The sequence below is a fragment of the Lysinibacillus sp. BF-4 genome, assembly GCF_000743635.1.
In the GTDB taxonomy this organism is placed as follows: domain Bacteria; phylum Bacillota; class Bacilli; order Bacillales_A; family Planococcaceae; genus Metalysinibacillus; species Metalysinibacillus saudimassiliensis.
On record NZ_JPUW01000009.1, the window covers coordinates 1 to 57,671 of the forward strand.

General features: G+C 38.8%; 58 protein-coding genes and 1 pseudogene (1 of these 59 running past the window's edge). 38 read left to right on the plus strand and 21 right to left on the minus strand.

Going from position 1 to position 57,671, the window contains the following annotated elements; translation table 11 throughout:
* Positions 1 to 108 precede the first annotated feature (108 nt).
* The 7 genes from CH76_RS04930 to dnaA all read right to left on the minus strand — a co-directional run bounded on the left by CH76_RS04930 (position 109) and on the right by dnaA (position 9,855).
* Positions 109 to 1,203 carry an HD-GYP domain-containing protein gene (locus CH76_RS04930; RefSeq protein WP_235190352.1) on the minus strand — a complete coding sequence of 365 codons (1,095 nt, stop codon included), beginning with the start codon at positions 1,201 to 1,203 and terminating at the stop codon, positions 109 to 111.
* Positions 1,204 to 1,306: 103 nt separating this feature from the next.
* Positions 1,307 to 3,763 (minus strand): DNA gyrase subunit A, encoded by a 2,457-nt coding sequence (gene gyrA, locus CH76_RS04935; protein WP_036143771.1) that lies wholly within the window; start codon positions 3,761 to 3,763, stop codon positions 1,307 to 1,309.
* Positions 3,764 to 3,787: 24 nt separating this feature from the next.
* A complete protein-coding gene (gene gyrB / locus CH76_RS04940) occupies positions 3,788 to 5,695 on the minus strand; it encodes a DNA topoisomerase (ATP-hydrolyzing) subunit B (RefSeq protein ID WP_200877330.1) in 1,908 nt (635 codons plus the stop codon).
* Between the two features lie 30 nt (positions 5,696 to 5,725).
* Positions 5,726 to 6,856, minus strand: coding sequence for a DNA replication/repair protein RecF (recF, locus tag CH76_RS04945; RefSeq protein ID WP_036143773.1), 1,131 nt, complete (start codon positions 6,854 to 6,856; stop codon positions 5,726 to 5,728).
* Between the two features lie 3 nt (positions 6,857 to 6,859).
* The gene (gene yaaA, locus CH76_RS04950) at positions 6,860 to 7,081 is read right to left on the minus strand and encodes a S4 domain-containing protein YaaA (RefSeq protein WP_036143775.1); all 222 of its coding nucleotides are present in this window, start codon (positions 7,079 to 7,081) and stop codon (positions 6,860 to 6,862) included.
* Between the two features lie 134 nt (positions 7,082 to 7,215).
* Complete coding sequence (gene dnaN / locus CH76_RS04955) at positions 7,216 to 8,349, minus strand: DNA polymerase III subunit beta (protein ID WP_036143777.1); 1,134 nt, start codon at positions 8,347 to 8,349, stop codon at positions 7,216 to 7,218.
* Between the two features lie 168 nt (positions 8,350 to 8,517).
* Entirely contained in the window at positions 8,518 to 9,855 is a 1,338-nt protein-coding gene (gene dnaA / locus CH76_RS04960) for a chromosomal replication initiator protein DnaA (RefSeq protein ID WP_036143779.1), read from the minus strand.
* A 617-nt stretch (positions 9,856 to 10,472) separates the two neighbouring features.
* Here dnaA and rpmH point away from each other — a divergent pair.
* The 12 genes from rpmH to ychF all read left to right on the plus strand — a co-directional run bounded on the left by rpmH (position 10,473) and on the right by ychF (position 21,013).
* The gene (rpmH, locus tag CH76_RS04965; RefSeq protein WP_036143781.1) at positions 10,473 to 10,607 is read left to right on the plus strand and encodes a 50S ribosomal protein L34; all 135 of its coding nucleotides are present in this window, start codon (positions 10,473 to 10,475) and stop codon (positions 10,605 to 10,607) included.
* 82 nt (positions 10,608 to 10,689) lie between these two features.
* Positions 10,690 to 11,046 carry a ribonuclease P protein component gene (gene rnpA / locus CH76_RS04970; RefSeq protein WP_036143782.1) on the plus strand — a complete coding sequence of 119 codons (357 nt, stop codon included), beginning with the start codon at positions 10,690 to 10,692 and terminating at the stop codon, positions 11,044 to 11,046.
* Between the two features lie 150 nt (positions 11,047 to 11,196).
* Positions 11,197 to 11,925: a membrane protein insertase YidC gene (gene yidC, locus CH76_RS04975; RefSeq protein WP_369792363.1), complete on the plus strand. Its 729-nt coding sequence runs from the start codon at positions 11,197 to 11,199 to the stop codon at positions 11,923 to 11,925.
* A 26-nt stretch (positions 11,926 to 11,951) separates the two neighbouring features.
* A complete protein-coding gene (gene jag, locus CH76_RS04980) occupies positions 11,952 to 12,641 on the plus strand; it encodes an RNA-binding cell elongation regulator Jag/EloR (protein WP_036143786.1) in 690 nt (229 codons plus the stop codon).
* A gap of 168 nt (positions 12,642 to 12,809) precedes the next feature.
* Entirely contained in the window at positions 12,810 to 14,195 is a 1,386-nt protein-coding gene (mnmE, locus tag CH76_RS04985; protein ID WP_036143788.1) for a tRNA uridine-5-carboxymethylaminomethyl(34) synthesis GTPase MnmE, read from the plus strand.
* A 27-nt stretch (positions 14,196 to 14,222) separates the two neighbouring features.
* Positions 14,223 to 16,121 carry a tRNA uridine-5-carboxymethylaminomethyl(34) synthesis enzyme MnmG gene (gene mnmG, locus CH76_RS04990; protein ID WP_036143791.1) on the plus strand — a complete coding sequence of 633 codons (1,899 nt, stop codon included), beginning with the start codon at positions 14,223 to 14,225 and terminating at the stop codon, positions 16,119 to 16,121.
* 66 nt (positions 16,122 to 16,187) lie between these two features.
* Positions 16,188 to 16,904, plus strand: a complete 717-nt coding sequence (gene rsmG / locus CH76_RS04995; protein ID WP_036143793.1) for a 16S rRNA (guanine(527)-N(7))-methyltransferase RsmG — start codon at positions 16,188 to 16,190, stop codon at positions 16,902 to 16,904.
* A 76-nt stretch (positions 16,905 to 16,980) separates the two neighbouring features.
* Positions 16,981 to 17,853 carry a nucleoid occlusion protein gene (gene noc / locus CH76_RS05000; protein ID WP_036143795.1) on the plus strand — a complete coding sequence of 291 codons (873 nt, stop codon included), beginning with the start codon at positions 16,981 to 16,983 and terminating at the stop codon, positions 17,851 to 17,853.
* Positions 17,854 to 17,934: 81 nt separating this feature from the next.
* Complete coding sequence (locus CH76_RS05005) at positions 17,935 to 18,750, plus strand: ParB/RepB/Spo0J family partition protein (RefSeq protein WP_081892628.1); 816 nt, start codon at positions 17,935 to 17,937, stop codon at positions 18,748 to 18,750.
* Positions 18,751 to 18,753: 3 nt separating this feature from the next.
* A complete protein-coding gene (locus CH76_RS05010; RefSeq protein WP_036143799.1) occupies positions 18,754 to 19,650 on the plus strand; it encodes a mechanosensitive ion channel family protein in 897 nt (298 codons plus the stop codon).
* Positions 19,650 to 19,850 carry a DUF951 domain-containing protein gene (locus CH76_RS05015; protein ID WP_036143801.1) on the plus strand — a complete coding sequence of 67 codons (201 nt, stop codon included), beginning with the start codon at positions 19,650 to 19,652 and terminating at the stop codon, positions 19,848 to 19,850. The genes CH76_RS05010 and CH76_RS05015 overlap by 1 nt, the downstream gene beginning before the upstream one ends.
* A 62-nt stretch (positions 19,851 to 19,912) precedes the next feature.
* Positions 19,913 to 21,013 (plus strand): redox-regulated ATPase YchF, encoded by a 1,101-nt coding sequence (ychF, locus tag CH76_RS05020; protein ID WP_036143803.1) that lies wholly within the window; start codon positions 19,913 to 19,915, stop codon positions 21,011 to 21,013.
* Between the two features lie 17 nt (positions 21,014 to 21,030).
* On the opposite strand, the gene CH76_RS05025 is transcribed toward ychF, so the two are convergent.
* The gene (locus CH76_RS05025) at positions 21,031 to 21,588 is read right to left on the minus strand and encodes a DUF3267 domain-containing protein (RefSeq protein WP_036143806.1); all 558 of its coding nucleotides are present in this window, start codon (positions 21,586 to 21,588) and stop codon (positions 21,031 to 21,033) included.
* Positions 21,589 to 21,729: 141 nt separating this feature from the next.
* On the opposite strand from CH76_RS05025, the gene rpsF reads away from it, so the two are divergent.
* The 8 genes and pseudogenes from rpsF (at position 21,730) to CH76_RS05065 (ending at position 29,307) form a co-directional block, all read left to right on the plus strand.
* Complete coding sequence (rpsF, locus tag CH76_RS05030) at positions 21,730 to 22,020, plus strand: 30S ribosomal protein S6 (RefSeq protein ID WP_036143807.1); 291 nt, start codon at positions 21,730 to 21,732, stop codon at positions 22,018 to 22,020.
* Between the two features lie 36 nt (positions 22,021 to 22,056).
* Entirely contained in the window at positions 22,057 to 22,617 is a 561-nt protein-coding gene (gene ssb, locus CH76_RS05035) for a single-stranded DNA-binding protein (RefSeq protein WP_036143818.1), read from the plus strand.
* Positions 22,618 to 22,652: 35 nt separating this feature from the next.
* Positions 22,653 to 22,889 carry a 30S ribosomal protein S18 gene (gene rpsR, locus CH76_RS05040; RefSeq protein WP_008408354.1) on the plus strand — a complete coding sequence of 79 codons (237 nt, stop codon included), beginning with the start codon at positions 22,653 to 22,655 and terminating at the stop codon, positions 22,887 to 22,889.
* A 112-nt stretch (positions 22,890 to 23,001) separates the two neighbouring features.
* The gene (locus tag CH76_RS05045; protein ID WP_036143822.1) at positions 23,002 to 23,943 is read left to right on the plus strand and encodes a YybS family protein; all 942 of its coding nucleotides are present in this window, start codon (positions 23,002 to 23,004) and stop codon (positions 23,941 to 23,943) included.
* 13 nt (positions 23,944 to 23,956) lie between these two features.
* The gene (locus CH76_RS05050) at positions 23,957 to 25,936 is read left to right on the plus strand and encodes a DHH family phosphoesterase (protein WP_036143824.1); all 1,980 of its coding nucleotides are present in this window, start codon (positions 23,957 to 23,959) and stop codon (positions 25,934 to 25,936) included.
* Entirely contained in the window at positions 25,933 to 26,379 is a 447-nt protein-coding gene (gene rplI, locus CH76_RS05055) for a 50S ribosomal protein L9 (protein ID WP_036143825.1), read from the plus strand. Before CH76_RS05050 ends, rplI begins: the two co-directional genes overlap by 4 nt.
* Positions 26,380 to 26,385: 6 nt before the next feature.
* The gene (gene dnaB / locus CH76_RS05060) at positions 26,386 to 27,741 is read left to right on the plus strand and encodes a replicative DNA helicase (protein WP_036143827.1); all 1,356 of its coding nucleotides are present in this window, start codon (positions 26,386 to 26,388) and stop codon (positions 27,739 to 27,741) included.
* A gap of 97 nt (positions 27,742 to 27,838) precedes the next feature.
* Positions 27,839 to 29,307, plus strand: a pseudogene (locus tag CH76_RS05065) (DASS family sodium-coupled anion symporter).
* Positions 29,308 to 29,349: 42 nt separating this feature from the next.
* On the opposite strand, the gene CH76_RS05070 reads toward CH76_RS05065, so the two are convergent.
* The gene (locus tag CH76_RS05070) at positions 29,350 to 30,162 is read right to left on the minus strand and encodes a YitT family protein (protein WP_081892629.1); all 813 of its coding nucleotides are present in this window, start codon (positions 30,160 to 30,162) and stop codon (positions 29,350 to 29,352) included.
* Between the two features lie 294 nt (positions 30,163 to 30,456).
* Between CH76_RS05070 and yycF the strand changes: the two genes are divergently transcribed.
* The 8 genes from yycF to rlmH all read left to right on the plus strand — a co-directional run bounded on the left by yycF (position 30,457) and on the right by rlmH (position 38,017).
* Positions 30,457 to 31,167 (plus strand): response regulator YycF, encoded by a 711-nt coding sequence (yycF, locus tag CH76_RS05075; RefSeq protein WP_036143832.1) that lies wholly within the window; start codon positions 30,457 to 30,459, stop codon positions 31,165 to 31,167.
* Between the two features lie 5 nt (positions 31,168 to 31,172).
* A complete protein-coding gene (gene walK / locus CH76_RS05080) occupies positions 31,173 to 33,032 on the plus strand; it encodes a cell wall metabolism sensor histidine kinase WalK (protein WP_036143833.1) in 1,860 nt (619 codons plus the stop codon).
* Positions 33,032 to 34,354, plus strand: a complete 1,323-nt coding sequence (locus CH76_RS05085) for a YycH family regulatory protein (protein WP_235190354.1) — start codon at positions 33,032 to 33,034, stop codon at positions 34,352 to 34,354. Before walK ends, CH76_RS05085 begins: the two co-directional genes overlap by 1 nt.
* On the plus strand, positions 34,341 to 35,174 hold the full coding sequence (locus tag CH76_RS05090; protein ID WP_036143837.1) for a two-component system regulatory protein YycI: 834 nt from the start codon (positions 34,341 to 34,343) through the stop codon (positions 35,172 to 35,174). The genes CH76_RS05085 and CH76_RS05090 overlap by 14 nt, the downstream gene beginning before the upstream one ends.
* A gap of 14 nt (positions 35,175 to 35,188) precedes the next feature.
* The gene (locus tag CH76_RS05095; protein ID WP_036143839.1) at positions 35,189 to 35,977 is read left to right on the plus strand and encodes an MBL fold metallo-hydrolase; all 789 of its coding nucleotides are present in this window, start codon (positions 35,189 to 35,191) and stop codon (positions 35,975 to 35,977) included.
* Positions 35,978 to 36,027: 50 nt separating this feature from the next.
* Complete coding sequence (locus CH76_RS05100) at positions 36,028 to 37,239, plus strand: trypsin-like peptidase domain-containing protein (RefSeq protein WP_081892630.1); 1,212 nt, start codon at positions 36,028 to 36,030, stop codon at positions 37,237 to 37,239.
* A 70-nt stretch (positions 37,240 to 37,309) separates the two neighbouring features.
* Positions 37,310 to 37,468, plus strand: coding sequence for a CxxH/CxxC protein (locus tag CH76_RS13680; RefSeq protein ID WP_036143843.1), 159 nt, complete (start codon positions 37,310 to 37,312; stop codon positions 37,466 to 37,468).
* A gap of 69 nt (positions 37,469 to 37,537) precedes the next feature.
* Positions 37,538 to 38,017, plus strand: coding sequence for a 23S rRNA (pseudouridine(1915)-N(3))-methyltransferase RlmH (rlmH, locus tag CH76_RS05110; RefSeq protein ID WP_036143845.1), 480 nt, complete (start codon positions 37,538 to 37,540; stop codon positions 38,015 to 38,017).
* Here the strand turns inward: rlmH and CH76_RS05115 are convergent.
* Positions 37,992 to 38,414 carry a helix-turn-helix domain-containing protein gene (locus CH76_RS05115; RefSeq protein ID WP_036143848.1) on the minus strand — a complete coding sequence of 141 codons (423 nt, stop codon included), beginning with the start codon at positions 38,412 to 38,414 and terminating at the stop codon, positions 37,992 to 37,994. The two genes, rlmH and CH76_RS05115, sit on opposite strands and share 26 nt — an antisense overlap.
* Before the next feature lie 212 nt (positions 38,415 to 38,626).
* Here CH76_RS05115 and CH76_RS05120 point away from each other — a divergent pair, with 212 nt between their 5' ends.
* The 3 genes from CH76_RS05120 to CH76_RS05130 all read left to right on the plus strand — a co-directional run bounded on the left by CH76_RS05120 (position 38,627) and on the right by CH76_RS05130 (position 40,617).
* The gene (locus CH76_RS05120; protein WP_036143849.1) at positions 38,627 to 39,109 is read left to right on the plus strand and encodes an RNA polymerase sigma factor; all 483 of its coding nucleotides are present in this window, start codon (positions 38,627 to 38,629) and stop codon (positions 39,107 to 39,109) included.
* Between the two features lies 1 nt (position 39,110).
* Positions 39,111 to 39,773, plus strand: coding sequence for a zf-HC2 domain-containing protein (locus CH76_RS05125; protein WP_036143850.1), 663 nt, complete (start codon positions 39,111 to 39,113; stop codon positions 39,771 to 39,773).
* Between the two features lie 205 nt (positions 39,774 to 39,978).
* The gene (locus CH76_RS05130) at positions 39,979 to 40,617 is read left to right on the plus strand and encodes a peptidylprolyl isomerase (RefSeq protein ID WP_036143852.1); all 639 of its coding nucleotides are present in this window, start codon (positions 39,979 to 39,981) and stop codon (positions 40,615 to 40,617) included.
* Positions 40,618 to 40,636: 19 nt separating this feature from the next.
* Here the strand turns inward: CH76_RS05130 and CH76_RS05135 are convergent, their stop codons facing one another.
* Positions 40,637 to 41,797 carry an MFS transporter gene (locus CH76_RS05135; protein ID WP_036143854.1) on the minus strand — a complete coding sequence of 387 codons (1,161 nt, stop codon included), beginning with the start codon at positions 41,795 to 41,797 and terminating at the stop codon, positions 40,637 to 40,639.
* An 86-nt stretch (positions 41,798 to 41,883) separates the two neighbouring features.
* On the opposite strand from CH76_RS05135, the gene yeiL reads away from it, so the two are divergent.
* Together yeiL and mqo are read left to right on the plus strand one after the other, a co-directional pair.
* Positions 41,884 to 42,498: a transcriptional regulator YeiL gene (gene yeiL, locus CH76_RS05140; RefSeq protein ID WP_051910244.1), complete on the plus strand. Its 615-nt coding sequence runs from the start codon at positions 41,884 to 41,886 to the stop codon at positions 42,496 to 42,498.
* Positions 42,499 to 42,796: 298 nt separating this feature from the next.
* Positions 42,797 to 44,290: a malate dehydrogenase (quinone) gene (gene mqo / locus CH76_RS05145; RefSeq protein ID WP_304412722.1), complete on the plus strand. Its 1,494-nt coding sequence runs from the start codon at positions 42,797 to 42,799 to the stop codon at positions 44,288 to 44,290.
* A gap of 44 nt (positions 44,291 to 44,334) precedes the next feature.
* Here the strand turns inward: mqo and CH76_RS05150 are convergent, their stop codons facing one another.
* The 6 genes from CH76_RS05150 to pgeF all read right to left on the minus strand — a co-directional run bounded on the left by CH76_RS05150 (position 44,335) and on the right by pgeF (position 48,520).
* Positions 44,335 to 44,874 carry an ECF transporter S component gene (locus CH76_RS05150; protein WP_036143858.1) on the minus strand — a complete coding sequence of 180 codons (540 nt, stop codon included), beginning with the start codon at positions 44,872 to 44,874 and terminating at the stop codon, positions 44,335 to 44,337.
* Positions 44,875 to 44,963: 89 nt separating this feature from the next.
* Positions 44,964 to 45,434, minus strand: a complete 471-nt coding sequence (locus CH76_RS05155; protein WP_036143860.1) for an S-ribosylhomocysteine lyase — start codon at positions 45,432 to 45,434, stop codon at positions 44,964 to 44,966.
* A gap of 13 nt (positions 45,435 to 45,447) precedes the next feature.
* The gene (locus CH76_RS05160) at positions 45,448 to 46,185 is read right to left on the minus strand and encodes an amino acid ABC transporter ATP-binding protein (protein ID WP_036143862.1); all 738 of its coding nucleotides are present in this window, start codon (positions 46,183 to 46,185) and stop codon (positions 45,448 to 45,450) included.
* Positions 46,186 to 46,197: 12 nt separating this feature from the next.
* Positions 46,198 to 46,857, minus strand: a complete 660-nt coding sequence (locus CH76_RS05165; protein ID WP_036143865.1) for an amino acid ABC transporter permease — start codon at positions 46,855 to 46,857, stop codon at positions 46,198 to 46,200.
* Positions 46,858 to 46,868: 11 nt separating this feature from the next.
* On the minus strand, positions 46,869 to 47,666 hold the full coding sequence (locus CH76_RS05170) for a transporter substrate-binding domain-containing protein (RefSeq protein ID WP_036143867.1): 798 nt from the start codon (positions 47,664 to 47,666) through the stop codon (positions 46,869 to 46,871).
* A gap of 101 nt (positions 47,667 to 47,767) precedes the next feature.
* Complete coding sequence (gene pgeF / locus CH76_RS05175) at positions 47,768 to 48,520, minus strand: peptidoglycan editing factor PgeF (RefSeq protein ID WP_036143868.1); 753 nt, start codon at positions 48,518 to 48,520, stop codon at positions 47,768 to 47,770.
* A 157-nt stretch (positions 48,521 to 48,677) separates the two neighbouring features.
* Here pgeF and CH76_RS05180 point away from each other — a divergent pair, with 157 nt between their 5' ends.
* Positions 48,678 to 50,654, plus strand: coding sequence for a methyl-accepting chemotaxis protein (locus tag CH76_RS05180; protein WP_036143870.1), 1,977 nt, complete (start codon positions 48,678 to 48,680; stop codon positions 50,652 to 50,654).
* Positions 50,655 to 50,697: 43 nt separating this feature from the next.
* Here CH76_RS05180 and CH76_RS05185 read toward each other — a convergent pair whose 3' ends face one another.
* Entirely contained in the window at positions 50,698 to 51,618 is a 921-nt protein-coding gene (locus tag CH76_RS05185) for an alpha/beta fold hydrolase (protein WP_036143872.1), read from the minus strand.
* 68 nt (positions 51,619 to 51,686) lie between these two features.
* Positions 51,687 to 52,001 (minus strand): YbjQ family protein, encoded by a 315-nt coding sequence (locus tag CH76_RS05190; protein ID WP_036143875.1) that lies wholly within the window; start codon positions 51,999 to 52,001, stop codon positions 51,687 to 51,689.
* Between the two features lie 95 nt (positions 52,002 to 52,096).
* Between CH76_RS05190 and CH76_RS05195 the strand changes: the two genes are divergently transcribed.
* Positions 52,097 to 52,939 carry an SDR family oxidoreductase gene (locus tag CH76_RS05195; protein WP_036143877.1) on the plus strand — a complete coding sequence of 281 codons (843 nt, stop codon included), beginning with the start codon at positions 52,097 to 52,099 and terminating at the stop codon, positions 52,937 to 52,939.
* 38 nt (positions 52,940 to 52,977) lie between these two features.
* On the opposite strand, the gene CH76_RS05200 is transcribed toward CH76_RS05195, so the two are convergent.
* Positions 52,978 to 54,168 (minus strand): coenzyme F420-0:L-glutamate ligase, encoded by a 1,191-nt coding sequence (locus tag CH76_RS05200; protein ID WP_036143879.1) that lies wholly within the window; start codon positions 54,166 to 54,168, stop codon positions 52,978 to 52,980.
* Positions 54,169 to 54,286: 118 nt separating this feature from the next.
* On the opposite strand from CH76_RS05200, the gene CH76_RS05205 reads away from it, so the two are divergent.
* Genes CH76_RS05205 through CH76_RS05215 form a run of 3 tightly spaced genes read left to right on the plus strand, consistent with a single transcriptional unit; the run spans position 54,287 to position 56,420 of the window.
* A complete protein-coding gene (locus CH76_RS05205) occupies positions 54,287 to 55,195 on the plus strand; it encodes a LysR family transcriptional regulator (RefSeq protein ID WP_036143881.1) in 909 nt (302 codons plus the stop codon).
* Between the two features lie 11 nt (positions 55,196 to 55,206).
* A complete protein-coding gene (locus CH76_RS05210; RefSeq protein ID WP_036143884.1) occupies positions 55,207 to 56,145 on the plus strand; it encodes a cation diffusion facilitator family transporter in 939 nt (312 codons plus the stop codon).
* Positions 56,146 to 56,159: 14 nt separating this feature from the next.
* Positions 56,160 to 56,420 (plus strand): ribosomal protein L7/L12, encoded by a 261-nt coding sequence (locus tag CH76_RS05215; RefSeq protein ID WP_036143886.1) that lies wholly within the window; start codon positions 56,160 to 56,162, stop codon positions 56,418 to 56,420.
* A 42-nt stretch (positions 56,421 to 56,462) separates the two neighbouring features.
* On the opposite strand, the gene CH76_RS05220 is transcribed toward CH76_RS05215, so the two are convergent.
* Positions 56,463 to 57,671: the 3' portion of an S-layer homology domain-containing protein gene (locus CH76_RS05220; protein WP_036143888.1), read on the minus strand. Its footprint extends 180 nt past the window's final position; 1,209 of the gene's 1,389 nt are visible here — the last part of the coding sequence; the start codon falls outside the window, past its right edge; the stop codon is at positions 56,463 to 56,465.

Here is a 57,671-nt window from a genome sequence, read left to right on the forward strand (position 1 = left end):
ACGACTTACATAAGAATAACAGCTATATGATTTAATGTCAACACTTATACGTATTTTTTATAATTAAAAGCAAGAAAGCCTTATAGAAAGGCCTTCTTGCGCCATCTATCATCGTAATATATGTTGAATATGAAGATGCCTTAAGCTTTGTAAATCAATCATTTCACCTGTACGGCTTAATTTAATAAGCGGTCGTGTTGGAGCATTAGAGTTAATATATAGCACCTCGCCATTTTCTAAGTTAGATAATAGCACTCTACTTCCTATTGATAAATCTGAGATTACAGATAGTAAGGCATCTGTCACTTTAAGATTAAATTTACCAAACTCTTCTTCTTTAATCTTCTCTAGCACTTTAAATGATGCTTGTTTCGCGCGATAGGCTCTTTCACTCGTCATAGCATGAAATACATCTGCGACAGCTATAATTTGTGCTTCCATTGGAATACGCTCGCCACGTTCACTTGTAGGGTAGCCACTACCATCTAAACGTTCATGATGCTGGAAAACAGCTGCTTTAACAGATTGCTTTAATACTGGAATATCCTTAATCATTTGATAGCTATATATAGGATGCTTTCGGATTTCATTAAACTCCATTTCAGACAAAGCACCTTTTTTCTCACGAATATTAGGTGAGATTTTAGCCATACCTGAATCTGCTAATGTACCGCCAATAGCCAACTGTATTGTAACCCCTCTATCATATCCTAATTTTTGAGCGATAACTCCAGTTATTAGACCAGTAGCAATACAATGATGGTAAAGATACTCTCCAGGATCTGAATACTCATTTAAATCAAAGATAATAGTGCGATCATCTAATACCATTTCAATAAGAGGCAATAAGATTCCTCTTAGTTTGGTCATATCTACTTTAGCACCAGCTTCCCAAGCCTTAAATTCTTTTTTAAATTGTACAACACACTCTGCGTAAACACGTTTAAAAATAAGCTCTGGCTTTGCAACTGTAATAGTAGATTCTTCTTGGGGTATATCAAGTGCTTCCCCAGCTGCACGAAGAACAGGGATTTCTGTAATATTAAAAACTTCGAATATATGTAAGTGTTCATATGTAAGCTTTGTATTCTCTGCAACAATAGGAAATTTAGTATTAGCTAAAATATCTTCCGCTATAAGTTCTCCTACACGCAACTGCATAATGGGTACGTATGTTAGTTGTAAAGCTTCTTCTGTTTCCAATGTCCTCTCACCTTCCTAGGTTTTTCTATAGTTTACCATGAAGATTAGGTAATTTGACGAAAAAATATAGGAGGCGCTAGTTAGCACCTCCTATTAATAAAGCTTATTCTTCTACTTCATCTACTTCTTCAGGCTCTTCTTCGTCTTTTTTCACTTTAGCTACAGTTGCTACATACTCTTCTTCAGCTAAACGAATTAAACGAACGCCTTGTGTATTACGTCCAATTGTAGATATATCGTTAACATCCATACGGATTAACATACCTTCAACTGTTATTAACATAATATCTTCTTCGCCTGTAACAGCTTTAACAGCTACAAGTGGCCCTGTCTTATCCGTAATTTGCATTGTTTTAATACCAATACCACCACGTGTTTGTGTACGATATTCGTCTTCATTTGTACGTTTACCGTATCCTTTTTCACTTACAACTAAAATATCTTGATCTGATTCAATGATTTCCATACCTACAACATGGTCATCTTCGCGTAATCGAATACCACGAACGCCTGCCGCAGTACGCCCCATTGAACGAATATCAGTTTCTAGGAAGCGAATTAACATACCTTGACGTGTACCAATAACAATTTCTTGTGAACCATCTGTCAAACGTACTGCCATTAACTCGTCATCTTCACGTAATGAAATAGCAATTAAACCATTCGTACGGATATTGGCAAAGTTTGAGACAGCTGTACGTTTTGTTACACCTGTTTTGGTTGTAAAGATAAAGTAAGCATCCTCATCAAATGAAGGTACACGAATCATAGCTGTGACACTTTCTTCTTTTTCAAGGTTTAGTAAGTTAACAATTGGTAGCCCCTTAGCTGTACGACTGTACTCAGGAATTTCATAGCCCTTGGCTCTAAATACCTTACCTTTTGTAGTAAAGAACAAAATAGTGTCATGCGTAGAAGCAAATAATAAATGCTCTACAAAGTCATCTTCATTTGTTCCCATACCTTGTACACCACGTCCACCACGTTTTTGACTACGGTAAGTGTTAGTAGCTAAGCGTTTAATATAACCATTGTTAGTGAAGGTGATTACTGAATCTTCTTGAGGAATTAAATCTTCATCCTCAATAAAGGCAGCACCGCCAGCTGTAATTTCAGAACGTCGTGCATCACCATAACGCTCCTTAATTTCTAAAATCTCTTCACGGATGATTTCAAGGATTTTTCCGTCATCTGCTAAAATCGCTTTTAACTCAGCAATTAGTTGTTGTAGCTCATTATATTCATTCTCTATTTTTTCACGCTCTAAGCCACTTAGACGTACTAAGCGCATATCTAAAATAGCTTGTGCCTGGCGTTCGCTTAAGCCATATGTGTCAATTAGCTTTGGCTTAGCTTCCTCACCATTGCGAGAGCCACGAATAATTGTAATAATTTCATCGATATGATCAAGCGCAATACGTAAGCCTTCTAAAATATGAGCGCGGTCTTGTGCTTTTTTCAGTTCGAACTCTGTACGACGACGAATAACTACCTTTTGGTGCTCTAAATAGTGATAAAGTGCTTCTTTTAAAGCTAACACTTTAGGTCGACCATCTACTAAAGCTAACATATTAACACCAAAACTTGATTGCATAGCCGTTTGTTTGTATAGGTTGTTTAATACTACATTGGCATTAGCATCACGACGGATATCCATAATAATTCGCATACCACGACGGTCAGACTCATCTTGAAGCTTGGTAATACCATCAATTTTCTTTTCACGCACAAGCTCAGCGATTTTTTCGATGAGTTTCGCTTTATTTACTTGGTATGGTAACTCGGAAACAACGATTGTTTCACGACCATTCGAAGTTTGTTCAATCTCTACTTTAGCTCGAATAATAATCGAACCACGTCCTGTTTCGTACGCACGACGAATACCACTGCGTCCCATAATTAAGCCGCCTGTTGGAAAGTCAGGTCCTGGGATGATTGTCATTAGCTCTTCTGTTGTGATTGCTGGATTCTCTGCTAATGCTAGCACTGCATCAATTGTTTCGCCTAAGTTATGTGGTGGAATATTTGTTGCCATCCCTACTGCGATACCTGCTGCACCATTCACTAAAAGGTTAGGGTAGCGACTAGGTAATACAGTTGGTTCTTTTTCTAAACCATCATAGTTAGGTTGATACGTAATCGTGTCTTTATTAATATCGCGTAGCATTTCCATCGCGATTTTAGACATACGAGACTCTGTATAACGCATAGCTGCTGCGCCATCACCATCGACCGAACCAAAGTTACCATGCCCATCAACTAGCATATAACGGTAACTGAAGTCTTGTGCCATACGTACCATCGCATCGTAAATTGAAGAGTCACCATGAGGGTGAAACTTACCCATTACGTCACCAACGATACGCGCTGATTTTTTGTGTGGTTTATCTGATGTATTACCTAATTCATTCATGCCATATAAAATACGGCGATGTACGGGTTTTAAACCATCACGTACATCTGGTAACGCACGAGAGACGATAACACTCATTGCATAGCTTAAAAACGAGTCTTCGATTTCTTCTGTAATATTAATTCCTTTTACACTTTGTCTTTCCATTGACTTTGTTACCTCCTCTCAAGTTTAGAAGTCCAGGTTTTTCACGTAGATTGCGTTTTCTTCAATGAATTGGCGACGTGGTTCTACTTCTTCACCCATTAAACGATCAAATGCACTGTCTGCTGCTTCAGCATCATCTAAATTAACTTGTAGCAATGTACGGTGCTCTGGGTCCATCGTAGTTTCCCATAGTTGCTCAGCGTTCATTTCACCAAGACCTTTATAGCGAGAAATATTTGGCTTAGGCACTTTAGGCAAGCGCTCTAAAATTTCTTGTAGTTCTTCATCTGTATGACAGTACTCAATATGTTTACCTTGTTTGACTTGGTAAAGTGGTGGCTGTGCAATATATACATAGCCTGCTTCAATTAAAGGTCGCATAAAGCGGAATAAGAACGTTAACAATAGTGTACGAATATGTGCACCATCGACGTCCGCATCAGTCATTATTACGATTTTATGGTAACGCGCTTTTTCTAAATTGAAATCTTCACCAATACCTGTACCAAATGCAGTAATCATTGCACGGATTTCGGCATTAGATAAAATACGATCTAAACGCGCTTTTTCAACGTTTAAGATTTTACCTCGTAACGGTAAAATTGCTTGGAAATAACGATCACGGCCTGATTTAGCTGAACCACCAGCCGAGTCACCCTCTACGATGTAAATTTCAGATTCGCTTGGTTTTACTGACGAGCAGTCTGCTAATTTACCAGGTAAGCTAGATACCTCAAGTGGTGATTTACGACGTGTTGTTTCACGTGCTTTTTTAGCTGCTACACGAGCACGTGATGCTAAAATCCCTTTATCTACAATTTGACGAGCCACACGAGGGTTTTCAAGCATAAAGCGCTCAAAGCCCGCAGAGAATAATGAACTAGTAATTTGCGTTACCTCTGAGTTACCAAGCTTTGTTTTCGTTTGTCCTTCAAATTGTGGGTCAGGGTGCTTAATTGATACGATTGCTACTAAACCTTCACGTACATCATCACCTGTTAAATTAGCATCTGCTTCTTTTAAAATATTATTTTTACGACCATAGTCATTAATTACGCGTGTAAGAGCTGTTTTAAAACCAGACTCATGTGTACCACCTTCATACGTATTAATATTATTAGCAAATGAAATAATATTAGAAGCATAACCTGCATTGTATTGCATAGCGATTTCTACTGTAATGCCATCACGATCATTATAAATATCAATCGGCTCATGTAATGGGCTCTTTTCTTCGTTCAAGTGCTCCACATATGATGTAATACCGCCTTCGTAGTGATACGTAATAGATTGCTCAATACCTTCACGCTCATCAGCAATTGTTAAATAAATACCACGATTTAAATAAGCCAGCTCACGTACACGTTGCGCTAAAATATCAAACTCATATTCTGTTGTTTCAGTAAAGATTGTTGGGTCAGCTTTAAAGCGCACTGTAGTACCTGTTTCAGTTGTTGTACCAATCACATGTAAAGGTTGGATAGTATCGCCTTGTGCAAAAATAATCTCATGTATTTCGCCATCACGTTTTACATGTACAATAGTTTGCTCTGATAATGCATTTACTACAGAAGCACCTACACCATGCAAACCACCTGAAACTTTATAGCCGCCTCCACCAAACTTACCACCTGCGTGTAATACGGTCATAATAACTTCTACTGCTGGCTTACCCATCTTCTCTTGATTACTTACAGGAATACCACGTCCATCATCTTCTACGCGAATCCAGTTATCTTTTTCAATAGTTACAACAATATTATTACAATAGCCCGCTAAGGCCTCATCTATACTATTATCAACAATTTCCCATACTAAATGGTGCAAGCCTTTTGAGCTTGTCGACCCAATATACATACCTGGTCTTTTTCGAACTGCCTCTAGACCCTCAAGTACTTGTATCTGCTCAGCATCATACGCCTCTACTGGCATTATTTTATCTTCATTAGCCAACGCGTTCACCTACTCCTCTTTCAAACTTTTATCTTCCGTTACGGTGCCTCGTTCCACATGGAACATTTTTGCTTCTCTAATGGTTGCATGCTCAATACCCTCTACACTTGTTGTCGTAACAAAGGTTTGCACCTCACCCTTAATTGTATTTAATAGGTGCGATTGGCGATAGTCATCAAGCTCTGATAAAACATCATCAAGCAATAATATAGGCGCCTCTTGTGTCTCTTGCTTTATTAACTCAATTTCTGCAAGCTTTAGGGACAATGCTGTTGTGCGTTGTTGTCCTTGTGAGCCATAAGTTTGAACATCATAATCATTCACAAAAAACTGCAAATCATCACGATGTGGACCTATCAATGTAACACCACGATCAAACTCACGTTGCTTCATCTCATTGAGACGTGCGGTTAAAACAGCTGCAATCTCCGCTACCGTCGATTCAGCTGTAATTTCCTTTTCGGTCTTATATTTAATAACAAGCGTTTCCTTACCTTGCGAAATACTTGTATGAATATGTGCTGCCCAAGTTTGCAAAAGGGTCATAAACAAAAATCTACGATGTATAATTTCTGCTGCTGACAATACATATTGCTCTGTATACACATCTAATAAAATGGGGTCCAGTTTTTTATATTTAGCATCTTTTAAAAACTGATTACGCTGTTTTAAAATTTTATTAAATTGCATCAGCTCATGTAAATAAGTAGGCGAGATTTGCCCAATCTCTACGTCAATAAAACGTCTTCGAAATTGTGGTGAGCCTTTAACAACATGTAAATCTTCAGGCGCAAACATTACAACATTCATCTGTCCAATATAGTCGCTCAGCTTACCTTGTAATAAATGATTTACTTTAGTTTTTTTCCCTTGTTTTGTAACAATTAATTGTAAGGGAAAGCTTCCATACTTACGATGTACTGTGCCTTCTATACGCGCATGCTCTTGCTCCCAAGCAATTAATTCTTTGTCATTGCTTGTACGATGTGATTTAGTCATAGCAAGTGCATAAATAGCTTCCATCACATTTGTTTTACCTTGAGCATTTTCGCCAATGAAAACATTAATTTTAGGGGAAAATGTTAACGACAAGCTCTCATAATTACGATAATGCTGTAGCTCGATATTTTCGATATACATAAATTATGCCTCGCGCTGCATTACTTTAAAGCGACCTGCTCCAGGAATATTTACGACATCACCATCACGTAACTTACGTCCACGACGATCATCTACCTCACCGTTCACATATACTTGGTTCTCTTGTAAAAACCATTTTGCCATACCACCAGAGCTAATCGCATCTGTCATTTTAAGGAGTTGTCCTAAGGTTACAAACTCACTATCTATTCTAATTTCTTCCACGTGCTAACGCCTCCAATAAATAAAATCATATTCTACTATCATAACACTAATGCTGATAACTTAGACTTAATACTATTATAACATTTAAGCAAAAAAAGCGCCCCTAATGGAAGAGAGCGCTTCTAATTTATTATTTAACTTGTACGTACAGGTAAAATTAATTGTAAGTTTGTATCATCTGCAGCGGGACGCAAAATGAAGGGACGCATCGCGCCTGTAAACTGAATTAACATCTCGTCATCATCAATTGCTTTCAATGCTTCCATCATGTACTTCGCACTAAAAGATATTTTTAACGCTTCGCCATCTAATGACTGAAGTGAGATTTCTTCTTGAACTTGACCAATCTCAGGAGAATTGGATGAAATTTCGACTGCTCCGTTATTGATTGTTGTTAAGCGTACCACATTATTACTGTTTGTACGTGCTAGTAATGATGCACGGTCAATTGCTTGGAACAATTCACGGCCGTTTAATGTAATATTCGTTTGGAAGTCTGAAGGAATCAAACGAGACGTATCAGGATAATTTCCTTCAAGTAAACGAGAGAAGAATAGCATATTCTTCGCTTTAAATAATACTTGTTGTTGAGTAATAACAATTTGTACAGGCTCTGCAGCATCATCTAAAATTTTAGATAGCTCATTTAAGCTTTTACCTGGAATTACAACATTATAAGAACCCATTTCTTGCTCTAGCTTTGTTTTATAACGCGCAAGACGATGACTATCCGTTGCAATACATGTTAAGTCATTGCCTTCAATTTGCCAGCTCACACCTGTTAATACAGGGCGACTTTCGGTTAAAGCAACAGCAAATACTGTTTTACGAATAATAGCCTTTAAAATATTTGCTGGGACTGTAAATTGATTGTCTTGGCTTAGTTCTGGTAATAATGGATACTCTGTTGCATCTGTTGCGATTAAATGAAATACAGATTTACCTGAACGAATGTAAGTTTGAACGCCATCAGCTAATTCAATTTCAACCTTGTTAGTAGGCAACTTGCGCACAATTTCATTTAACATACGCGCTTGTAAAACAACAGCACCTGTTTGTTCGATTTCAACAATCTCTGTTGCATCAATTTCTGTTGGGATAAATGTTTGAATAGTAACATCGCTATCACTACCTGTTAAGTTAACACCCTCATTTGTTACTTCAATTTTTACACCCGTTAAAATAGGCATTGTTGTTTTTGTATTAACAGCTTTCAAAACATCGTTTAATGCATTCGTTAAATGATCCTTCAAAATTGTAAATTTCATTTGTGTTATACCTCACTTATTTTAATATATTTATTAATAAATTAAGTAATATTAATAGTAAGGGCTGTGGATTTGTGGATAACTATATAAAAACAGCGCTACATCAACATTACTGGTGTTAATAACATGTGAATAAAGATGTGTGAAACTCTTTAAGTTATCAACAAGCTATTTACCTAATGAACTTTTGATTTGTTGAATTTCTTGTTGTAATTGTTTATCAACTTTAACGAGATTCGAAATTTTTTCATGTGCATGAAGCACTGTAGTATGATCTCGTCCACCAAACTCATTACCGATTTTAGGCAATGAAAAATCAGTTAGTTCACGCGAAAGATACATAGCAATTTGTCTAGGATAAGCAATTGATTGTGTACGTTTTTTTGCAGAGAAATCTTCTAGTTGAATAGAATAATACTCCCCTACAACATGCTTAATATCAAGAATAGTGACAACACGCTGCTTCCCAGTAGGCATAATATCTTTTAATGCGCTACTGGCTACCTCAAGAGAAATGTCTAGATTAGCCAATGAGGCATAGGCAACCACTCGTATTAATGCACCCTCAAGTTCTCGAATGTTTGAATCAATTTCATTCGCAATATACACCATAACATCATCAGGAATATCTAAGCCATCTGCTTTAGCTTTCTTACTAAGAATTGCAATACGTGTTTCTAAATCAGGTGGCGCAATATCAGTAATTAATCCCCATTCAAATCGTGAACGTAAGCGATCTTCAAGTGTAGGGATTTCTTTTGGTGGGCGGTCGCTAGAAATAATGATTTGTTTAGCTTCCTCATGTAATGCATTAAATGTATGGAAGAATTCCTCTTGTGTGGATTCTTTACCAGCTAAAAATTGAATATCATCAATTAATAGTACATCTACATTGCGATACTTATCTCTAAAATCAATAGTTTTATTATCACGAATGGAATAAATAAATTCGTTTGTAAATTTTTCGGATGATAAATAGACAACTTTAGCGGAGGGATTATGCTCAATGACATAATGACCTATCGCATGCATGAGATGCGTCTTACCCAATCCAACGCCTCCATAAATAAAGAAGGGATTGTACGCTTTAGCAGGGGCTTCTGCAACGGCCAATGATGCTGCATGAGCAAAGCGGTTACCAGAGCCAATAACAAACGTATCAAACGTATACTTAGGATTTAACATGCCATTTATATCTGTAGGCGCAATGGCTTTAGGCGATTGTGTTTTGATTGGAGGTAAAACAACAGCCTCATTATCTTCTTGAATAATAAATTGAACGGCCATATTTTGATTGGTGAGCTGTTTTAATACTTCTTCAATTAACACAGTGTAATTGCGCTCTAACCAAGTGCATACAAATTCATTTGGAACAGCGACAACAATAGCACTACCATCAAAATGAATTGCTTTTGTAGATTTAAGCCAAGCTTCAAAACTAGGCTTAGCAATTTTTTGTTCAATTTGAGCAAGTACACTATCCCAAAATTGTTCGATATTATCCAATTTTTTTGGCTCCTTTCATGAAAATTTAAAGTGAAATAACAAAGATGTACACAGAAATCACAACCTGTGGATAACTCTTATCCAGTGCTATGGACAACGTTATCCACAACCTGTTGATGACTGTGGATAATTTTATTTATAAAAATTGACAACAATTGCATTATAGCAGATAAACATTGCTACTACAAGGTTTAAAAGGGTTATCCACAACCTTATCCAAGGTGGTGATAAAGTTATCAACAGCCTATGAGTATGTGTACAAGCTGTAAATAAGTCAGAAATGAATAATTACGTGGGAAGAAAATATTCACAGAGTTAGAAACAGAAAAGGTAGAAAACTGGGGATAACTAAAAAGAAGAACAGAAATCTAATTTTACCATAGAAAAATGGTAATTTGTTTTGAATTGAGGAAGCGTTAATAGATTATTTTTGCTATGGTATAACCTCCTCTTGGAATGCTTGAGGAAAGCTAGTTTGGTGGTAGTAACATAAATTAATCCAGTATTACTTCCTTATAAATGCCGTTAAGAAATTAAGATTTGACAAAATGGCTTATAATTATATATAATGCATAGGTCTGTATGTAGAAAATAACTTCATCTGGAGGTGTATATAAATGAAACGTACTTACCAACCAAAAACACGTAAGCACAGCCGAGTACACGGTTTCCGCGCACGTATGAGTTCTAAAAACGGTCGTCGCGTATTAGCTGCTCGTCGTCGTAAAGGAAGAAAAGTATTATCAGCATAAGTCCACTGACCCAATCAGTGGTCTTTTTTTTCGAAAATTAGCGCACTGAATGGGTCTTTTAATTGTTTAAGTAGGTGAAAAAATGAATAAGCGTCAACGAGTTAAGAAGGAAAAGGATTTTCAAAAGGTTTTTAAAAAAGGAAAATCATTTGCGAATCGCCAGTTTGTAGTTTATGTGTTACCAAATGAAGAAACAGAAACTTACCGTGTTGGTTTGTCTGTTAGTAAAAAACTTGGTAATGCCGTCAAACGTAATCAAATTAAGCGCTATATTCGTCAAAGTATCTTAGAAATAAACGATGGTTTAAAACCACATACGGACTATGTTATTATCGCTAGAAATCCAGCGTCCAATATGAATTTTCATGAAGTAAAGAAAAGCCTAATGCATGTTTTACGCATCGCAAAAGTATTAGCACCTGAAAAAAATAAAAGCTAATTATGTGGCGTTTTAGTATAAAAGCAATTAAACGAGTAAATCTCTATTGATAGTGGAGTAAACCTTACAAAACATGATAGAATAACCTCGAACAATAATAAGTAATAGATTTAAGTAGGAGGAAGCGGTTTGAAAAAACGACTTTGGATAATGCTGACATTGATTGCTGCAACTGTTGTACTTTCAGGTTGTACAGAATTTAAAGAACCAATCTCAGCAGATAGCAAAGGGTTTTGGAACGAGTTTATTGTTTGGCCACTCGTTTCAGTAATTAAATACTTTGCAGATTTACTCGGCTCTTACGCATGGGGGATTATTATTGTAACGATCATTATTCGTTTAGCAATTTTACCTCTAATGATTAAACAAACGAAGAGCGCTAAACAAATGCAAGAAATTCAACCTAAAATGGAAGAATTAAAAAAGAAATATGCTTCTAAAGATCAAGAAACACAACAAAAATATCAGCAAGAAATGATGAAGCTGATGTCAGAATCAGGCGTTAATCCATTAGCAGGCTGTCTACCGATTTTAGTACAGATGCCAATTTTAATTGGTTTCTATCATGCGATTAGCCGAATGAATGCAACACCAGATGCTTTCCCTTTAGGTAGCTTCTTTATGTTCCCACTAGCGGAACCAAGTATCGTGCTTGCAATTACTGCAGGTTTAATCCAGTACATTGTGTTATTTACTGGACCAGCTATGAATAACTCTAATCCTCAAATGAAAATGATGTTATATATTATGCCATTAATGATTATTGGTTTTGGTATGGTATTACCAGCAGCCCTTTCACTATATTGGGTTATTGGTAACTTATTCACATTTGTGCAAAACTTATTTATTTACAAGCCTTGGAGAAAAGAAGACAAGTAACTTGTACTACAGGAGGAGCGAAATAAGTGAAACAGATTACGCAAATAGGCGCTACGACAGAAGAAGCGATCTCATTAGCGTTACAAAAGCTTGGCGTTGCCCGTGAACGAGTAAATCTTGAAATTTTGCAAGAAGGTAAAAAAGGCTTTTTAGGCTTTGGCACACGTCCAGCCGAAATACGTGTAACTCTTATAGAGGAAGCACCAGTTGCTGCGCAACCGATTGAAGAAGTAATAGAAGTGGAACCTGAAGTAGTAGAAGTATTAGTTGATCCATTGCTTGAAGTTGGTAAGTATCTACAGCGTATTGCTATAGAAATGGGTGCTGAAGACACTACTGTGGAAGTTCGAGAAAAGGGCAAGCAAGTTTACTTTCAAATTGAAAGTGAAAAGGCGGCACTTATTATTGGCAAGCGTGGTCAAACACTAAATGCGCTACAACAATTAGCACAACTGATGCTTAATCAAGAGGTAAAGCAATTTAAAACAGCTTTAGTGGATGTAGGAAATTATCGTGAGAAGCGTAAGGAGTCGCTACAACAACTAGCGGCTCGTACAGCAGATCGTGTTGCTGATACAGGCAATACGCATAAATTTGAGCCTATGCCTTCTAATGAACGTAAGATTTTGCATAATGCACTTGCTCATCGCTTAGATGTTGAAACGTATTCAGAAGGAAAAGAGCCGAAGCGCTACTTAGCCGTTAAAAAATTGTAATGAGAGATGCCGACACCGTCCATGGACTGTCGGCATTTTTTATTGGGCTACTGTTCGTTTCGCAACACTTTAGATTTATGAGCAGTTATGCTACTCTAAGAAATTAGGAAGTTAAGAACGGCAAGTGGTTATACACAGTGTGGATAACTTTAATTAGGAGGTATTTTAATGTATATGGATACAATTGCAGCTATCTCTACGCCTATGGGTGAAGGAGCTATTGCCATCGTTCGTCTTAGTGGTGATAAAGCTGTAGAAATAGCAGATCGTGTTTTTCGTGCACCTAATAATAAACAATTAGCTCAACAAACAACACACACGATTCATTATGGTCATTTAATTGAGCCAAAAACCGATGAGGTTGTGGAAGAAGTAATGCTATCACTGATGCGTGCACCTCGCACATTTACACGAGAAGACGTAGTGGAAATCAATTGCCATGGCGGTTTAACATCAGTAAATCGTGTATTAAAGCTCGTATTAACAAATGGTGCGCGTTTAGCGGAGCCAGGCGAATTTACGAAACGTGCTTTTTTAAATGGACGTATTGATTTATCACAAGCTGAGGCTGTAATGGATTTAATTCGTGCTAAAACAGACCGTGCAATGAATGTTGCGCTTAACCAAATGGATGGTAAGTTATCACGTTTAATTGGTGATTTACGCCAAGCTTTATTAGAGACATTAGCGCAAGTCGAAGTGAATATTGATTACCCAGAGTATGATGATGTAGAAGAAATGACAGTACCTGTGTTGCTCGAAAAATGTGGCTGGGTAAGCCAAGAGATAGATAAGCTATTACAAACGTCTTCGCAAGGTAAAATTTTACGTGAAGGGCTTTCGACAGTAATTTTAGGACGACCTAATGTTGGGAAATCGTCACTTTTAAACAGCCTTGTACAAGAAAATAAAGCCATTGTAACTGATATCGCAGGTACAACTCGTGATATTATAGAGGAGTACGTAAACGTGCGTGGCGTACCGCTTCGTTTAGTAGATACAGCAGGTATTCGTGAGACAGAAGATATTGTAGAACGAATTGGTGTTGAACGATCACGCCAAGTACTACGCGAAGCTGATTTGATTTTATTTATGGTCAATGGGGCAGAGCCGTTAGGTGACGAAGATCGTCGCTTATTTGAAACAATTGAAGCAATGGATTATATCGTTGTTGTCAATAAAACAGATTTACCGCAACAAATCGATATGAATGAGGTGCAAGTTTTAGCTGGCAATCATCGTATTGTAACAACTTCATTACTAGAGGAGCAGGGTGTGATTGAGTTAGAAGAAGCGATTGCAGCACTATTCTTTGAAGGTAACGTAGAGTCTGGTGATTTAACATATGTGTCAAATGCACGTCATATTGCCTTATTGCATCAAGCGAAAGAAGCTGTAGAAGAGGCTATTCATGGTGCAGAGGCTGGCGTACCAGTAGACATGGTGCAAATAGATGTAACACGTACGTGGGAAATCCTTGGTGAGATTATTGGGGATACCGTACAAGAGAGCTTAATCAATCAACTGTTTTCACAGTTTTGTTTAGGAAAATAATCCGAATAAAGAAGGGAAGATACGAGCATGCCAACACAATTTGAGGCAGGCACGTTTGATGTCATCGTAATTGGTGCAGGTCACGCAGGAGCAGAGGCAGCTTATGCTTCAGCTAAAATGGGTGCCAACACTTTAATGCTAACAATAAATTTAGATATGATTGCTTTTATGCCATGTAATCCATCTATTGGAGGTCCAGCAAAAGGGATTGTAGTACGCGAAATTGATGTGTTGGGTGGTTTAATGGCTCAAGTCATTGACCGTACACATATTCAAATGCGTATGCTTAACACAGGTAAGGGGCCAGCCGTACGTGCATTGCGTGCGCAAGCGGATAAAGTGCTTTACCAACAAGAGATTAAACGCATGTTAGAAGAACAAGAAAATTTAAAAATTCACCAAGCAATGGTTGAGGAGTTAATCGTTGAAGGTGATGAGGTACAAGGTGTAATTACGCAGATTGGTGCAATTTATCGCGCTAAAAAAGTAATCATTACAACAGGTACATTTTTACGTGGTGAAATTATTATTGGGGATATTAAGTACTCAAGTGGGCCTAATAACCAGCAGCCATCAATTAAACTAGCCGATAGTATTAAAAACTTAGGTTTTGATATGGTGCGCTTTAAAACGGGTACACCACCGCGTGTTAACAATCGTACAATTGATTATAGTAAAACAGAGATTCAACCAGGTGATGATGTGCCACGCGCATTTAGCTATGAGACAACAGAGTTTATTATGGACCAACTACCATGCTGGTTAACATATACAAGCCCAGAGACACATGAGATTATTGAAGAAAACCTTCATCTATCACCAATGTACTCAGGTATGATTAAAGGCAAGGGTCCACGTTATTGTCCATCAATTGAGGACAAAATTGTACGTTTTAATGACAAGCCACGTCATCAAATCTTTTTAGAGCCAGAAGGTCGTAATACGCGTGAAGTTTATGTACAAGGCTTATCAACAAGCTTACCTGAGCATGTACAACATCGTTTAATTGCATCAGTACCAGGCTTAGAAAAAGCAGAAATGATGCGTGCAGGTTATGCGATTGAGTATGACGCAGTAGTGCCTACACAACTATGGCCAACGTTAGAAACAAAAAAAGTGAAAAACCTTTACACAGCTGGTCAAATTAATGGTACATCAGGTTATGAAGAAGCGGCAGCACAAGGCTTAATGGCAGGTATTAATGCCGCAGCTAGTTTACTTGGTAAGCCAGAACTTATTTTAAGCCGTTCTGAAGCTTATATTGGTGTATTAGTTGATGACCTTGTAACAAAAGGAACAAGCGAGCCATACCGCCTGTTAACATCACGTGCAGAGTACCGCTTGTTATTACGTCATGATAATGCAGATATGCGTTTACTAGAAAAAGCATATGAGATTGGTATGATTCCTCAAGAGCGCTATGATAAGTTTGTCGAAAAGCGCCAACAAGTAGCGGATGAGATTGAGAAATTACGTACAGTTTTTGTTAAACCAAACGAAACAACGCAAGCCGCTATTATTGCAGCTGGTGGTACAGCGTTACGCGACGGTATCCGTGGCTCAGATTTATTAAAGCGCCCTGAGATGCATTATGATGTAGTAGCTTCACTTATCCCAGAGCTAGCAGACAATACATTGTCTGAAGAAGTAAAGGAACAAATCGAGATTCAATTAAAATATGAGGGTTATATTTCTAAGGCATTAAATGAAGTTGAAAAGCTTCACAAAATGGAAGGTAAAAAAATCCCTGAAAATATTGATTACGATGCAATTTCAGGTTTGGCTACAGAGGCTAAACAACAATTAAAAGAAGTTATGCCATTAACATTAGCACAGGCTTCACGTATCTCAGGTGTAAATCCTGCGGATATTTCGATTTTATTAGTTTACTTAGAGCAAGGTAAAATCGCTAAATTACAAGCATAATAAAATATAACGATGGCGAGCGCTAATTAGTAGTAGCTCGTCATCTATTTTTAAAGGAGAAATAGCATGAACGAACAACAATTTGTTGAGGCATTACGCGCTAAAGGTATCGAACTCAACGATACACAGATTGCGCAGTTTAAAAAATATTTTGAGCTATTAGTAGAGTGGAATGAAAAAATGAATCTCACTGCGATTACAGAAGAGGCTGAGGTTTATTTAAAGCATTTTTATGATTCAATTAGTGCAGCATTTTATTTTGATTTTACAAAGGTGACTACAGTTTGCGATGTGGGCGCAGGTGCAGGTTTCCCAAGCCTACCCATTAAAATTTGTTATCCACATCTTGAAGTAACTATTGTGGACTCTTTAAATAAGCGCATTACTTTTTTAAATCATTTAAGCGAAGAGCTGGGCTTATATAATACTAATTTTGTACATGCTCGTGCCGAAGAGTTTGGACAAAATAAAAAGTACCGTGAAACGTTTGATGTAGTTACTGCACGTGCTGTTGCACGTTTGTCAGTGCTAGCTGAGCTATGTGTACCAATTGCACGTGAAGGCGGTCAATTTGTCGCGTTAAAAGCAGCAGCAGGTCCTGAAGAATTAAAGGATGCAAAAAAAGCTATCCACACACTGGGGACAAAACTTGTGGATTCTTACGAATTTGTTTTGCCTGTTGAGGAAAGTGAACGCACGCTATATGTTTTTGACAAAGTGAAGTCGACACCTAAGAAGTACCCACGTAAGCCAGGGACACCCAACAAAACACCAATTCAATAAAAGAGACGATGTACTTTTTTGAGATTATCCGAAATAATAGAGTAAGAGATAGTTTATAAAAGGTGGTGCCAATTGGATGAGAAGCCCATTCTCACGTTTTTTTGGAGGCAATAGTAAAGAAGAGTCTCCACAAACGGAAGAAGCGGTAAGTGAGGCGGAGAAGGTAGTACATATTACAATCGACAACATTGTACCAAACCGTTTTCAACCGCGAACGATATTTGATGAGGAAAAAATTGATGAGCTTGCGCGTACGATTCATACACATGGTGTAATCCAGCCAATTGTTGTGCGTAGCACTCTCAATGACCAATACGAAATTATTGCGGGCGAGCGTAGGTTTCGTGCAATGAAGAAGCTACAGTGGCAACAAGTGCCTGCTATTGTACGTGTGATGAATGATAAAGAAACAGCCTCTGTTGCATTAATCGAAAACCTTCAGCGTGAGGAGCTAACAGCTATTGAAGAAGCCGTAGCTTATCAGAAGTTATTAGAGCTACATGGCTTAACGCAAGAAGCATTAGCACAGCGCTTAGGTAAGGGACAATCAACCGTAGCAAATAAATTACGTTTATTAAAGCTACCACAGCCTGTGCAACAGGCTATACTCGAACGCCAAATTACAGAGCGCCATGCGCGTGCTATTATTACCGCTAAGGCAGAGGAGTTACAGCTTACTTTATTAGCGCAAACAATTGCTAATGGTTGGAACGTGCGTCAGTTAGAGGAGCAAGTACAAGCAATGCTTTACCCCGATCAAGAGGATGCGCCAGTGCGCAAAAAGAAGGCGAAGCGTAAAGTAGTAAGCCGCGATGTGCGAATTGCATTAAATACAATTCGCCAATCGTTAACGATGGTAAGTGATAGCGGTATACAAGTAAAAACGGAGGAAGAAGATACAGATGAGTATTATCAAATCACTGTAAAAATTCCGAAAAAGAAAAAATAATTTAGGGGGCATACCATTGCGTATGCTCTTTATTTTTTTGTTAAACTAGCAAGTATTGAGGTGATAATTGTGAGTGATACGATGAAACGTATACCAAACGCTTTTTTTGTAGAGGATACTGTTAAGGCAGAGGATCCTATAACGATGATTCGTTGTCGACAAATGAAGCCTAATCCTTTTCAGCCGCGTCGTTATTTTGATGAGGAGGCACTACTAGAGCTATCGCGCTCCATCCGCATACATGGTATTTTGCAGCCAATTATTGTACGCAAAAATCATCGATATTATGAAATTGTTGCAGGTGAGCGTCGTTTTAGAGCAGCACAATTAGCAGGTTTGCAAGAGGTACCTGTAATTGTACGGGATTTTAATGAACGTGAGATGATGGAGCTTGCACTGCTCGAAAATTTACAGCGTGAAAATTTAACACCTATTGAAGAAGCAGAAGCTTATGAGGCATTGATTAAACATTTAGGCTTTACCCAAGAACAACTAGCTGAGCGAGTAGGTAAAAGTCGTCCGCATATTGCCAATCATTTACGTTTATTAAAGCTTCCACAGGTTGTGCGTAACTTTGTGGATAACGGTGAGCTAACAATGGGACATGGTAGAGCGTTAGCTGGTGTAAAATCTTCTGTAAAAATTGAGCAACTCGCACAGGTAGCGATGCAAAAACAATTAAATGTACGTCAATTGGAGCGCCTTGTGCAGGAACAAGCGCCAAAAGTAAAAGTTAAGCCGTCAATACAGCTGCAAGCTTTAGAAAATGAATTACAAGAGCAACTAGGTACCAAGGTAACAATTAAAAAGACTAAGCAAAAGGGTACGCTAGAGATTGATTTTTATTCACCTGCGGATTTACAGCGCATTGTGGATTTATTGTTAGGAGATGAGTAAGGCATGAATATTTTAGAATCAATGTGGCGACAGTTTTCACGTCGTTTTGTGGATAAGGTAACGTCCGAAGAATTATGGGATAACGTCTTTGAAGCAAGTATCCGTATTACATTAATTATTTTACTCGCATGGATTGTTGTGCAAGTAGGACGTTTTGTGATTCGTAAGGTATTTCGCTTTCGTGCAAATTTACCAGGTAATCATACAGAGCGCCGTAGAACAACTATTGAGCGCTTACTACAAAGTATTATTTCCTATGTTGTTTATTTTTCAGCCATTATGGCATCCTTATCAGCAGTAGGTATTAATATTGCCGGGCTGTTGGCTGGTGCTGGTATCGCTGGTCTAGCTATTGGTTTTGGTGCACAAAGTTTAGTAAAGGACGTTATTACAGGTTTCTTTATTATTTTTGAAGACCAATTTGGTGTGGGTGACTATATTCAAGTGGGTGGGCGTGAAGGTACAGTGATGGAGATTGGTTTACGCACAACTAAAGTAAAAGGAAACTTTGGTGAAATGCATATCATCCCAAATGGTGCGATAACAGATGTTATTAACTATTCACTGTCCAACTCCATTGCTAATATCGATTTTACTTTAGGTTATACAGCTGATATCGAAAAGGCAGAGCGCATTGTGCATCATTATTTGGAAACCTTGCCTGCTAAAAATGAAAATATTGTTACTGTGCCAACGCTTCTTGGGGTTCAAAATATGGGGGTTGGTGAAATGACATGGCGTATTTCTGTAGAGACCTTGCCATTACAACATTACGGGGTAGCTCGCATGATTCGTAAAGATTTAATTACGTTATTTGAAGACAATCATATTGATTTACCATACCCAAAAATGATGGTGTATGATCAAAATACGATGAACCGAAAAGGAGGGGCAGAGTAATGGAGAAGGCGTTTCACTTAAATGATGTGGTAGAAATGAAAAAGCCACATCCCTGCGGCGTAAATGCGTGGAAAATAATTCGTATGGGTGCTGATATTCGTATTAAATGTGAAGGCTGTCAGCATAGTGTGATGATTCCGCGACGTGAGTTTGAAAAGAAAATGAAAAAAGTTATTGTAGCAGCGCCACAAGCCGATTAGACTTTTAGTGTAGTTATCAATATAATAGTACAGATTAGAAAATGAGGAAGGTTGTGTCTTTCATGGCATTAACAGCTGGGATCGTAGGTTTACCTAACGTAGGTAAATCAACATTATTTAACGCAATTACAAAAGCAGGCGCATTAGCTGCAAACTATCCATTCGCAACGATTGACCCTAACGTAGGTATCGTTGAAGTACCTGATGCACGTTTAGATAAATTAACAGAATTAGTAGAACCTAAAAAAACTGTGCCAACAGCATTTGAGTTTACAGACATCGCAGGTATTGTTAAGGGTGCTTCTAAAGGTGAGGGACTTGGTAACAAATTCCTTTCACACATTCGTGAAGTGGACGCAATTTGCCAAGTAGTACGTTGCTTTGTAGACGAAAATATTACACACGTATCAGGTGCGGTAGATCCAATTGATGATATTGAAGTAATTAACCTAGAATTAATTTTAGCTGATTTAGAATCTGTGGAAAAACGTTACCAACGTGTGGAAAAATTGACACGTCAAAAAGATAAAGAAGCATTAACTGAAGAACCAGTGCTACGCAAAATTAAAGAAGCACTAGAAGCAGAGAAACCAGCGCGTTCTGTAGAGCTTACAGAAGACGAACTGAAAATTGTTAAGGGGCTACACTTATTAACAATTAAGCCAATGCTTTATGTAGCTAACGTAGCTGAGGATGAAGTAGCTGATGCAGCTAACAATGAGTATGTTAAAAAAGTACGTGAGTATGCGGAGGCTGAGGGCGCACAAGTAATTACAATCTGTGCACGCATTGAGGAAGAAATTTCGGAGCTTGAGGATGACGAGAAGGCTATGTTCCTAGAGGAGCTAGGTATTGAAGAGTCAGGTCTTGATCAATTAATCCGTTCTTCATACGACTTATTAGGTTTAGCAACTTACTTTACAGCTGGTGTTCAAGAGGTTCGTGCTTGGACATTCCGTAAAGGTATGAAAGCACCACAGTGTGCCGGCGTTATCCATACAGATTTTGAGCGCGGCTTTATTCGTGCCGAAACAGTAAGCTATGATGATTTAGTAGCAGCAGGCTCAATGCCAGCAGCAAAAGAAGCGGGTAAAGTTCGTTTAGAAGGTAAAGAGTATATCGTACAAGACGGCGATGTTATGTTATTCCGTTTTAACGTATAAAAAATAAAGCGACGAGCTCATGTGGGCTCGTCGCTTTTTTCATAAATAAATAAGCGAGGTTTTTCGGTATCGTCTTTCACTAACACGTGGTTTGGAAATTTGCGTAAGCCACGGTACATTTCGAAATCGCCTGCTGCACCACCTGTGAGTAACGCGCCTACGAAAATTAACGGGTAATTATCATAATAAAAACCAATAAGGGTTGGGAGCACAGCTGTTAGCCAAAAGGGTAGTAGTAGTGCAGCCTTCATTGCGCGATTACTTAAACATTTGGTAGTTGTAGCATAGGCTACACCAAGCTCAAGGTTTAAACCGAATTTAAGCGAGGTAAGCGGTGCACGACCAAAGAGAATGAAGCCAATTAAATGGCAAGCTTCATGTGCAATAATAAGTACTACATATAAAATTGTAGTCAATGCGATGGCTTTTAAAATAGCAAGTAAAGATAATTGAAGCGGGACACTACGAACGAACAGATGCACTACAGTGAAGGTTAAAAGCGTTAAGCCAGTAATGCGTAAACTGTCACGCATTACGTCGTCGATAGTAAGCTCAATTGTGTCGAGTAACTTCACATAAAAACCTCCTTGTGGTCAGTATAACACTTGTACATGAACTATCACTGTGTTACAATTCATTGATGTGAGTAATAATTATTACTTGCTCCTTGCTCAGGTAATTACTTGAGCCTAAGTCCATAAGGAGGTGTCCAACAGATGAGAAAATACGAATTAATGTACATCGTACGTCCAAGCATTGAAGACGAAGCTAAAAAGGCGTTAGTAGAGCGTTTCAACGAAATCCTAACAACTAATGGTGCAGAAGTTATCGAGTCAAAAGACTGGGGTAAACGTCGCCTAGCTTACGAAATCAATGATTTCCGTGAAGGTTACTACCAAATCGTGAAAGTTAATGCGCCAGCAGAAGCTATCAACGAGTACACACGTTTAGCTAACATTAGCGAAGATATCATTCGTCACATCGCAGTACGCGAAGACGATAAATAAGAATAACAACAATTGCTGAAAGGGAGGTTGCTTAGTATGATTAATAATGTTGTTCTCGTAGGTCGATTAACAAAAGACCCTGAATTACGTTACACACAAACGGGCATTGCAGTTGCTCGCTTTACTGTAGCAGTAAATCGTGCTTTTTCTAATCAACAAGGTGAAAAAGAAGCTGACTTTATTAGCTGTGTGGCATGGCGTAAACAAGCAGAAAACCTAGCTAACTTTATGCGTAAAGGTAGTCAGGTGGGTGTGGAAGGACGCATCCAAACAGGTAGCTATGATGACAAAGACGGTAAACGTGTTTACACGACTGAAGTTGTAGCAGACAGCATTCAATTTTTAGAGCCGCGTGGCGCAACTGGTGGCGGTGGTCAGTATACTGCACCAACACAACCAGCTGCACCACAACAAAATTACGGTGGACAACAAGGTTATGCCGCGCCGCAACAGCGTCCGCAACAAAACCAATATCAACAACAACCACCAATGAACCAGCAAAATTATACAAACATGAACGACGATCCATTTGCATCAGCCCCTAGTGGCAATGCAGGCGGTACAGTCGACATGTCAGACGACGACTTACCGTTCTAATCGTCTACCCTAAATCGAAAAGGAGGCTACACACTATGGCACCACGTCGCGGAGGCCGCAAACGCCGTAAAGTTTGCTACTTCACTTCGAATAACATTACGCACATCGACTACAAAGATGTTGACTTACTTAAAAAGTTCATCTCTGAGCGCGGTAAAATTTTACCACGTCGCGTAACAGGTACATCTGCTAAATACCAACGTAAACTTACATCTGCAATCAAAGTTTCTCGTATTATGGCATTACTACCATTCGTTGCAGAAGAAAAATAATTCAATTGAAGCGCTATCTGAAGGTTTTACTTTCAGATAGTGCTTTTTTGTTTCTTGTAATCATAAAATGGTACAATAAGCTAATAAGTTTGTAATCAAAGGAAGGTTTTATATGCCAAGTACAAAAAATCAATCGCTCGTTTATGGTGCGATGATGACAGCACTATTTGTCATATTATTATTTATGACAGCGTTTATACCTGTGGTTTCATTCTTTACCGCATTTATTACACCGCTGCCTTTAATGTGGTACGGTGCTAAATTTGACCGTAAGCAAACGTTACTTGTAGGTGTAGTAGCCATATTACTCGGCTCGCTACTCGGTGGTATTGTAATACTGCCAGCTGCACTATCATTTGCAGTAATTGGGGTGGTTGTTGGTATTGCGATTCAATCAAATTACAGCAAGATAGGGTTGTTAATGACAACAGGGTTAACAGTGCTTGCTATTACAGTTGTAATGTATGTTGCACTTATGCAATTTTTAGCCATTGATGTTATTACAGAAATGTTAGCAACAACACGTGAGTCTTACCTTAAAATGAATGAAGCTTTTTTAACTACATCAGGTAAAGAAGCAATGAGCGAGGCAGATATTGATAAACTCATCATGATGTTAGAGGCGTTAATCCCAGCGTTACTTACGCTGTCGTCTTTCTTAATGGCTTTTATTATGTTAAGCGTGAGTTTGCCAATTTTACAGCGATTAGGTATCAAGGTACCTAAGTTTTCACCATTTAAAGATATGCGTTTGCCACGCGCTGTTTTATGGTATTACCTTGTAGTAGTAACAGTGAAACTCTTTGCTAACCCTGAGGTAGGCTCAACACTGTATACTGTGACGTATAATTTTGATGTCATACTAAGTGTATTATTAGTGTTACAGGCATTCTCGTTAATCCAGTATTATTTAGCTTCACGAGGCATGTCGAGTGTAGTGGGTATTATTATTTGCGTGCTCTTACTACCTTTGTTCCCGCTATTAGTATTAGTTGGTGTGCTTGATTTAGGTATGGACATCCGTACATTTATTACGAACAAAATAAAAAAATAGGAGGTGCGCTTTAATGAATGATTATCGCAATCGCCCTTTACGCTACCCAGTAGCTGCACTGACGATTTTTGGTTTTATCATATTTGCGGTGCTGTGCATTTGGCATTTAGGTATCGCCTTCGCATTTATTAGTAGTTATAGTGCCCTCATTATTTATTTATGGAAGGTCGAAACAGAGGTTCATCAATCAACGGAGCGTCACATTGAAGAGCTATCGCATCGCGTAAAGGATGTTGGGCGTGAGGCACTGCTTGAGCTACCGATAGGTATTGTTTTGATTGATAGTGACCATCAAATCGAGTGGGTAAATCCATTTATCTTAAATATGTTAAGTGTAGAAACCGTTTTAGGCGAAGACATCCTTGCTATATCAGATGAGCTAGGAGCTATTGTGAAAAATGGTGAGGAAGACATCGTGGATACTACGCTAACTTTACGGGAGCGTAAGTATAATGTGACTTATAAACGTCGCGAGCGATTATTGTACTTCTTTGATGTAACAGAAAAAGTAGAATACGAGACGCAGTACTATGCAGACCGTACCGTAATTGGTGTATTGCTGATAGATAACTATGATGAGTTAACGCAGGCAATGGATGATCAACGTCGTGGTTTAACAAATACGCTTATTACCTCAATCGTTAATAGTTGGGCAGCGGATTATGATATTTTTGTTAAGCGTATTTCATCGGACCGTTTTATTACAGTGTTAAATGAAAGTATATTGCATCGTCTTGAGCAAAAGAAATTTGATATTTTGGATACGATGCGAGAACGCACAGCTAAAAAAAACCTATCGCTAACTTTAAGTATTGGTATTGGCGAAGGGTCATCTTCATTAGTAGAGCTTGGCGTGCTTGCTCAGTCGAGCTTAGACTTAGCATTAGGACGCGGAGGCGATCAAGTTGCTATTAAGCAACCTAATGGTAAGTTCCGCTTTTATGGCGGCAAAACTAATCCAGTCGAAAAGCGCACGCGTGTTAGAGCACGCGTTATCTCCCATGCCTTGCGTGATTTAATACAGGAAAGTGACCAAGTTTTTGCGATGGGTCATGCTAATCCTGATATGGACTCTATTGGTGCATCTATTGGGGTGCGCAAAATGGCGGAAATGAATAAGGTTGCAGGTTATGCGGTTATTAATAAAGATGATATGAATGGTAGTGTCGTTCGATTAATGGACGAAATTGAACGTAAATCGGATTTTTATGACACCTTTTTATCTCCAGATGAGGTATTAGCCAAAATGACCGACAAATCTCTAGTTGTGGTAGTGGATACGCATAAGCCATCTATGGTAGTGGACCCACGTATTGTAAAGCGAGCAGAGAAGGTTGTAGTTATTGACCATCATCGTCGTAGTGAAGACTTTATTGATAATCCAACACTTGTATATATGGAGCCTTATGCTTCATCTACGGCAGAGCTAGTTACAGAGCTACTTGAGTACCAACCAACCGAAAAGCATTTAGATATGCTTGAGGCAACCGCAATGCTTGCAGGGATTATTGTAGATACAAAAAGCTTTACGCTCCGCACAGGCTCACGTACATTTGATGCCGCCTCATATTTACGTGCTAAAGGCGCAGATACGATTTTGGTACAGCGTTTGTTAAAAGAGGATGTCGAAACTTATATTGAGCGCTCTAAAATTGTACAAAGTGTGGAGTTCTTCCGTCCTGGTATTGCCATTGCTAATGCTGAGGATAATCGTGTGTATAACTCTGTATTAATTGCGCAAACGGCAGATATTTTATTAACGATGAAAGATGTAAGCGCATCGTTTGTCATAGCCCATCGTGCAGATGGTATGATAGGGATAAGCGCACGTTCTTTAAGTGATATTAATGTACAGCTCGTTATGGAGAAGCTCGGTGGTGGGGGCCATTTAACAAATGCCGCTTGCCAAATGGAAGCTAACTCGATTGACGAGGTAAAAGGTTACTTAAAGAAAGCCATAATAGAAGTTGTTGAAGGGAGTTCTGGACAATGAAAGTCGTATTTTTAAAAGATGTAAAAGGTAAAGGTAAAAAAGGTGAGGTTAAAGAGGTAGCAGTAGGCTACGCACAAAACTTTTTAATTAAAAATGGCTACGCAGTAGAGGCATCAACACAAGCGATGTCACAACTGCAAGGTCAAAAACGCCTTGAAGAAAAAAATGCAGCTGCAGAATTAGCAGAGGCACAGGCACTAAAAGAAAAATTAGAAGCCTTAACAATCGAAATGACAGCAAAGTCTGGTGAGGGTGGTCGTTTATTTGGCTCAATCTCAACAAAACAAATTGCTGATACGTTACAAAAAAAACACGGTATTAAAATTGATAAACGTAAAATGTCATTAAGCGATGGTATCCGTGCATTAGGTTATACCAATGTACCTGTAAAGCTTCATAACGAAGTAAATGCTACGCTAAAAGTACACGTTACTGAGGAGTAATAATGAATGAGTGATGCAATGATAGAACGCGTGCCGCCACATAATAAGGAGGCGGAGCAGTCCATTATCGGTGCGATTTTTTTACAGCCAGAGTCATTGATTGTTGCTTCGGAACGCTTACAACCCCAAGACTTTTATCAAACAGCTCACCAACAAATCTTTGAGGTGATGCTAGAGTTAAGCGACAAGGGAAGCCCTGTAGACGTTGTGACGGTAAGCGAAGTCTTTGCTGCACGTAAAGCACTTGAGGAAATTGGCGGGCTAGGGTATTTATTAGATCTATCTAATGCCGTACCAACAGCTGCCAATGTTGAGTATTATGCAGATATTGTGAGCGAAAAGAGCGTGCTTCGTCGTTTAATCCGTACAGCAACAAAAATTGTTGATGACGGTTATATGCGCGAGGATGAGGTTGGTGAGCTTTTATCAGACGCCGAACGTTCTATTATGGAGGTCGCAAACAAACGTAATGCGAGCGATTTTAGGCATATTGAGGGCGTGCTACATGAGACGTTCGATAATATCGAAAAAATGCATCAAAATAAAGGCGATGTTACAGGGATTTCTACAGGCTATGTAGATTTAGATAAAATGACAGCAGGTTTTCAGCGTAATGATTTAATTATTGTAGCTGCCCGTCCTTCGATGGGTAAAACTGCTTTTGCCTTAAACATTGCACAAAATGCTGCTGTTCGTTCTAAGCAAAACGTTGCGATTTTTTCATTAGAGATGGGTGCTGAGCAATTGGTGATGCGTATGCTTTGTGCAGAAGGTTTAATTGATGCACAACGCTTACGTACAGGCTCTCTCGAAAACGAAGACTGGAGCAAGTTGATGCTTGCGATTGGTAGCTTATCGAAGTCAGGCATTTACATTGATGACTCACCGGGCTTACGTGTTAACGAAATCCGCGCGAAGTGCCGTCGTTTGTATCAAGAAAGTGGCTTAGATATGATTTTAATTGACTATCTACAGCTTATCCAAGGTAGTGGTCGCCCTGGCGAAAACCGCCAGCAAGAAGTATCTGAGATTTCGCGTTCATTAAAAGCATTAGCGCGTGAGCTTAAAGTGCCTGTTATTGCTCTATCACAGCTATCTCGTGGTGTGGAGCAACGACAGGATAAACGCCCAATGATGAGTGATTTACGTGAGTCAGGAAGTATTGAGCAAGATGCGGATATTGTGTCTTTCCTTTATCGTGATGATTATTACAATAAGGAAGAAGATACACCGCCTAATGACTTAATCGAAATTATTTTGGCAAAGCAGCGTAATGGTCCTACAGGCACAGTAAAATTAGCCTTTAATAAACAGTTTAATAAGTTCTCCAATTATACTGGTGAAGATGTACCAGCGTATTAATAAAAAGAGCAGCCCACCAGTTATTTGTAAAAATATTGTCACTTTACAATAGCTCAACAATATAACAGTATAGTAAGGTGATAAGGGAGGTAATAAAATGAAAGAACAGAAAAAAAGAAATTTAAAGCCCTATTTTCTCGGTTTATCGTTTATCGTGCTAATTGGCGTATTATTATTGCCAACACCAGATGACCTGCCGATTATGGGGCACAGAGCATTAGCAGTACTTGCCTTTGCGATTATTTTATGGGTGACAGAAGCTGTAACTTATCCTGTAAGTGCGGCAATGATTGTTTCTTTATTAACATTATTACTAGGGTTATCACCGAAAATGGATAATCCCGATGAGCTACTAACAACGAAGGAAGCGTTAAAGATGGCGCTTGGTGGGTTTGCTAGTCCAGCGGTAGCATTAGTTGCAGGTGCGCTCTTCTTAGCAGCAGCCATGCAGGCAACCAATCTACATAAGCGTTTGGCCTTGTATATTTTATCGAAGGTAGGCGCTAAAACAGGAGCTATTGTATTTGGTGCAATTTTAGTATCTATTATTTTAGCTTTCTTCGTGCCAAGTGCGACGGCTCGTTCGGGCGCTATCGTACCAATTTTATTAGGTATGGTCGCGGCGTTTGGTTTACCAGCCAACAGTCGACTAGGTGCATTACTTATTATTACCGCAGTTCAATCTATTTCGATTTGGAACGTAGGTATTAAAACAGCAGCTGCTCAAAACATGGTGGCGCTTGACTTTATTTATGAACAATTTGGTGTGGATGTATCTTGGGGGCAATGGTTTATTTATGCAGCGCCTTGGTCAATCATCATGTCGATTGTTTTATACTTTGTGATGATCAATGTCATTAAGCCAGAAACAAAAGTGCTTGAGGGCGGTACGGATATTGTACAAAAAAATCTTAAAGAACTAGGGCCACTGCGTGCAGAAGAAAAACGCTTGATTATTATTTCATTAGCGTTATTATTCTTTTGGGCAACAGAGAAGCGCTTCCACCCATTTGACTCTACAACCGTAACGATTGTAGCTGTAGCAGTTTTATTATTACCAAAGATTGGCGTATTTACTTGGAAGCAAGTAGAGAAGTTAATTCCGTGGGGGACAATTATTGTCTTTGCGGTGGGTATTGCACTCGGCTCGATTTTACTTGCGACAGACGGAGCACAGTGGTTGTCAGATAAAATGTTTGGTGTAATGGGCTTAGATAGTATGCCACTACTTGCGACAATCGCATTACTCGCGCTGTTTAACATTTTAATTCATTTAGGATTTGCGAGTGCCACGGCGCTAGCTCGGCATTAATCCCAATTGTATTAGTGCTAGCTTCAACGCTTGGCTCAGATGTGAACCCAGTAGGCTTTGTATTAATTCAACAATTTGTTATTAGTTTTGGTTTCCTATTACCTGTTAACGCACCGCAAAATATGCTGGCGTATGGTACGGGATCATTTACAGTTAAAGACTTCTTTAAAGCGGGTCTACCAATTACGATTATTGGTTATGTACTCATCCTAATTTTCAGTGCAACATACTGGAAATGGATTGGCTTACTATAAGAAAAAAAGACGGGCCCACAGTTTGAAGTGGGCTCGTCTTTTTTAGTGGATATCTTTTTTCTTAAAGCGTCCACCACTAACTTCAGCGATATTACCAATCGCTAGGAAGGCGTGTGGATCAATTTCTTCGACAATTGTTTTGAGTTTAGATTCTTCGATACGTGTAATGACAGTAAAGATAACTTTTTTATCATCACCTGTATAAGCGCCTTCACCATGTAAGAAAGTTACACCACGACCAAGGCGGTCCATGATAGCTTGTCCAATTTCGTCAGTTTCGTCACTAATGATGTAGATGGATTTAGATTCTTCAAGACCTTGTATGACCACATCTATCATTTTAGAGGCAATGTAGTAGGCCATAATAGAGTACATAGCTTGTTGCCAAGAGAAAATAAAACCAGCTGCTGAGAAAATAATAACGTTCATAAACATTACGATTTCACCAACAGAGAAAGGTAGCTTGCGGTTAAATAAAATTGCTAAAATTTCTGTACCATCAAGTGAGCCACCATAACGAATTACAATACCAACACCTGTACCAAGCACAATACCGCCAAATACAGTAGCTAGTAATGAATCAGTAGTAAACGGCTCTAAATTATGTAAGCCAATTGTTGTTACTGATAGAGTTGTGATACCAATACCTGTTAAAATCGCGAAGGTTTTACCAAGTTGCTTATAGCCTAAAAAGATGAAGGGAATATTAAGTACGAAGATGAATAACCCGAGTGGTAGAGAAAGTAAGTGGGACATGATAATCGAGATACCAACGATACCGCCATCCATGATTTGGTTAGGTACTAAAAATAACTCTAATCCTACTGCCATAATCATGGCACCAATCATAACCATAATTATTTTTCGGGCAAATATAATTTTTGATGAGCGCTTTTTGCCCTTGGGCGCTCTTAATGCTGTGTCTGTCACATTGCATCTCTCCTATTCGTAGTGCTGCTGTTTTATTTTACCCAAGTACGTGCCAAGTAAAAAGCAATAACACCAAATATTTTATAGTTATCATATTTCCTAGGAAATACACACAGAGTACAATAATGCAAATCCGCTAAAACAATGATACAGTAAAGGGTAGTGCAAACAATTAAAATGATGGAAATTATAGATGAAAAAACAAAAGGGGATGACCTAATGGACAAGACAATACTCGTTGTAGACGATGAAAAGCCGATTGCGGATATTTTACAATTTAATCTCCAAAAAGAAGGCTATAAAGTAATTTGCGCCTATGATGGCGAAGAGGCATTAGAGAAGGTAGAGGAAGAACAACCTGATTTAATGTTGTTAGATATTATGTTACCTAAGCGAGATGGCATGGATGTATGTCGTGAGATTCGTAAAAAATATGATTTTCCGATTATTATGCTAACAGCGAAAGGTTCTGAGATTGATAAGGTACTAGGGCTTGAAATGGGCGCGGATGATTATGTAACAAAGCCATTTAGTACGCGCGAACTTATTGCACGCGTTAAGGCTAATATGCGTCGTCTTCAAGTACAAAATACGGTAGAAGAAGAGCAACCAGTCAATAATAACATTGAAATAGGTATGCTTATTATTCAACCAGAGGCGTATATGGTACGTAAGCGTGATGAAGCTATTGAGCTAACACATCGTGAGTTTGAACTACTACATTATTTAGCGAAACATATTGGGCAAGTTATGACGCGTGAGCATTTACTCCAAACGGTTTGGGGTTATGATTATTTTGGTGATGTGCGTACAGTTGATGTAACGATTCGTCGCTTACGCGAAAAAATTGAAGATAACCCAAGTCACCCAGCGTGGATTGTTACGCGACGAGGCGTAGGTTACTACTTACGAAATCCTGAGCAGGAGTAAAGTGAATGGAAAAAGTTAGCTTTTTTAAATCTGTACATGTCAAGGTAGTGCTGATTTATATCCTATTGATTTTATTAGCCCTACAAATTATAGGGCTTTATTTTTCTAAGGGGCTTGAAGAAAACTTAAAAACAAATTTTAAGGAGTCCATTGAGCAACGCTCGGAGCTTGTACAGTACAATATCCGAGAAGAAATATTAAAAGAACGTGATGAGAGTATGCCTAAGCTCGAAAATGCGCTTAGTCCGATTTTGCGTGAGTTTGCGACGGACGATATTTTACGTGTGCAGGTGATTGATGAGCATAATCAAATTATTGCTACCTCTGGGGGCAATAACCAAAGCATGGTAGGTCAACGTACAACGATTGATCTTGTTCGTCGTGCAATTTCGTTAGAAGCGCGCTCAGAAACAATCTCATTAGATAAGCAAACGAATAACCGTATTTGGGTACTTGTTAAACCAATACGTGAGGGTGTCGGACCTAACGGTGAAGCAGGCGATGTTATTGGTGCAATATATATTGAGGCTGATATTGAGAAGGTCTTTAAGCAATTAAGTGAAATTAACGGTATTTTTGCTTTAGGCACTGCTATGTCACTTGGTATTACGATTATTTTAGGTATTTTAATTGCGCGTACTATTACACGTCCGATTTCGGATATGCGTAAGCAAGCGCAGGCCATGTCTCGTGGCAACTTCTCACGTAAAGTACGTGTATATGGCTCTGACGAAATTGGTCAGCTAGCGATTGCCTTTAACCACTTAACTAATCGTTTACAAGAGTCACAAGCGACAACTGAGTCGGAGCGCCGTAAGCTAACTTCCGTTATGAGTAATATGACAGACGGCGTTATTGCGACGGACCGTAAAGGTAATATCGTATTAATTAATGAGCCAGCCTTACAACTCCTATCTTCTTCTTTTGAAGAAACAATAGGGCGTCCAATTACAACAGTGCTAGGTATTGAACAAGATTATGATTATACCTTCGAGAACCTCATTAATATGAAGGAACCATTAAATCTTGACTTTAGTACAGATGAGACACCGTATATTTTACGAGCGATGTTTTCTGTAACACAAAAGGAAACCGGCTTTGTGAATGGATTGATTGCGGTACTGCATGATATTACCGAGCAGGAAAAAATCGATATGGAGCGCCGCGAGTTTGTAGCTAATGTATCGCATGAGCTACGTACACCACTTACGACAATGCGTAGCTATTTAGAGGCGTTAGCGGATGGTGCGTGGAAGGACGAGAATATTGCGCCAGCCTTTTTAGAGGTAACACAAACGGAAACAGAGCGTATGATTCGTTTAGTAAATGATTTATTACAACTCTCAAGCATGGACAGTCAAGATTACGAGCTAAACAAAGAGTGTGTGATATTTAATAAATTCTTTAACCGTATTATTGATCGTTTTGAGATGTCAAAATCACAGGAAGTGACGTTTACTCGTTTAATTCCTGAAAAATCCTACTATGTGGATATTGATACAGATAAGCTAACACAGGTAATTGATAATATTATTTCGAATGCGATGAAGTACTCACCAGATGGCGGCAATATCCGCTTTGGCTTAATCGAAGAGGGCGCTATGCTGAAAGTAATGATTGCAGACGATGGTATGGGTATACCAAAGGAAAATGTTGATCGTATTTTTGACCGCTTCTATCGTGTTGACCGTGCACGTGCACGATCAATGGGTGGTACAGGTTTAGGCCTTGCTATTGCGCGCGAAATGATTGAAGCGCACGGCGGTAAAATTTGGGCAGAGAGTGATGAAGGTAAAGGCACAACGGTCTTCTTCACCTTGCCATATGATACACAAATTTTTGATGAGGATGGTGAGTGGGCGTGATGAAGTATATCGAGCATATAAAATCAGTCGTCTTATTTTTGCTCGTTATGTCGAGCATCACCCTTACCTTTGTCATTTGGTCTTATACACCAGCGTATAAATCCATCGAACAAACGACCAATAATGCCACAGTGATTGGTACGAAAAAAAATATTGAAAGTGTAGTGAAACCGTATCGCATGCTGTATTACCAAAATGATGAGTTTACAGCGACCACATTACCAAAACATATGGATAATGCACTCGCATCTTTCCGTAATTGGAAGGATATTGAGATTGAGCGTGTACCTGATATTACGCCGATTCGTTTAAATGATATGAAGCGTGAAAACAATCGGGTCACAATTGATTTTGCAGGTGCGATACCATTTGGTAGCTTTAATAAAATTTTTATTGGCTCGGAGCATGAGTTACCAGAAACGACATTTGAAAGCATGGTCATTGATTGGAAAAGCTATAAGGAAAACCAATTACAACTCTTTTTTATAAGTGCGGGGCAAACGGTAGTATATCGTGCAACCGTAACGTTAACAGACGGAAATGCTTTTTATACAAATGTCGTAGAGGGCTCGCAGCGCTACCCTAAATATCGTGAGATAGAGCGTACAGCTAGTCGTTCACTCTATGTACCAGATAAGCCAGTGAAAGCATTGCAGTACACGTATTATATTGACGAAACTTCAACAGAGGCATTTAAAAATATTTTATTTACAAAGCCAAGTATTGTACAACGTAATGGTGATGATAGTAGTAATCAAAAATATACAGATGGTATGGGCTTAATGACGCTTGATGCCACGCGTAAGTCACTAAATTTTGTGTATCCAGCAGCAGGGGCACGCGCTATGATTAATGCTACCGACTTGTTAGACCGTAGTTTTGAGTTTATTAATGAACATGGTGGGATGACAGCTGATTACCGTGTAACTTCAGTAGCGCCCGAAACAAGCCGTGTAGATTACCAACTGTTTATGGATGGTAACCCAGTCTTTAGTGATGATATTATTACTACTATTTCAACAACATGGGGGCAGAAGCGGATTTTCCGTTATAACCGTCCTTACTATAAGCTCGATAAGGATTTTACTTCGGATGACGATATGATTACTTTAGAGGATGGCCCAACCACTGTGCAGCATATCCAACAATATAAAGGGATTTTATTTTCTGATATTGAGGAGCTAATTGTAGGTTATTATTTAACGCGTGATGAGCATAAAAAAATCTTCACCTTAACACCTTGTTGGTACGTTAATGTCCAAGGTGACTGGTTACGTGTTGCACACGATGAGCTAGGAGGCGATTTTATTGGATTGGAATAAAACCAAAACCATTTTCATTATCGTATTTATTGTAATGAACGCCTTCTTGTACTCACTATATAAGGACCGTTACCAAGAGGCGCAAAATGTGGAGGAGTTAGGCGAAAAATCCATCGAAACGCGTCTAAAGGATGACAAAATTACGCATCCTGTTTTTTCAAACTCACCTAATAAAATTCCGTATATTTCAGCAGAGATTTTAAACTTTAAAGAAGCTAACTTAACGTTAACAAATCAAGATTTTTATTTTTATAATAATGATACACGTTTGCACAGCACATTAATTAAGCCAGTAAAGCTACGCAATATAAAGGACAATGATAGCTTTAGAGAGTTTGTATCAGAGAGTGTGTATAAAGGCTCTGATTACGCCCTATGGGAAATTAATCGAGATGAGCGCAAGGCGACCTTCTTCCAACGAGTGAAGGACCGTACGATTTATTACAATGAACACGGCTTACTTGAAGTGTATTGGAATGACCGTAATGAAGTAACACGTTACGAACAAACCGTACTTAAAAATATTGAGTCACTTGAACAAAGTGACAATGTAATGCCAGAGTCACAAGTAGTGCGCGCATTATATGACAAGGGCTTGCTTCGACCTGAAACAACCATTGTGCATATGAAGCTAGGCTATTCCACTTTAGTGCCCTTAACAGAAACACAAGTATTTGTGCCAACGTGGGAGGTACGCTTGCATTTACCTGATGACACCATTGAAACACACTTTGTTAATAATAGCGTAGAGGGTAAGGTAGTTGATTTAACAACCCCACGCGAGGAAGCAAAGGAAACAGAACTAGAAGACAAGGATTAGAAAGAGTGATAACGATGCGTTTTAGCGTACTAGCAAGTGGTAGTACAGGCAATGCAGTATACGTTGAAAACGAAACACATTCCTTTATTGTGGATGCGGGGTTAAGCGGTAAGCGTATGGAAGAGTTATTTACAAAAATTGACCGTGAAGCAAAAGAGCTTAGTGGCATTTTAGTAACTCATGAACATAGCGACCATATTAAAGGCGTTGGTATTTTAGCGCGCCGTTATAAGGTGCCCGTCTTTGCTAATAAAAAAACTTGGGACGCGATGTTACCAAGCATTGGCGAAATCCCTTTAGAGCAACGCTTTCATTTTGATATGGAGGCCGTAAAAACATTTGGCTCAATTGATATCCAATCTTTTGGCGTATCACATGATGCAGTTGACCCTATGTTTTATACATTTAACGAAGGCGATCGCAAACTAGCAGTCATTACAGACACAGGCTATGTAAGTGATCGTATGAAAGGGATTATTAATTGCGCAGATGCTTATGTGTTTGAAAGCAATCATGACGTCAGTATGTTGCAAATGTGTGGCTACCCTTGGTCAACCAAGCGACGCATATTGAGCGATGTAGGACATGTATCAAATGAAGACGCTGCAATTGCTATGAGTGAAGTTGTAGCTGAAAAACCTACGCAAATTTATTTATCCCATTTAAGTAAAGATAATAATATGAAAGATTTAGCACGCATGAGCGTATCACAAACCTTAAAGTCGCAGGACATTATTGTTGGTGAGTATGTGCATTTACATGATACCGATGCGGCTATTCCTACACCTCTTGTAGAGGTATAAAAAAATTCGCCTTGTGCGAATTTTTTTTATGTAATTTTCATCTGATTTTAATGTTGAGTGGGTATGATACTAGTATAGAGAACAGAGAGAGGAAGATGCATATGAACGAACAACCAAAAAGAAGTGGCAGTAGTCTTGGCTATTTTTTAATGGGGTTATTCGGTATTATGGTCGGCGCACTGCTAGTATGGTTTATTGTAGGACCTGACCAACAGGCCAAGCAAGATACAACAAAAGATGTTACACCAACAGAGCAAGTCGCAACTAGCGTAACAACAGACGCTACAAAAGCTGTAGATAAAGTTTCGAAGGCAGTTGTTGGTATTACAAATATCCAAAAGGTATCAGACTTTTGGTCACAAAAGTCGGGTGAGCAAGAAGCTGGATCAGGTTCAGGTGTAATTTATAAAGTGGAAAATGGTAAAGCTTTTATTGTAACCAACTACCATGTTATCGAAAATGCCGAACGTCTTGAGGTAACTTTAGCAGAGGGCGTAAAGCGTGAGGCTGAGTTATTAGGTGGCGATATGTGGACAGATTTAGCTGTAATCGCGATGGATGCGGAGGATATTGATACAGTAGCGACGTTTGGCGATTCAGATGCCTTAAAACAAGGCGAGCCTGTACTTGCGATTGGTAACCCACTTGGCTTAGACTTTTACGGCTCAGTAACACAAGGCGTAGTGTCAGGTGTAGATCGTACGATGCCAATCGACTTTAACAAAGACGGTGTAGCTGACTGGGAACAAGAAGTACTGCAAACAGATGCAGCCATTAACCCTGGTAATAGCGGGGGTGCATTAGTAAACATTAAAGGCGATGTGATTGGTATTAACTCCATGAAAATTGCCGTCGCAAAAGTAGAGGGGCTAGGCTTTGCTATTCCAATTAATGCAGCTATCCCAATTATTGAGGAGCTTGAGCAGCGCGGCGAAGTACAACGACCAGTGCTAGGCGTAGCACTAACTGATTTAACAAATGTACCAGCCTTTTATCAACAACAAACATTACAAATGCCAAAAGAAATTACAACAGGCGTTGTTATTACAAACATTGAGCCAGGTTCTGCAGCCGCAACAGCAGGCGCTGAGCAATATGATGTTATTGTAGAGATGGACGGCGAAAAAATCGAGAGTGCTTCAGACTTACGTAAGCACCTATATACAAAGAAAAAAATTGGGGATGACCTTACAATGAAGGTCTATCGCCAAGGTAAGTTAGTCGAGCTACAAGCAAAATTAGTTGACGACAAAACATTGTAAGAGAAGGAGCCTCGGCTCCTTCTTTTTTCGTGCTACAATACAAGTACATTGATAGAAAAGAGGAACGATTATGCAAAAATTTAGCTGTAAGGAACATATTGGCTACGCATTAGATATGTTTGTAGCAGAACAAAAAGACTTCCCTATTATGGATGAGTTACCAACAGATGTGGATGAATTATGTGAATATTGTGAGGAAAAAGCAGCTTATATAGTATCAAGTAAATAACTTTACACAATATGTTGTGGAAATGTGGATAACTTCTGTGGATAAGTTTTCAGAAAGGACTAAACAAATATGAATATTACTATAATAACCGTCGGCAAATTGAAAGAAAAATATTTAAAAATGGGCATCGACGAATACGCCAAACGCCTCGGTGCTTACGCTAAACTTAATCTTGTCGAAGTACCAGACGAAAAAGCACCAGAACAATTAAGTGAAGCGGAAATGGCACAAGTCAAAAAGAAAGAAGGCGAGCGCATCCTCGCTAAAATTTCGGACGATATGTATGTCTATGCCCTTGCCATTGACGGCAAAATGAAAACGTCAGAACAAATGGCGACAGACCTCAACAACCTTATGACATACGGCAAAAGCAAAGTAGCCTTTGTTATTGGTGGCTCTCTCGGCTTACACGAAGACGTACTGCGCCGTGCCAACGAGCAACAATCCTTTGGCAAAATGACGCTCCCCCACCAACTCATGAAGCTCGTACTCATCGAACAAATCTACCGTAGCTTTCGTATCATTAAAGGCGAACCGTATCACAAATAAGTGCGGTTTTTAATAGACCATCGATTACAGTAAATTTATTGTAGTTGGTGGTTTGTTTTTGCTGTCTTAAAGCTCGAGGTACTGTAATTTTTAAAATGTTATATTCATTTATTTTTATAGGCTGTACGTCATCATTTTGTAAAATGTTAACACTAACTTGTTTACTATTAATATCATCCCAAAAAGCTTTCCGTAACTTTACAACATCTACACCTTTTACAGGAGAAAATACCCCATTATTTTCTTTGATACCCAAAAGTATTATTCCGCCTTTAGTGTTTGCAAAAGCAGAATAAGTTTCCCAAACATCTTTAGGCAAACCACCTTTTGCTAACTTACATTCAAGTTCGCTATGTTCACCCATGTCTAAAAGTTTTAATAATTCTTGTTCTGTCATAACAAACACCTCCACTATAAAAAGTATAAGCGATTTCTAAGATAAATATACATAAAAATATAAAACCGCACTTACACTAGTTACGGTGAACCGTACTATAAGTGAGTGACCAACAGTTACAGTCATTGTATTGTAATTGTTGGCTTATTTTTTTGAAAAAACTTGTAACATATTCATGACTCATTAGTTAGTACAGTGAAGGAGGGGAGAAAGTGAATTTTGATGAGGTTTACGAAGCGTATTTTAAAGATGTTTACTTCTATACAAAATCTCTAGTAGTAGATAATCATGTAGCAAAAGAAATTACTCAAGAAACATTTTTTAAGGCATTGAAATCGTTTCATCAATTTGATGGAACAAAAGATATACGAGCCTGGCTGTTTACTATTGCTAAACATACTTATTTTACTCAGTATAAAAAGCAACAACGTGAAATTTCTCAAAAAGAAATCGTAGTACAAAATGATATTCAACTCGTAGAATATTTAATTGATGAGGAGCGGGCGCTAGAAATTCATAGATTTTTACACACAATGGATGAACCATATAAAGAAGTTTTCTCCCTTCGAATATTTGGTGAGCTCTCTTTTGATACGATTGGACATATATTTGGCAGAAGTAGTGGCTGGGCTAGGGTAACTTATTACCGTGCAAAAAAGAAAATTATGGCGTATTTAGAAATGGGGGAGAAATAATATGAAGGAAATAAAATGTGCAGTGATTCAAGATTTGTTACCATTGTATGTAGATGAGGTCGTAAGTGAGGATACTAAAATGGTAGTGAAGGAGCATTTGCAAATGTGTGAGGAGTGTACACGAGAGTATGAGCAAATGAAAAAGACGCTGTATGTACCAATTGAAAAAAAAGCTACATTATTTAGTCAGTTAAATAAACGATGGAATCAGAAAAAATGGCGTCTTATTTTTAGTTCTGTTTTAGTAACAACTTTAATAGGTTTGGCGCTTTTTTCATTTATATTTTACTACGCAAAGCCTATTCCTTACACAAAAGATTTAATTAAAATTGAAGAAATGGCAGATGGAACGCTACTTTCAAATTATTTCGGAGAAAGCCATGCAGGAACTTATGCGACACATCCAATAGAAATTGAAATGAACGGTGAAATAAAAAACGTTGTACTGTTCTACTATGTTAAAACAATCGCAAATTCACCTACGAGTAATTTTTTAAGCGTCAATAAAGAGAAGAGCCCTATGCAAATTACATTACCAGATAGTAAAATTGCTGACGCTGTATATTATGGACCCTTTGAATTAGAAATAACAGATATTAGAGAAGAAAAAAAGATGGAAGAATTACTGCAACATATGGAATTGATTTGGGAAAGAAAACATTAATAAATGAAAAACTTAAGTTTTTCATTTATTAGCGTAGTCACTATCTAGGAAATGACTTAAGTATTTTTTTGCAAAGTAGAGAAGTGGAAATTTCTACTTTTGCAAGAAAGTAGAAAAATCATAAATCCTTGTGCGGTTAATGCATTCAAGCCCCCTCCAATGTTATGATATGGGATAGATAATGAGTTGAGGGGGAAAGCGTGCAATGAAAAAGATTTCGATGATGCTATTGCTTGCAGCGATGGTATTTGCCCTTGCGGCATGCAGCAGTGATAAGAAGGCAGCGCCAAAGGAAGAAGCGGTGACAAGCTATGCTGATGAAGTGAAAGAAAATCCGATTGTGACAATCACAATGGAAGACGACAAAAAAATTGTTGTTGAGTTAGAGCCGAAGGTAGCACCTAATACAGTGGCTAACTTTGTATCATTAGTTGAGGATGGTTTTTATGATGGTTTAACATTCCACCGTGTGATCCCTGGCTTTATGATTCAAGGTGGCGACCCTGATGGTACAGGTGGCGGCGGTCCAGGCTATGCGATTGCGGGCGAGTTTGCGAGCAATGGCTTTGACAATGAGTTAAAACATGAGGCTGGTGTTATTTCGATGGCGCGTTCAGGCGAACCCAACTCAGCAGGCTCACAGTTCTTCATTATGACAGATGCTTCAGCACATTTAGACGGTGAGTATGCGGCATTTGGTAAAGTAATCGAAGGTTTAGAAGTAGCACAAGAGATTGTGGCGGTTGACCGTGACGAAATGGATAAACCAACAGTTGAACAAAAAATGAAAAAGGTGGAGGTAGATACAAAAGGTTTTGACTACCCTGCACCTGTAAAACAATAAAAAAAGCTTATCCACAAAGTTAATTTGTGGATAAGTTTTTTGTTTTTTGGCGGTAAATAAGTGCTAATAGCATCGAAGGAATTGTACAGCTAATCATACCTAAAAAGGCGTAGCGTGGTTCTATTTCGTAGAGGTACCCGCCTAACATCGTCAGTAGCGCAGTACTCCAGCTAAGAGCGAGTGCTGAGTATATCCCCTGTGCTTTCGAAATAGCAGCTTGTGGTACTTCATTAATTAAAAATTTCATAAAGGCGTAGTGCCCCAACGCAAAAGAAAATGCATGCAAGGTTTGAGCTATACAAAATATAACGAGCGTTGGTGAAATAAAAATCAATAACCAGCGTACAGTAGAGCCAAGTGCAGCTATAGCTAACAAACTACCGATAGAAGTAGTACGCAGTAAGCGGTCGGCCACACTAAAGAAAATGATTTCTGCTATAACGGCAATATTAATAATAATGCCAATGGCAGAGGCAGGTGCGCCAATGTGCTGTAAAAAAATATAGCCATAATTATAATAAACGGCATGTGCCGCTTGTAATAAAATAACGATAGCAAGTACGAGTAAAAAGTTTTTATTACGCAGTAATGCTTTCATACCATGCGCTGCTAAACGTGGCGCAGGCTTAGCTGTTAACACATCAGGTGCCGGCGCTAATGTAAGCACAGTAAACAGTAGTGTAGTGAGTAAGAGCGCCCAAAATATCGCTGTTTCGCCGAGAGTCGCTGTAAATAATGTTAGGGTCATGCCAGCAATAACAAAGCCAATGGAACCCCATGAGCGACTTTTGCCATAGTTAGGTAGCAGTTTATGTTGCGCAAGTAAACCAGCAGCACTGTCTAAAGCAGGCATAAGTGCTGGATAAAATAAATGAAGCATTAAGGTAACTAGCAATAATGCGCTAAAACTTGTTGCTGGGATATAGCTGAGTAGTGCGGCAAATGAGCCAAGTGCCATAATACGAAGCAATGTACGGCTACTCCATTTATCTGACGCATACGGAAAAATAAAGAGTGTGGATATACCTCGCATGACGAGCCCAGCGCTCATAATTAAACTGGCCTCTGTAATCGAAACCTGTTTTACATTAATGAGCCAACCTGTCCAGTAAGGTAAGAAGATGCCCCAAGTCATAAAAAATACGAAGAACTTGGCGCTCATCCAGCGTTGTACGTTCATAATTTAGCCTCCTTGCTTTGCATCATACCATTCGGATTTGTACAATGAATAGGAGATATCTCATATAGTTGAGGAGGCGATAAAAATTGCACCAACCTTTTCCACAAAAGTTAATGTCACAATGTAAAACGCTTCACTTTGCGCGAAATGAATGGCTGATTAAAGAAGGAGAGCTACCACCCTATCTTTACTTTTTAGTAGAAGGTAAGGCAAAAATTTATGTGACGCACAGTAATGGCAAAGTGTCGCTACTCGATTTTGTTGCCCCGCATACCTATATTGGTGAGATGGAGTTATTAAACGATACCTATTACTCTAAGGGCGTGCAGGCGATAACTGCAACAACCTGTCTAGCACTTCCGCTTGCGACGTGTAAAGAGGAATTATTAGCTGATGCTAAGTTTTTACGTGCGCTCGCCACATTTTTAAGTACTAAGGCAACGTTAATGTCTAAAAAGTATTCACAGAGTTTGGCTTACCCTGTGGAAAACCGCCTCGCGGATTTTATTTTGCAATCAGCCGACCAACAAATCTATCAAGAGCGTCATGTAACGGTATGTGATTATTTGGGTGTTTCGTACAGGCATCTGCTTTATGTACTAGCACAGTTTTGTGAGCGAGGTTATTTAGTTAAAAAAGGTAAGAGCTATGAGATTTTTGATGAACAAGCGCTTTACAATTTAGCAAGCGAGGTAAGGTAATGCTCGAACGCAACATAAATCACCTTATTTGTGACGATATGGGCGTTAAGCAAACAATAATTTGCAGTTAATAGTAAGATAGAGAGATAACGCATCAAGCCTATAAAATCCTAACAATAGGCGGTGCGCTTAAATTTTTACAAAGCTTTACAATATAATAGTAGATATTTTAATACGTAAGTAATTATGGTACAATATTAAGCGTTTAGTGACTTACAAATTGATACAGAAAAATGTGGCTTAGTAGCGGTAATTAACTAAGAAGTAAACGTTCACATTATTTCTGAAAATCTTAAAAATAAGGATGGTAAAGATGAGTAACAGTAAAATGAAAAAAGACGTTATCTTAATTGGTGCCGGCATCATGAGCGCAACTCTTGGTACAATCTTAAAAGAGTTAGACCCGACGATTACTATTAAAGTGTTTGAAAAGCTTGATAAAGCAGGCGAAGAAAGCTCTAACGAGTGGAACAACGCTGGTACAGGTCACGCAGCATTATGTGAACTAAACTACACAACTGAAAATGCAGACGGTTCTATCGACATTACAAAAGCAATTAATGTTAACGAACAATTCCAGTTATCTCGTCAATTCTGGGCTTATTTAGTTGAAAACGGTTTACTACAAAACCCACAAGATTTCATTATGCCTATCCCACACATGAGTATGGTACAAGGCGCCGACAACGTAGAGTTCCTTAAAAAGCGTTTTGCAGCTTTAACAGACAACCCATTATTCGAAGGTATGGAGTTCTCTGAAGACGAAGCAACGCTTAAAGAATGGATCCCTGTGATTATGGAAGGTCGTACTTCACCTGAGCCAATCGCAGCAACTAAAATTGACATCGGTACAGATGTTAACTTTGGTGCATTAACACGTATGTTATTTGACAACCTTGAAAAACAAGGTGTTGAAGTATACTACAACCACACAGTTAAAGACGTTAAACGTACAAACGACGGTCGTTGGGAAGTTAAAGTACAAGCAGACGGCAAGTTAGCTTACCACGCTGCAGATTTCACATTCCTAGGTGCTGGTGGCGGTAGCTTACACTTACTACAAAAAACAGGTATTCCTGAATCAAAACATATTGGTGGCTTCCCTGTAAGCGGTTTATTCCTAGTATGTAATAATCCTGAAATTACAGAATTACACCACGCAAAAGTATATGGTAAAGCAGCAGTAGGTGCACCACCAATGTCAGTGCCTCACTTAGACACGCGCTATATTGATGGTAAAAAATCATTATTATTTGGACCATTTGCCGGCTTCTCACCGAAGTTCTTAAAAACAGGTTCTAATATGGATTTAATCAGCTCTGTTAAACCAAATAACGTATTTACAATGTTAGCAGCGGGTGCTAAAGAAATGTCACTGACAAAATATTTAGTACAACAATTAATGCTATCAAAAGACCAACGCATCGAAGAATTACGCGATTTCATTCCAACAGCTAAGGTTGAGGATTGGGACGTTGTTGTTGCAGGTCAACGTGTACAAGTTATTAAAGATACAGAAAAAGGCGGTAAAGGTACGCTTCAATTTGGTACTGAAGTTGTTACAGCTCAAGATGGCTCTGTAGCTGCATTACTAGGCGCATCTCCAGGTGCTTCTACGGCAGTTAAAGTTATGTTTGATATTGTTGAAACATGCTTCCCAGCGCAATATGAAGCTTGGAAACCAAAGCTTAAAGAGATGGTACCTTCTTACGGTCAAAAATTAATGGATAACCGTGAGTTATTCCAAGAATTACATCACGCAACAGCTAAGTCACTTGGCTTAGATAAATAAATCGATAAAAAAACAGCCTTAGGCACTGCGCCTAGGGCTGTTTTCTATTTAAAAATAGGGGTTTTTTTTAAGATTACACATACAGGTATCGCAATAACTAACCCGACGATGTTTTGGACAATATCACCAGGGATTGACGCAAGTGGTAAAACCCAGCTATCAAATAGTACGCGCTCACAAATATAATAGCCTGCAAGCATCGGAGGGATTGAAACAATTGTTGCGAGTAGGTTATAGCCAAAGCTTTTACCTTCGCGTCCATTTGACCAAGCGATTTTACCAACAATATAACCTTGTAGCCCACGAGTTACAATTGTAAAAGGTGCCCAAAGCGTCCAGCCTGATACAAGGTCAAACAGTCCCATGCCTACAGCGCCTGCAATCGCCCCTTTTTTTGGTCCAAATAAAATAGAAGCCATAAAGAGTAGGGCAGTCCCTAAGTGAATGAGCCCGCCATTCGCAGCGATAGGTAGTTTAATATTGAGCATGAGCGTTGCGACAAATACCATAGCAATCAACATAGCCGTAACAGTAATGTCGAGTACGCGGCTACTTGTTTGTGATTTCATTGTAGTTGAGTTCATTGTTTTTTCCGCCTTTATGTTTTTGCTAACAATAGCAAACAATTGAACTGTTTAAAAGAGTCAATAATAGCTAAACATAAGGGGTCAGTTTATTTGGCAAACACAATATGCCACTCATCGCGTTTGGCTAAAAATTCTTCTGCAAGTGCCAATGCACCTTCTAGACTATGGCTTGCTGCCCAACCACATTGCACCTCATTACATGCTGGTACAGCTGTAGCTTGTAGTACTTCTTCAAAGGTACTAGCTAAAATACGTAGTACATCTTCATAATCTGTATGATTAATAAAGGATAAATAAAAGCCCGTCTGACAGCCCATTGGTGAGAGATCAATAACTTGGGAAGAGTGGTTGCGGATACGGTCAGCTGTTAAATGTTCTAAAGAGTGGAGTGCGGGCATTTCCATATGTGCTTGATTAGGTTGCTTAAAGCGCACATCATATTTATATACCTCATCTCCATTAGCTCCTCGCTTAATATCTGCTAGGCGTACATAAGGAGCTACTACCTTCGTGTGATCTAAGTCAAAGCTTTCTACGTTAGTTTTATCTTTTCCCATTATAAAATCCTCCTTAAATAAATTGCATAGATGTAATAAAGCGTTGTATGCGCTCATTTGGTGCTGTAAAGAAATCCTCCGTAGCACCATCAAAGACAATTTCGCCTTGCTCTAAAAATAAAATACGGTCCGCTACTTTACGTGCGAAATGTAGGTTATGCGTTACTAAAATTAATGATTTTTTTTCGAGCGCAAGGCTTTGTAGCACCTTAAGTACCTCGCCCTCTAGCTCAGGGTCAAGCGCAGAGGTTGGTTCATCAAATAATAAAAAATGAGGTGTCATAGCGAGTGCGCGTGCAATTGCCACACGTTGTTGCTGTCCACCAGATAACTTAGAGGGAAAGGCATCTGCTTTATGTGCCATACCTACCTTGTCGAGTAATTGGCGAGCTGTAGCCTCTGCTGTAGTTTTACTTTGCGCTAACACTGTAACAGGCCCTTCCATTACATTTTGTAACACTGTCATATGTGGAAAGAGATTAAAGCTTTGAAATACCATAGCTGTACTTTTACGTAGCGCAAGCTTATCGCGCTTCGAAATCGGTTGCGCAAAATCTACAGTAGTTGCACCAACGCTTAGCTTGCCTGCTTCTGGTAGCTCCAATAAATTAATACAGCGCAGTAAGGTAGATTTACCAGAGCCTGACGGGCCGAGGATAACAGTTGTTTCACCTTCATTAAATTGTAGGTTAATATTTTGTAACGCTTTTGCCCCGTTAAAGGACTTATGCATATCTGTAAAAATAACGATAATAAGCCCTCCTTAAATATAAGCCGAAGCAGATTTTTCTAATTTACTTTGTGCAATTGTTAAAACGGTACAGAACATCAGATAGAAGAACGCCACTAAAGAGTAAATAGCTAATGGCTCATACGTACGCGCTGTAATTTGTTGCCCAATCATAAACATTTCGGCAATAGTAATGCTCGCTACTAGTGAAGTGCCTTTAACTAAATCAATAAAATCATTAGTTACAGGGGGAAGTGAAATACGCACAGCTTGAGGTGCAATGACACGCTTAAAAATTTGTGGATAGGTCATGCCCAGAGACTCCGCCGCTTCCCATTGCCCTTTAGGAATAGAAAGTATAGCAGCGCGGATAGACTCCGATGCATAGGCACCTGTATTAAGTGCTAATACCACAATGGCTGCTGTCCAGGCATCTAATGTGAGGCCAAGTTTTGGCAAACCATAAAAGGCAATAAATAATTGTACAAGTAATGGCGTACCTCTAAAAATCCATACATAGATGGCAACAAAAAATTTAAGCACACGCATATTTGATAATTTAATTAATGCGACTGCAACAGCAATTACTAAAGCAATAGCAAATGAAATGATCGACAGCGGGATGGTCATGGTTAGCCCAGCCTTTAAAATTGGCCAAAAGGATTCTAGTAATACAGTTAACTCTCGATTCATTTCATTCACTCCTAATGTACGATAATATCGCTATCGAAATATTTCTCTGAAATCTTAGTAAATGTGCCGTCCTCGCTACGTTTTTTTATAATGGCATTAATTTCATCACGCAGTGGGTCTTGTTTTTGATTTAACAAAATAGCAATGTCTACAGATTGTAAAACCTCATCTACTAACTTTAATGGCGACTCAGGTTTTTCTTTAAAGTACGTTAAAAAAGTAACTTGGTCATGGATAGTACCATCTGCACGTTTTTCAGCTACAAGCTCAATTGATTTTGTTAAATCTTCTGTTGGTACAATTTCTGCACCAAGGTCACGTGCAATTTGTGCGAAGTTACTTGTAACGGTTTGCGAACTCTTTTTGCCTTTGTAATCACTAGCTTTTTTAATACTGTCGTCATCCTCATGAATGGCAATAACTGCATTGGATTTCATATAAGGTGAGGTAAAGTCGTATTTTTCCTTACGCTCATCTGTCACAGCGATATTATTAATTACAAAATCATATTTATCTACATCGAGCCCAGCGATTAATGAATCCCATTTGGTTTCGATATATTCTGGCTTTACGCCTAAATCCTTGGCGATTTGGTCAGCAATTTCATATTCAAATCCAGTTAATGTTCCTTTAGCATCATGGTAACTAAAAGGAGGGAATGCGCCCTCAAGTCCAATTTTAATAGTGCCGCTCTCTTGAATCGTAGCGAGTTTGTCTTTTGTTGGTGCAGGCTCTTTCGTCTTTTGATCACCGCAAGCAGCGAGTAATAATACAGACAGAGCTGTGAGTAAAACGAGAATTTTTTTCATTTTCCTTAACCTCCATAAAACATATTGATTTAGTAGGGATTATCATAATACACATAAAAAATAAAAGCAACCTAATTTATCAGAAAATTAGGTTGCTTTTATTAGTTTTGCACAATGAAATGTAAATGACGCCCGCAGCTGCGGTCTTCACGGTATGAAAATCCGTCCTCATCTTTAAATGTACAAGCATTTGCTAATACAATATTTGCCGTAGGCACGCCCACAAGCTCACACTGTTTTTTTACAGTACGTTGATTATCAATATGATACTTGCCTGTTGGTTCATTAAAGTACATGAAATCCTCTGCATAGCCCAGTGCTTTAAATTTATGATACACATCTGCATCTACTTCAAATTTATCCTGACTAAGTGCTGCACCAATATGAATAACGATATCCGCAGGGTTGCACTGTTCATCTGCCATGATAGTGTTTAAGGTATGACGTGTAATTTCTTTTACAGTGCCTTGCCAGCCAGAGTGAATAACACCTATGAGATGTTTAGTGCGGTCATAAAAAATAACTGGCACGCAGTCAGCTGTGAAGGTACAAAGAACAATATTATCCTCGCATGTATACATGGCATCTGTATCAGCGATAGCATCATCATTAGTAAATGCCCCGCGCCCTTTATGTTCGCTTGTAATTTTAACGACATTTGCACTATGTGTTTGATTAGCACATACAAAGTTAGCTAAAGGTAAATTAAGCTCTTTTGCTAGTGCCTCGCGATTAGTACGTACAGCCGCTTCGTCTTTGGCAACGTGCAGTGCTGTATTATTTTGTTCTGCCAGTGTGCTGTCTTTAGTTGTAAAGCCTGCACGTAGCGTTTCGTCTTTATAATACCAGTTCATAAAATCCTCCTAGGTAAATGTTTGGAATTGTGACATCAATTATGAAAAATTAGATGCAGAAAAAAGTAAAAATACGTTATAATATAAGTATTAAGACTAAAAAAATAAGGAAGAAGGGGTGAGAAGTGTTTTAGTAGAAAAAGACTAAACACCTACTATGAAAAACAACAGCAGAAAAACATCAATTAATGTGAAGTTAAGTGTCGCATTTTTATTAGCTTTACTCGTACCAACTTTACTTATTGCTAGCAACTCATTTTTTGCAGCAAAGAAAGAAATCAGTTCGCAAATACATAATAGTGCAAAGCAAAGTGTAGCAACGATTGATGATGTCATTAATCAATACGTTTCACCAATCGTACATGATGCAGGGTACTTTGCACAAACACTTAATGTTGAAAAGGAAGAAGGCCCAATTATTTTAGAGCGCCTTGAGCAATACTTCGAAACGAGTGATGGTATTGTATCTTCATTTATTGGCACAACAAAAGGTGTAACCTTACAACACCCTGATCTTGGTTTAATGGGAAATAAGGATTTTGATCCACGCACACGTGATTGGTATAAAGATGCGATGGCAAGCCCTAATGAGGTAATTATCTCTGAGCCACATGAGACAGCATCGACAGGTGACTGGGTTGTTACGATTTCTAAAAAGCTAGACAATGGGCAAGGCGTTTTTGCTACTAATTTAAATTTAGCTTCGCTACAAGAAATGGTAACGGGCATCGAAATTGGTAAAGAGGGCTACCCTGTTTTACTATCAGAGGCAGGTACAGTAATTGCACATCCAACGATGGCGACAGGTGATGATAAATCACAAGAAGAATGGGCGAAGCAATTAGCAACACTAAATGACAAAACTTTTGCTCATACTGTGGATGGTAATAAGGCTGAGGTTTTTGCTCATAGTAATGAGCTTACCAAGTGGCATATTGGTGGCATGATGTTTACGAAAGAAGTAGACGAGGCAGTTGCACCAATTTTAAAAATCATTTTGCTTGTGCTTACGTTATCGTTAGTTGTACTAGGTGCGTATGTGTATTATATTATTCGTTCGATTGTTAAGCCGCTTCGTAATATGACAGAAGTTGCTGAAGTAATGAGCGAGGGTGATTTACGTAATGAGTTAGAGGTACGAACGCGCGATGAAATTGGTATTTTAAGCCGTGCTTTTAATCGCATGAGTGATATGCTAGCTTCTATTATTGGACATATCCAAAATAAATCATCGTCTATTTTAGCTGCTTCAGAGGAGTTAACTGCTACAACAGAGGACAGCACAAAAGCAGTTGAGCAGATTGCTAGCTCTATGATGCGTATTCAAGAGGGGATGGATGAGCAAGCTGCACGTATTCAAAAAAGTGTTATTGCTATGCAAAGCGTGTCTGAGGACATTCAATCTATCCATGAACATACGCACAAGGTAACAAGTGATGCCACAACAGCAGAGCAAACGACTGAGGTAGGGCATAAATTGGTGCTTTCAACAGAGCAACAGATGCGTAAAATTGATGGTATTATTACAGAGCTGTCAGGCGATATTAGTACGGTAAATGACTATGCTACACAAATTAATGAAATTGTAACAGTGATTACGTCAATCTCTGAGCAAACTAACTTACTTGCACTTAATGCCGCAATTGAAGCTGCACGTGCGGGCGAGCATGGTAAAGGCTTTGCTGTTGTAGCAGATGAGGTGCGTAAATTAGCTGAACAAACCAATCGTTCAACAATTGAAGTACAGGATATTGTTAATGCTATTCAGCGCGAATCAACGCGTTCGGTAGACTCTATGCACCGTACAAGTGGTGAGGTAGCAAAAGGCTTAGATATGTTTATGCAAACGGAACATAACTTCCTAGAGGTTAAGCGCTTCATTGAAGAAATTAACGACCAGCTTGAAGCGGTATTAGCTAACGCACAAAAAATTGCGGCGAGCAGTGATAGTGTGGTAGATGATATGGAGGAGGTTGCGCGTATTTCGGATGCATCTGTCCATGAAATGGAAACCATTGCAGAAGCAACAGAAGAACAATTAGGCGCAATGGAGGAAATTACCGCAACAGCAGAAACACTAGAATCTAGCGTAGAAGAATTGCAACAAGAGATTACAAAATTTCAAGTGAAATAATAAAAGGAGAAATCGCACATCGTTTGCGGTTTCTCCTTTTTGATTACGTATTAGCAGTGAAGAAGCGGATGACATCTTCTGCGACTTCTTCTGCAAGCTCAGGTTCATTGTGGATTTCGTGTCGGTAGCCAGGGTAAAGTTTAACGGAAACTGCCTCGTGACCTGTTGAGATTAAGTTATTGGCGATATGGTATACACCTTCACCGTATAAACCTGCAGGGTCTTGGTCTCCTGCGATAAAATGCATTGGTAATGTAGCAGGTATCGCAGTAAACCATGCAGGGTCATTTACATGGTAGGTAAGCTCAATTAAATCAGCAATGGCTTGTATCGTTGGTGGCACTGTTAAGTTATTGTAAGGATCAGCCGCGTAATCAGCCATGACATCTTGCGAAATGGCTACCCACTCATTGCCATTAGGCGCATTATCATAGCGCTCTGTCATACCCTCAAACAACTCACCAATAATCGCAGGGTCTTGTACGCTACCTTCTGCTTTTGTGATTCGCTCCTGTAAAATAGGGCGTAGTTTAGGCATATTGCCAAAAGGTCGAAGTGTGCCGCAAAAGACAGCAGCTTTTACTGGATGCTGTGCCGCATAGTCACGCGCAATTAAGGAGCCCCAACTATGCCCAAATAAAAAGACGGGTAGTGGTCCAAATTTATCTTGGGCGATTTGTGTAAGTTGATACTCATCAGCTGTAGCTGTCGAAAAACCTTTATCACCAAAATCTCCCCAAGTGCCATTGGCTTCAGCCGTTTTACCATGCCCAATATGGTCGCTCGCGCATACAATATAACCCGCTGCTGTTAAGCGCATAATAAGAGGTAGGTAACGACGTGAGTGCTCTAAATAACCATGCATTACTTGTACAATGCCCTTCGGCTTAGCAATAGGTGTATAAATCCAAGCATAAATTGTGTCACGCTCATTAGCGGACTTGTACGTACTATCAATTATCATAAATAACGCCTCCCTTTGTTCTTCTTTACCCACAAAAAGAGACATCCTAAGCGGATGCCTCTACATTTTTATCGAATGGTAACAGCTGTACCTGCGGCAACACACATCATCATGCCCTCACGCACTGTTTCGAAATCAAGGTCAACGCCTATAACTGCGTTAGCTCCCATAGCACGTGCACGTTCTTCCATTTCTTTTAGTGCAATTTCGCGCCCTTCAGCTAGCTTATCTTCATAAGCAGCACTACGACCACCAATAATATCAGTGACTGAAGCAAAAATATCACGTACGACGTTTGCCCCCATAATAGCTTCACCACTTACAATACCGTGATACTCTACGATTTGATGTCCCTCAATTTGAGGTGTTGTTGTTACTAACATATTTATCACTCCTTTCTATATCTTACGTTTCATTTTACAAAAAGTTTTATATTTTTTAAAAAATAGGGTAAAGAATTAACTAAGGAGATGAGGATATGACAAAAACAGTAGTAATTACAGGTGCAGGCTCTGGCTTTGGCCGTGCCATTGCTTTTCGTTTAAGTGAGGCAGGTATGCGTGTTATTGCAACAACTGAGGTGTATGCGCAAGTATCCACATTAAAAGCAGAGATGCGTGAGCGAGGGTTAGATTTCCAAGTCGAAAAATTAGATGTTACAGATGCAAATGACCGTGAAAAAGTATTACAGTGGGATGTTGATGTGCTACTAAATAATGCAGGTGTTTCAGAAGGGGGAGCTGTTGTAGATATCCCACTTGCCAATGTACAACGTCAATTTGACGTTAATGTATTTGGACCACTAGCTCTTACACAACTTGTAGCCAAACAAATGATGAAAAAACGCAGTGGTAAAATTATTTTTATGTCTTCTGTGGCAGGTTTGACGGTTGATCCATTTACGGGTGCATACTCTGCATCTAAACATGCAGTAGAGGCCTTTGCAGAGGCGCTATATAAAGAAATGAAGGAATATAATGTTGCGGTAGCGACAATTAATCCAGGGCCGTTCTTTACAGGTTTTAATGACCGCATGTTTGAAACATACAAAGGGTGGGAGCCACAGCATAATGAGTTTAATTATGATGCACTAGCATTCCCTCATGAACAGTATAAAATCCACCCTGTTGTAGAGACTACAGTTAATGTGGTGCTAGGCAAGGAAACAAGTTATCGTAACGTAGAGCCTAAGGAAATCATTGCAGAGCAACAACACCAGCTCCAAGCCATTTGGTCGCGTGATTATACCGAAGATTTAGGTGAACGTGACCCACTTGTTCAAACTGCTTATGATATGAAACCAAAAACGAAAAAACCATAAAAAAACTGCACCTCCAAACCGGGGGTGCAGTTCATTTTTTATTTTGTAAAGTTATCGAAGTAACCTTGGATAAATACGATTGGTGTACCTTTGTCGCCACTACCTGAAGTTAAGTCAGCAAGAGAGCCGATTAAGTCAGTTAGTTTACGAGGTGTAGTACCTTGTGCTTCCATCGCACCTGTAAGGTCTTCGTCTTTTTCGTTGATGTGTTTTTTAATAGCTGCTTCTAAGTCTGCACCGCGTAGGTTAGCAAAGTTGTTATCAGCTAAATATTTTAATTTTACTTCGTTTGGTGTGCCATCTAAGCCGTCTGTGTAAGCTGGAGATACAACAGGGTCAGCAAGCTCCCAAATTTTTCCCACTGGATCTTTAAATGCGCCGTCACCATAAATCATAACTTCAACATCTTGACCTGTTTTTTCTTTTAACATTGCTTGGATGTTATCAACTACAGGTTGGCAGTTACGTGGGAATAATTTAACGCCGTGCTCTGTAGATTTGTTTGAGCCTAGTAAGCCGTATTGTTCGTTATAGCCACTGCCGTCAACTGATTCAGATAAAACGTCATCTAAAGTAAATACTTTTTCTGCACCATTTTCTTCTAAAATACGTTTTGTACGGAAACGTGTGTGGATATCACAAGTTAATACGCTCTTTGTATAAGCTAAAATTGTTTTTGGTTTTTGTGAGAAGACGATTTCACATTCAGCGCCTTCAGCTGTTACTAACTCTTTGTAGTAATCAATATAATCAATACCAGTGAAGCGGTGCTTGTTAAAGCCAAATAACTCACGGAATTGTTCTTCAGTTAATGTATCTGTCCAAGGGTTAACGCCTTTTTCGTCTAACATATCTAAAGAGATTAAGTGGTTACCAACTTCATCTGATGGGTAGCTAAGCATAATAACTACTTTTTTAGCGCCACGTGCAATACCACGTAGGCAGTTTGCGAAGCGGTTACGACTTAAGATAGGGAATGTAATACCTACTGTATCGTCACCAAATTTATTTGTAATATCTTTAGCAATTTGATCGATTGACGCATAGTTACCTTGTGCACGTGCTACGATTGATTCTGTTACTGCTACGATATCTTTATCTTGAATTGAAAAACCTTCTGCTTGTGAAGCTTTTAATACGCTGTCGACAACGATTTGCTCAATGCTGTCGCCTTCATTAATGATAGGGCAACGAAGACCTCTTGTTACTGTACCAACTGTTCGTTCCACTAAAAATCGCTCCTTTTTACGTTTGAACGTAAATAAATTTAACTACTCTTGTAATATACACGCTCAAGTGCTATAAGTAAAATGAATATATCAGATATAGGGTATAAGGAGTGCTTATATGGTAAGTAAACTAGATTTATATCGTGTTTTTAGTCAGGTTGCACAAAGTGAAAGTTTCTCAAAAGCCGCGCGGGGACTGTATTTAACACAGCCTGCTGTAAGCCAATCCATTTTACAATTGGAAGAAGAACTAGACATGCGGCTATTTAATCGCACCCCAAAAGGTGTGACATTAACGCAAGAAGGCAAGTTATTATTTGATTATGTACAATCAGCATTAAATTTAATTGACTCTGGCGAAAAGAAAATGCAAGAGTTTAAGACATTAACAGCAGGTAAGATTGCTATTGGTGTAGGGGATACAATATCTCGTCATTTTTTACTGCCCTATCTCGAAACCTTTCATACGCTCTATCCCGACATTAAATTTAAACTCGTCAATGGTACAACATCCGAGTTATGTCGCATTTTAAAGTCTGGTGAGATTGACGTTGCTGTTTGTAATTTTCCTATTGAAGATCCAAAATTAACACTCATTCCGTGTCAGCCTGTGCATGATACGTTTGTCTACGGGGAAAAGTACAGTAAGATGTTTGCCAAGCCTGTGACATTAAAGGAGCTTGTGAAATGGCCTTTAATCTTTTTAGAGCAAAGCTCCAATTCTCGACGTTATATTGATACTTTTATGGCATCACATGGCATTGAGGTAGCGCCAGAGTTTGAGCTTGGCTCACATGAATTATTGTTAGACTTTGCAAAGATTAATCTAGGCATTGCTTGTGTAACGCGTGAGTTTTCGCAAGATTATTTAGCGAGTGGCATCTTACGTGAAGTGCAGCTAGTCGAACAAATCCCAGCGCGTGAGATTGGGATTTGCTATTTAAATAGTGTCCAGCTATCACCGGCCTCGATGAAATTTGTAGAGATTGTTGTTAACAAGCAAGTAGATTATTTCTTGCAATCTTAAGGGGGGATTAGATGGGAGAGCAACATGATCATACACATGGCGCGAATAAAAAAGTATTAGCGATTTCCTTTACTATTATTACGCTGTACATGTTTGTTGAAGTAGTTGGCGGGATTGCAACGAACAGCTTAGCGCTGCTATCTGATGCAGGTCATATGTTGTCAGATGCAATTTCTTTAGCCATTGCTCTTATTGCCTTTAATCTAAGTGAGCGTGCAGCAACCGCAACAAAAACGTATGGCTATAAGCGCTTCGAAATTATTGCAGCTGTAGTGAACGGTGTAACGTTAATTATTATTGCGTTGTTTATTTTTTATGAAGCTGTACAACGCTTTGCTAACCCACCAGCCGTAGCCACAACAGGTATGCTAATCATTAGTAGTATTGGTTTACTCGTTAATATTTTAGTGGCATTTATTATGATGCGCGGTGCAGATACAAAGGAAAACCTCAATATGAGGGGGGCCTTCTTGCATGTAATCAGTGATATGCTTGGTTCAGTAGGTGCGATTATTGCCGCACTTTGTATCATGTTTTTTGGCTGGGGTTTTGCTGACCCATTAGCGAGTATTATTGTAGCTGTATTGGTATTACGAAGTGGTTACTATGTGACAAAAGCATCCGTCCATGTATTGATGGAGGGTACACCTACAAACGTAGAGACTGATAAAATTTTACAGGTTATCACCGAAACGGACGGGGTAGAAGGTATACATGACTTACATTTATGGACCATTACTAGTGGTTTAAATGCACTATCCTGCCATATTGTTGTAGCACCAACTATGACAACAGCAGAAAGTCAAACATTACTGCACAAGCTTGAACACAAGTTAGCTGATCATAACATTCAGCATAGTACCATACAGGTAGAAACAATAGCGCATACGCATACTAACGCAATAACCTGCACAATAGAAGGACAGCAGGAGGATCATCACCACCACTAAAAAGGGGGATGTTTATGGACTTAAGTACAATAACCGCTATACTCGCATTATTTTTAATTGCTATGGTAATCTTTATGTTACTCACACGCAATAAGGAGCCTAAGCAACCAATTGATATTGCTTCAGCTTACCCACATGTTGAGGAGCTAGTAAAGCAAGCTTTTATTGCGGGTACGAACGAAGTGAAAATTGTTAAAATGGTACGTGAACAAACGGGCGCAGGTCTTCTTGACGCTAAATTATATGTAGATAAAGTAAAAGCATCCATACAGTAAAAAAAGCAGGAAATGCGAAATTGCATTTCCTGCTTTTACTATTTAACCATGGATTCGTACATAAATCGTAAATTCATTTTCCCAGTCATGATTCGGAAGGATTTGATACTTAATTAAACCAGGGGCTGCAAAAATATTTGTGTCGTCAGAGCCTTCTAGTACGCTAGACATAATACGTACGGGCTTTTCGAGCCAATTGTTTTTTCCCTGTGTAAAAATAATTTGTTCGCCTACATTAATATCAATTGTATCGCCATAATTATAAGAGCTCATAACATAATCATCTTCATTAATAGAATAATTAATTTCCACGGCATTATTAGGCATAGTTACAGGAGGAATTTGTGTTAGAGACTTACGTGTTAAGCGACCATTTTCAATGCGGTAAAAGCCTGTGTAATGTCCTAGTGGACCAAGTACGATGCCATTATCACGATATTCTCTTTCTGGAGAAGGGTGAGCATATAAATCAGGTATGGATAACTTCATATCTTTTAAATTCTCTGCTGTGATGGCTGCTATGCTTAGTGAACGATACGCATAATAATAAATAAGTAACTGTTCTTGCTTATTTCCTGTTAAAGACTTCACTTCATATGTTAAGCCACCATCTTTACCAGGCGTATATAAAAACCCACCATTGATGAGTTCCCAAAGGTTAGTCGCATCATTGTAATGATACATAGCATAATAGCGATAGCCTTCCATACGAATACTATATTCATTATTGTATGTTTCATAAGTTAATACCATTTCTTTAATGCCATCTCCGTTAAAATCAACAAGAGTCGGGCTATGGAAGGGAGCGTCTTTTTGGAATAACTCAGTCTCTTTAAAGCTTTGTTTTAAAACATGCTTATCAAAATACCGATTAGTGTATAAATTTTTGAAGAATTGTGCCATATGTTCGCGTTTAAGCTTATCATTACCACCAAAATCAATATATTTATCAGAGCTAACGTTTTTACCTGACGAAATATTATAGTGATACATCCAGTCAATAGCTTGTTTATCTGAAGCAGGTGATTTTTTTTCTACGTAGGCATAAAATGCTTTAGCTACATCTAAACGTGTAAATAGTAACTCTCGCTGTTTAATAGAGCTATGACCTTTTAGGATAATATTATGCTTTTTTAGCACAACATTATAGGCAATATCACGTTCATTCCTGTTCGGACTTTTGCTAAATGCATTTGGCTCAATAAAGCGTGCCATCATTAAAGCGAAATGAGCCTCAGTTAAGTAATTTTT

Excerpts from the sequence above, each read along its gene's own strand:
- gyrA (WP_036143771.1), bottom strand. The coding sequence starts at position 3,763 with ATGGAAAGACAAAGTGTAAAAGGAATTAATATTACAGAAGAAATCGAA.
- gyrB (WP_200877330.1), bottom strand. The coding sequence starts at position 5,695 with ATGCCAGTAGAGGCGTATGATGCTGAGCAGATACAAGTACTTGAGGGT.
- recF (WP_036143773.1), bottom strand. The coding sequence starts at position 6,856 with ATGTATATCGAAAATATCGAGCTACAGCATTATCGTAATTATGAGAGC.
- dnaN (WP_036143777.1), bottom strand. The coding sequence starts at position 8,349 with ATGAAATTTACAATTTTGAAGGATCATTTAACGAATGCATTAAACGAT.
- rpmH (WP_036143781.1), top strand. The coding sequence starts at position 10,473 with ATGAAACGTACTTACCAACCAAAAACACGTAAGCACAGCCGAGTACAC.
- rnpA (WP_036143782.1), top strand. The coding sequence starts at position 10,690 with ATGAATAAGCGTCAACGAGTTAAGAAGGAAAAGGATTTTCAAAAGGTT.
- yidC (WP_369792363.1), top strand. The coding sequence starts at position 11,197 with ATGCTGACATTGATTGCTGCAACTGTTGTACTTTCAGGTTGTACAGAA.
- mnmE (WP_036143788.1), top strand. The coding sequence starts at position 12,810 with ATGTATATGGATACAATTGCAGCTATCTCTACGCCTATGGGTGAAGGA.
- mnmG (WP_036143791.1), top strand. The coding sequence starts at position 14,223 with ATGCCAACACAATTTGAGGCAGGCACGTTTGATGTCATCGTAATTGGT.
- rsmG (WP_036143793.1), top strand. The coding sequence starts at position 16,188 with ATGAACGAACAACAATTTGTTGAGGCATTACGCGCTAAAGGTATCGAA.
- noc (WP_036143795.1), top strand. The coding sequence starts at position 16,981 with ATGAGAAGCCCATTCTCACGTTTTTTTGGAGGCAATAGTAAAGAAGAG.
- CH76_RS05005 (WP_081892628.1), top strand. The coding sequence starts at position 17,935 with ATGAAACGTATACCAAACGCTTTTTTTGTAGAGGATACTGTTAAGGCA.
- CH76_RS05010 (WP_036143799.1), top strand. The coding sequence starts at position 18,754 with ATGAATATTTTAGAATCAATGTGGCGACAGTTTTCACGTCGTTTTGTG.
- CH76_RS05015 (WP_036143801.1), top strand. The coding sequence starts at position 19,650 with ATGGAGAAGGCGTTTCACTTAAATGATGTGGTAGAAATGAAAAAGCCA.
- ychF (WP_036143803.1), top strand. The coding sequence starts at position 19,913 with ATGGCATTAACAGCTGGGATCGTAGGTTTACCTAACGTAGGTAAATCA.
- rpsF (WP_036143807.1), top strand. The coding sequence starts at position 21,730 with ATGAGAAAATACGAATTAATGTACATCGTACGTCCAAGCATTGAAGAC.
- ssb (WP_036143818.1), top strand. The coding sequence starts at position 22,057 with ATGATTAATAATGTTGTTCTCGTAGGTCGATTAACAAAAGACCCTGAA.
- rpsR (WP_008408354.1), top strand. The coding sequence starts at position 22,653 with ATGGCACCACGTCGCGGAGGCCGCAAACGCCGTAAAGTTTGCTACTTC.
- CH76_RS05045 (WP_036143822.1), top strand. The coding sequence starts at position 23,002 with ATGCCAAGTACAAAAAATCAATCGCTCGTTTATGGTGCGATGATGACA.
- CH76_RS05050 (WP_036143824.1), top strand. The coding sequence starts at position 23,957 with ATGAATGATTATCGCAATCGCCCTTTACGCTACCCAGTAGCTGCACTG.
- rplI (WP_036143825.1), top strand. The coding sequence starts at position 25,933 with ATGAAAGTCGTATTTTTAAAAGATGTAAAAGGTAAAGGTAAAAAAGGT.
- dnaB (WP_036143827.1), top strand. The coding sequence starts at position 26,386 with ATGAGTGATGCAATGATAGAACGCGTGCCGCCACATAATAAGGAGGCG.
- CH76_RS05070 (WP_081892629.1), bottom strand. The coding sequence starts at position 30,162 with ATGGTTATGATTGGTGCCATGATTATGGCAGTAGGATTAGAGTTATTT.
- yycF (WP_036143832.1), top strand. The coding sequence starts at position 30,457 with ATGGACAAGACAATACTCGTTGTAGACGATGAAAAGCCGATTGCGGAT.
- walK (WP_036143833.1), top strand. The coding sequence starts at position 31,173 with ATGGAAAAAGTTAGCTTTTTTAAATCTGTACATGTCAAGGTAGTGCTG.
- CH76_RS05085 (WP_235190354.1), top strand. The coding sequence starts at position 33,032 with ATGAAGTATATCGAGCATATAAAATCAGTCGTCTTATTTTTGCTCGTT.
- CH76_RS05095 (WP_036143839.1), top strand. The coding sequence starts at position 35,189 with ATGCGTTTTAGCGTACTAGCAAGTGGTAGTACAGGCAATGCAGTATAC.
- CH76_RS05100 (WP_081892630.1), top strand. The coding sequence starts at position 36,028 with ATGTTGAGTGGGTATGATACTAGTATAGAGAACAGAGAGAGGAAGATG.
- CH76_RS13680 (WP_036143843.1), top strand. The coding sequence starts at position 37,310 with ATGCAAAAATTTAGCTGTAAGGAACATATTGGCTACGCATTAGATATG.
- rlmH (WP_036143845.1), top strand. The coding sequence starts at position 37,538 with ATGAATATTACTATAATAACCGTCGGCAAATTGAAAGAAAAATATTTA.
- CH76_RS05115 (WP_036143848.1), bottom strand. The coding sequence starts at position 38,414 with ATGACAGAACAAGAATTATTAAAACTTTTAGACATGGGTGAACATAGC.
- CH76_RS05125 (WP_036143850.1), top strand. The coding sequence starts at position 39,111 with ATGAAGGAAATAAAATGTGCAGTGATTCAAGATTTGTTACCATTGTAT.
- CH76_RS05130 (WP_036143852.1), top strand. The coding sequence starts at position 39,979 with ATGAAAAAGATTTCGATGATGCTATTGCTTGCAGCGATGGTATTTGCC.
- CH76_RS05135 (WP_036143854.1), bottom strand. The coding sequence starts at position 41,797 with ATGAACGTACAACGCTGGATGAGCGCCAAGTTCTTCGTATTTTTTATG.
- CH76_RS05150 (WP_036143858.1), bottom strand. The coding sequence starts at position 44,874 with ATGAACTCAACTACAATGAAATCACAAACAAGTAGCCGCGTACTCGAC.
- CH76_RS05155 (WP_036143860.1), bottom strand. The coding sequence starts at position 45,434 with ATGGGAAAAGATAAAACTAACGTAGAAAGCTTTGACTTAGATCACACG.
- CH76_RS05165 (WP_036143865.1), bottom strand. The coding sequence starts at position 46,857 with ATGAATCGAGAGTTAACTGTATTACTAGAATCCTTTTGGCCAATTTTA.
- CH76_RS05170 (WP_036143867.1), bottom strand. The coding sequence starts at position 47,666 with ATGAAAAAAATTCTCGTTTTACTCACAGCTCTGTCTGTATTATTACTC.
- pgeF (WP_036143868.1), bottom strand. The coding sequence starts at position 48,520 with ATGAACTGGTATTATAAAGACGAAACGCTACGTGCAGGCTTTACAACT.
- CH76_RS05180 (WP_036143870.1), top strand. The coding sequence starts at position 48,678 with ATGAAAAACAACAGCAGAAAAACATCAATTAATGTGAAGTTAAGTGTC.
- CH76_RS05185 (WP_036143872.1), bottom strand. The coding sequence starts at position 51,618 with ATGATAATTGATAGTACGTACAAGTCCGCTAATGAGCGTGACACAATT.
- CH76_RS05190 (WP_036143875.1), bottom strand. The coding sequence starts at position 52,001 with ATGTTAGTAACAACAACACCTCAAATTGAGGGACATCAAATCGTAGAG.
- CH76_RS05195 (WP_036143877.1), top strand. The coding sequence starts at position 52,097 with ATGACAAAAACAGTAGTAATTACAGGTGCAGGCTCTGGCTTTGGCCGT.
- CH76_RS05205 (WP_036143881.1), top strand. The coding sequence starts at position 54,287 with ATGGTAAGTAAACTAGATTTATATCGTGTTTTTAGTCAGGTTGCACAA.
- CH76_RS05210 (WP_036143884.1), top strand. The coding sequence starts at position 55,207 with ATGGGAGAGCAACATGATCATACACATGGCGCGAATAAAAAAGTATTA.
- CH76_RS05215 (WP_036143886.1), top strand. The coding sequence starts at position 56,160 with ATGGACTTAAGTACAATAACCGCTATACTCGCATTATTTTTAATTGCT.